This window comes from Phycisphaerae bacterium, from assembly GCA_035384605.1.
Taxonomy (GTDB): Bacteria; Planctomycetota; Phycisphaerae; order UBA1845; family PWPN01; genus JAUCQB01.
This window is the reverse complement of record DAOOIV010000036.1, coordinates 1-43,579: the sequence shown is the minus strand read 5'-3', so window position 1 is coordinate 43,579 and position 43,579 is coordinate 1. Positions and strand designations below refer to the sequence as shown.

General features: G+C 61.2%; 33 protein-coding genes. 9 read left to right on the top strand and 24 right to left on the bottom strand.

Annotated elements, in window-relative coordinates; genetic code table 11:
* The first annotated feature begins 106 nt into the window (after positions 1–106).
* The 3 genes from PLL20_10155 to PLL20_10145 all read left to right on the top strand — a co-directional run bounded on the left by PLL20_10155 (position 107) and on the right by PLL20_10145 (position 3,226).
* Entirely contained in the window at positions 107–2,485 is a 2,379-nt protein-coding gene (locus tag PLL20_10155) for a glycoside hydrolase N-terminal domain-containing protein (GenBank protein HPD30348.1), read from the top strand.
* A 269-nt stretch (positions 2,486–2,754) separates the two neighbouring features.
* Positions 2,755–2,970 carry a hypothetical protein gene (locus PLL20_10150; GenBank protein HPD30347.1) on the top strand — a complete coding sequence of 72 codons (216 nt, stop codon included), beginning with the start codon at positions 2,755–2,757 and terminating at the stop codon, positions 2,968–2,970.
* Positions 2,960–3,226: a hypothetical protein gene (locus PLL20_10145; protein ID HPD30346.1), complete on the top strand. Its 267-nt coding sequence runs from the start codon at positions 2,960–2,962 to the stop codon at positions 3,224–3,226. The genes PLL20_10150 and PLL20_10145 overlap by 11 nt, the downstream gene beginning before the upstream one ends.
* Before the next feature lie 222 nt (positions 3,227–3,448).
* Here PLL20_10145 and PLL20_10140 read toward each other — a convergent pair whose 3' ends face one another.
* From PLL20_10140 to efp, 12 genes are all read right to left on the bottom strand, one after another.
* Complete coding sequence (locus tag PLL20_10140) at positions 3,449–4,612, bottom strand: Gfo/Idh/MocA family oxidoreductase (protein HPD30345.1); 1,164 nt, start codon at positions 4,610–4,612, stop codon at positions 3,449–3,451.
* 27 nt (positions 4,613–4,639) lie between these two features.
* Positions 4,640–7,033: a beta-galactosidase trimerization domain-containing protein gene (locus PLL20_10135; GenBank protein HPD30344.1), complete on the bottom strand. Its 2,394-nt coding sequence runs from the start codon at positions 7,031–7,033 to the stop codon at positions 4,640–4,642.
* 18 nt (positions 7,034–7,051) lie between these two features.
* Positions 7,052–9,553: a glycoside hydrolase family 20 zincin-like fold domain-containing protein gene (locus PLL20_10130; protein ID HPD30343.1), complete on the bottom strand. Its 2,502-nt coding sequence runs from the start codon at positions 9,551–9,553 to the stop codon at positions 7,052–7,054.
* 126 nt (positions 9,554–9,679) lie between these two features.
* On the bottom strand, positions 9,680–10,450 hold the full coding sequence (locus tag PLL20_10125; protein ID HPD30342.1) for a carbohydrate-binding family 9-like protein: 771 nt from the start codon (positions 10,448–10,450) through the stop codon (positions 9,680–9,682).
* Between the two features lie 345 nt (positions 10,451–10,795).
* Positions 10,796–13,351, bottom strand: a complete 2,556-nt coding sequence (gene glgP / locus PLL20_10120; protein ID HPD30341.1) for an alpha-glucan family phosphorylase — start codon at positions 13,349–13,351, stop codon at positions 10,796–10,798.
* Positions 13,352–13,898: 547 nt separating this feature from the next.
* Positions 13,899–14,474 carry a hypothetical protein gene (locus PLL20_10115; GenBank protein HPD30340.1) on the bottom strand — a complete coding sequence of 192 codons (576 nt, stop codon included), beginning with the start codon at positions 14,472–14,474 and terminating at the stop codon, positions 13,899–13,901.
* Entirely contained in the window at positions 14,459–15,481 is a 1,023-nt protein-coding gene (locus tag PLL20_10110; GenBank protein HPD30339.1) for a radical SAM protein, read from the bottom strand. Before PLL20_10110 ends, PLL20_10115 begins: the two co-directional genes overlap by 16 nt.
* Positions 15,457–15,768 (bottom strand): PqqD family protein, encoded by a 312-nt coding sequence (locus PLL20_10105; GenBank protein HPD30338.1) that lies wholly within the window; start codon positions 15,766–15,768, stop codon positions 15,457–15,459. The genes PLL20_10110 and PLL20_10105 overlap by 25 nt, the downstream gene beginning before the upstream one ends.
* Positions 15,761–15,943, bottom strand: coding sequence for a hypothetical protein (locus PLL20_10100; protein ID HPD30337.1), 183 nt, complete (start codon positions 15,941–15,943; stop codon positions 15,761–15,763). Before PLL20_10100 ends, PLL20_10105 begins: the two co-directional genes overlap by 8 nt.
* Positions 15,909–16,790, bottom strand: a complete 882-nt coding sequence (locus PLL20_10095; GenBank protein HPD30336.1) for a hypothetical protein — start codon at positions 16,788–16,790, stop codon at positions 15,909–15,911. Before PLL20_10095 ends, PLL20_10100 begins: the two co-directional genes overlap by 35 nt.
* A gap of 5 nt (positions 16,791–16,795) precedes the next feature.
* Entirely contained in the window at positions 16,796–17,440 is a 645-nt protein-coding gene (locus tag PLL20_10090; GenBank protein ID HPD30335.1) for a hypothetical protein, read from the bottom strand.
* A 353-nt stretch (positions 17,441–17,793) separates the two neighbouring features.
* Positions 17,794–18,354 (bottom strand): elongation factor P, encoded by a 561-nt coding sequence (efp, locus tag PLL20_10085; protein HPD30334.1) that lies wholly within the window; start codon positions 18,352–18,354, stop codon positions 17,794–17,796.
* 437 nt (positions 18,355–18,791) lie between these two features.
* On the opposite strand from efp, the gene PLL20_10080 reads away from it, so the two are divergent.
* From PLL20_10080 to dtd, 3 genes are all read left to right on the top strand, one after another.
* Positions 18,792–19,562: an SIMPL domain-containing protein gene (locus PLL20_10080; GenBank protein HPD30333.1), complete on the top strand. Its 771-nt coding sequence runs from the start codon at positions 18,792–18,794 to the stop codon at positions 19,560–19,562.
* Positions 19,563–19,690: 128 nt separating this feature from the next.
* Positions 19,691–21,580, top strand: a complete 1,890-nt coding sequence (locus PLL20_10075; GenBank protein ID HPD30332.1) for a hypothetical protein — start codon at positions 19,691–19,693, stop codon at positions 21,578–21,580.
* Between the two features lie 92 nt (positions 21,581–21,672).
* On the top strand, positions 21,673–22,122 hold the full coding sequence (dtd, locus tag PLL20_10070; GenBank protein ID HPD30331.1) for a D-aminoacyl-tRNA deacylase: 450 nt from the start codon (positions 21,673–21,675) through the stop codon (positions 22,120–22,122).
* Positions 22,123–22,389: 267 nt separating this feature from the next.
* Here the strand turns inward: dtd and PLL20_10065 are convergent, their stop codons facing one another.
* The gene (locus PLL20_10065) at positions 22,390–23,730 is read right to left on the bottom strand and encodes a Gfo/Idh/MocA family oxidoreductase (protein ID HPD30330.1); all 1,341 of its coding nucleotides are present in this window, start codon (positions 23,728–23,730) and stop codon (positions 22,390–22,392) included.
* A gap of 772 nt (positions 23,731–24,502) precedes the next feature.
* On the bottom strand, positions 24,503–25,735 hold the full coding sequence (locus PLL20_10060) for a DUF3466 family protein (protein ID HPD30329.1): 1,233 nt from the start codon (positions 25,733–25,735) through the stop codon (positions 24,503–24,505).
* 253 nt (positions 25,736–25,988) lie between these two features.
* On the opposite strand from PLL20_10060, the gene PLL20_10055 reads away from it, so the two are divergent.
* Together PLL20_10055 and PLL20_10050 are read left to right on the top strand one after the other, a co-directional pair.
* Positions 25,989–26,480 (top strand): nitroreductase family protein, encoded by a 492-nt coding sequence (locus tag PLL20_10055; GenBank protein HPD30328.1) that lies wholly within the window; start codon positions 25,989–25,991, stop codon positions 26,478–26,480.
* Positions 26,481–26,571: 91 nt separating this feature from the next.
* The gene (locus PLL20_10050; protein HPD30327.1) at positions 26,572–30,528 is read left to right on the top strand and encodes an SUMF1/EgtB/PvdO family nonheme iron enzyme; all 3,957 of its coding nucleotides are present in this window, start codon (positions 26,572–26,574) and stop codon (positions 30,526–30,528) included.
* 140 nt (positions 30,529–30,668) lie between these two features.
* Here PLL20_10050 and tyrS read toward each other — a convergent pair whose 3' ends face one another.
* A complete protein-coding gene (gene tyrS / locus PLL20_10045) occupies positions 30,669–31,910 on the bottom strand; it encodes a tyrosine--tRNA ligase (GenBank protein HPD30326.1) in 1,242 nt (413 codons plus the stop codon).
* A 294-nt stretch (positions 31,911–32,204) separates the two neighbouring features.
* Here tyrS and PLL20_10040 point away from each other — a divergent pair, with 294 nt between their 5' ends.
* A complete protein-coding gene (locus tag PLL20_10040) occupies positions 32,205–32,645 on the top strand; it encodes an NUDIX hydrolase (protein ID HPD30325.1) in 441 nt (146 codons plus the stop codon).
* Between the two features lie 10 nt (positions 32,646–32,655).
* Here PLL20_10040 and PLL20_10035 read toward each other — a convergent pair whose 3' ends face one another.
* The 9 genes from PLL20_10035 to PLL20_09995 form a co-directional block, all read right to left on the bottom strand.
* Positions 32,656–33,825 carry a hypothetical protein gene (locus tag PLL20_10035; protein HPD30324.1) on the bottom strand — a complete coding sequence of 390 codons (1,170 nt, stop codon included), beginning with the start codon at positions 33,823–33,825 and terminating at the stop codon, positions 32,656–32,658.
* A 64-nt stretch (positions 33,826–33,889) separates the two neighbouring features.
* Positions 33,890–36,112 carry a hypothetical protein gene (locus PLL20_10030; protein ID HPD30323.1) on the bottom strand — a complete coding sequence of 741 codons (2,223 nt, stop codon included), beginning with the start codon at positions 36,110–36,112 and terminating at the stop codon, positions 33,890–33,892.
* A 67-nt stretch (positions 36,113–36,179) separates the two neighbouring features.
* Positions 36,180–36,989 (bottom strand): ThuA domain-containing protein, encoded by an 810-nt coding sequence (locus tag PLL20_10025; GenBank protein ID HPD30322.1) that lies wholly within the window; start codon positions 36,987–36,989, stop codon positions 36,180–36,182.
* Between the two features lie 213 nt (positions 36,990–37,202).
* Positions 37,203–38,339 (bottom strand): Gfo/Idh/MocA family oxidoreductase, encoded by a 1,137-nt coding sequence (locus PLL20_10020; GenBank protein ID HPD30321.1) that lies wholly within the window; start codon positions 38,337–38,339, stop codon positions 37,203–37,205.
* A 560-nt stretch (positions 38,340–38,899) separates the two neighbouring features.
* Positions 38,900–39,412 carry a four helix bundle protein gene (locus PLL20_10015; protein ID HPD30320.1) on the bottom strand — a complete coding sequence of 171 codons (513 nt, stop codon included), beginning with the start codon at positions 39,410–39,412 and terminating at the stop codon, positions 38,900–38,902.
* 115 nt (positions 39,413–39,527) lie between these two features.
* The gene (locus PLL20_10010) at positions 39,528–40,586 is read right to left on the bottom strand and encodes a TIM barrel protein (protein ID HPD30319.1); all 1,059 of its coding nucleotides are present in this window, start codon (positions 40,584–40,586) and stop codon (positions 39,528–39,530) included.
* 106 nt (positions 40,587–40,692) lie between these two features.
* Positions 40,693–41,109 (bottom strand): four helix bundle protein, encoded by a 417-nt coding sequence (locus PLL20_10005; GenBank protein HPD30318.1) that lies wholly within the window; start codon positions 41,107–41,109, stop codon positions 40,693–40,695.
* A gap of 112 nt (positions 41,110–41,221) precedes the next feature.
* Positions 41,222–42,472, bottom strand: coding sequence for a hypothetical protein (locus PLL20_10000; GenBank protein ID HPD30317.1), 1,251 nt, complete (start codon positions 42,470–42,472; stop codon positions 41,222–41,224).
* Between the two features lie 273 nt (positions 42,473–42,745).
* Positions 42,746–43,540 carry a polysaccharide deacetylase family protein gene (locus PLL20_09995; protein HPD30316.1) on the bottom strand — a complete coding sequence of 265 codons (795 nt, stop codon included), beginning with the start codon at positions 43,538–43,540 and terminating at the stop codon, positions 42,746–42,748.
* Positions 43,541–43,579: the final 39 nt, after the last annotated feature.

Below are 43,579 nucleotides of genomic sequence, written 5' to 3'. Positions count from 1 at the left end.
CAGATACGGCAGGTCTCGGTCGCTGCGGCGACCTCGACGCTGCCCTACCATGTGGTCTTGATGGTTTTGCACGCGTTCTGGGTCGTACATCAGCAGGAGGTACACCATGCTGTTGCACAAATGCCTGAATCATGCCGCCTTGTTCTCGCTTACGCTTCTCGCCGCTTGCGGGCGTCCGGCCGCGGAGTTGAGGTTCGATCCTCAACAACGTGCCGGGTTGCATGCCATCGAGATGAACAAGCCGGCCCAGGATTTCTTCGAGGGGGCGGTTCTGGGCAACGGCGGGATGGGGGTGATCGTCTGTACGCGTCCTGATTCGGTCATGATCCATCTCGGGCACAACGGGGTTTGGGACATCCGCGTAGCCGAGAACAATCGCGAGAAGCTGGCGACGTTCGACGAATTGTGGGCCCGGCTGAAGCGCGGCATGCCGGAGGATAAGGCTTGGTTCGATGACTACTGCAAGATGGCCCGAGAGAATTACGCCCAGCCTTATCCGCGGCCCTGGCCGTGCGGATCGGTGTTGCTGGGGTTCGACCGGCGCAAGGCGGAACTGCTCGGGCATCGCGTCCGAATCGATACCGGCAGGTGCGAAGTGGAATTCCTGATCGACGGCCGGACGGTCACACTGGTTCTCTTCAACGAAATGAATGCGGATCGGCTTTGGATGCGGATGGTGGATGCCGAGGGCCGGCCGATCCAGGCGCCGTTTGACCGCGTGCGTCTGATTCCTGAAAAGGGGATGGCCACGCAAACGGCATCCACGGCGGACACGCTCTCGTTCAGGCAGGTGCTTCCGGTGCTGGGTGATGATCGTGACAAGGATAAGGCCCTGCGCGTGGCCGTGCGGGTAAACGGCCGGATCGGCGCGCCGCTGGTGCAGGACGGCCCCTTCGTGGCATGTGTGCAGTTGGAACACGGCATGGCCCGCGTTCTTTCCAAGCCCGAGGCCGAAGTCCCCGAACCCAGCGATGATGCTTTTGCCGCCGCGTCGGCCGAGGCTGCCGGGGCGTGGAAGGATTACTGGAGCCGGTCGGGCGTTCAACTGGACGACGAGTTTCTCGAGCGGACCTGGTACCGCAACATGTACTTTCTCAATTGTGCGGTGCGGCCGGGCGAGGTCTGTCCCGGCCTGTTTGCCAACTGGAGCTACGGGAACATCGGCACCGCCTGGCACGGCGATTATCACACCAACTACAATCTCCAGCAGCCATTCTGGGTGACGTTTTCGTCCAACCGAGTTGAGAAACACCTGCCATACGTGGACCTCGTGGATTTTCTTTTGCCGGTCAGCCGCGAATGGGCGAAGAACCACTACAAGCTGCCGGGGGCGTTTTTTCCGCACTCGGCGTACCCGGTTGAGATGACCATGATGCCGTATCCGGTGCCGACCTGGGGGGCGGAGGTGTGTGAGACGTCGTGGGTTGTGCAGAGCCTGTGGTGGCACTACCTGTACACCATGGACAAGGAGTTTCTGCGAGACCGGGCCTTCGGACCGATTTGCGAGGCAGTTCAGTTTCTCAATGCGTACATGCGACGGCCTGACGCCCACGGACCGCAGTGGAATGATGACAAGTACCATATCTACCCGACGGTGGTGCCAGAACTGCACGGGCTGAAAGTCGATCCGGCGTTCTCCGCCGACTGCATCGTGGACCTGACGCTGACCAAGTTCGTGTTCAAGGCTTACCTGGAGGCGTGCAAGGTGCTTGGGCGCGACCGCGAGGAGACCGAATTGGCCCGGCAGGTCCGCGAAATCCTGGATCACTTTCCGGAATACATCACCGCCCAGAGCCAGCGAGGCAAGGTGTTCGTGTCAGTCTCCGGCGAGAGCCCCGAGCAGGTCTACAACACTCCCAATCCGCTGATGCCGGTGTTCCCCGGTGAGGATATCGGGCTGCATTCGCCGAAGGAAGTGCTCGAGATTGCACTGAATACGTGGCGCAACCAGCGCAACGAAGGCGGCAACGAGCTGGTCTTCCTGAACCTCCAGGGGGCGAGGCTGGGGGTGCTGGATCTCGAGAGGTTCAAACGGCAGATCAGCTATTGCCTGATGCCCAACGGGACGTGCGCGGACATGGTTCTACAGGTCGGCGGTCGGTACTCGGATGAGACGGATTACGCCTTCATGGCGCGGATGGGCATCTGGTTTGAGAATTTCTCGCTGCCGGTAGTGGTCAACGAATGCCTTCTGCAAAGCTATACGGGACAACTGCGGTTCTTCCCGAATTGGCCGAGGGACAAAGACGCGGCGTTCCAGGATCTTCGGGCGGTGGGGGCGTTTCTGGTCAGCGCGGAAATGAAGAACGGCCGGGTGTCATGGATCCGTGTCCGCGCCGAGGTCGGCGGTCCGCTGCGGATCATCAACCCATGGCCGGGCAAGGTCGAAGTGATTCGCGGAGATGCGACGGAGACGATGAGCGGCGAGCTTCTGGAGCTCGAAACGCAAGCCGGAGAGACACTTATCTTTCGGGCGCGCAACTGATAGCTGGCCCCGGAATCCGTTCTGGGGCCTCCCGGTTGACGATTCCGATCGTCATTCAAACGCGAATGCGGAAGGGATTCCGCGAGCAGGGTGGCCCGGAAGGAATTCCGGGCCGAGCAGAAGAGTGGTCCCAGATGGGAATCTGGGACCAGCGTAATCCAAGGCGGCCTTCGGCCGCAACCAAAGAGGGCTTGGTAAGCCCCTATAGCAAAGACGGCGTTCTTACCTGACCGTGGTAAGGTTTATGAAACCATGGAAAGGAGAACGCCGTGGAACGATTCATCGACAAGCATCAGGCCCAGATCACTGGCACGATTTCCTGCTCCGACCGGATCCTGTTCAAGGGCCATCTGCTCCTGGGCCGGCCCGAGGCCATGGAACAATTCATAGCCCGGCAGGGCATTTTGATCAAGGACTTCGGAACGTTCGTCACCCGCGGCCTGCCGCCACGACGTCCGTCTGTTCGCCGCGGTGATGCGCGGTGAGCACCTGCTCAAGGGCTTCTCCAACCGAGACATCCGCCACCATCTCGGCCTCACCACCCCAAACAAGGTCGAATCCCGCCGTCAGGCCGCTTACGTCTCCCGGTTGCTCAAGCGTCTCCACCTGCATGGACTCATCGCCAAGATCCAGCGTTCTCGCCGCTGGCGCCTCACTCACAAAGGGCAGGTCCTCATGACTGCAGTCCTCATGCTCCATGACCGACACTATCCGCAGGCCTTGCACAACCACGCCGCTTGAGGCCCCAAAACATGCGCGCAAAATGCGCACCAGTTGCGACGGAAGGGACTAATGTTGATGACGATAGGAATCGTCAACCTGAAGGCCCCGGAAGGGATTCCGGGGCCAGCGGTAGGAATCGTCAACCTGAAGGCCCCGGAAGGGATTCCGGGGCCAGCGGTTGTACCGGAAGGGATTCCGGGGCCAGCAGTTGTACTTTGAATCGGGGCATCGAGTGTCATGCTACGCCTCGATCTGCCAGTCGCTATCACGGATCTCCACCGGCTGCTCCCTCCGCACTGATTCGAGCAGCTTGAGGGCGACTCGCGTGACCCGCACGGCGTCGACGACGTCACAGGGGTTCTCACCTTTGCCTTCGATGCAATCGAGGAATCGGTCGATGTGGGCGGCGTGGCCTTTGTCGGGGGAGATGAACACCGGCGGGTTCCCGGTGCGGCGGGCGTTATCGAAGGTCTCGGTCACCGCGCGGTGAAACGCCTCGATGCCGCCGTCTTCGATACCGCCGTCGATTGACTTGAACGGATATGTGCGACGAAACGGTTCATCTTCAAGGCCGCGCTGACGCAACTCGACGTGGTGCTCCATGGCCATCGTCACGTGGTTGGCGGTGACTTCGATCAGTTCCTTGGGGTAGTCGAAGTGGCCGCAGATGGTCTGCTGTATGGTGGCCAGCGAGCCATCTGCGAATCGCATGATCAGTGCGAAATTGCCCTGGGCCGAGCCCTCGGCGAAGACGCGGGTGATTGGCAGGGGGTTCATGAGCCACATGGCGACGTCGATGAAGTGGACCATTTCCGCAAAAAGGATTCCCTCGGCGTCGGTTAATGCCCAGTCGACCCAACTGCGGCAGTCGTCATTGACGCGGATCAGGATCTGTGTCTGCTTTTCCTGTGGCATGGCCGCTCGTTTGCCGCCGTCGCTGCGGTCAACCGAGGGGAGATGGCCCCCGGGGCCGTTGCGGGCCTTCTGAAGCAATTGGCACAGATCGTGCATGGCCGGGCTTGAGCGGCGATTGTGGTCGACGCAGACGGGCAGCCGGGCGGCGCGGCCGGCCCGCACGATTTCAACCATCTCGGCGTCGGTGTTGGCGACGGGTTTCTCGACGAAGACGGGTTTGCCCGCTTGCAGGGCGGGGATAATCAATTCGGCGCGCAGATTGGTATGCGTGGCGAGAATGATCGCGTCCACGTCGGGATCGTCGATCACCTCGTGCCAGTCGGCAGTCGCTTTGCGGGCGTGAAAGCGTTCGGCACACTCCTTCGCGACATCGGGATTGAGGTCGCAAACAACCGCCAGTTGTGCTCGGGGGTTGGCGTGAATAATCGGGAGGTGATAGAGCCTGGCGAACGCGCCACATCCGACCATAGCCAAGCGATGAACCCGCATTTCGATATCCTCGCGTCAGCGTGAATTCTATTCGATGAGCAGCACTGAACTGATCTGGAAATCGGGCACCCTGATTGTCACCACACCGTTCGCACGGCTGTCGGGCCTGATTTCCGTGCCTGCCGGGAGCAGCTTGATGCTGCGATTACCGACAAGGCTTTCTGCAAGGCGCAGCCTCGTTCCCGCGACCGTGGGCATTTCGTCGATTACCGGGTCCTGGTTGACCAGGTCATCCTTGTTGAACGTTCCGAGGCTGGCGCGGCTTTGCGGGCTGTGGACCAGATGCACGATGACGCGGTTGCCTTGGCGGTTGAGCGAGACTTCCAGGTGGACCGGCGCTTCGACGTCTGCCAGGCGCTTATCGGGAGGAATCATGTACCTCAGCAGATCGGCGACGATCTCCCGTACGGCCGAGTAACCCCATCGGGCGTAGACCTCCGGCAGCAGGGCGGCGCAATAGACGGCTTGGCCCTTGGCGAGCTTGCGACTGGTGATGGCTGCCAGCCCGGAAGGCTCATCCGAGGGTGGGCTCTGGCGTCGCGAAGTATGGATGGTTCCGTGATTCATCGCCCACACGAGCGGGGCGAGGGTCGTTGTATCCTCCAGCGGTCGGGCCGGAGCGACTTCCAAGTAGGTATACAGAACCGTAGCGGGCGGGGTTGGGAGGATCCGCGGATCGATCCGGATGTAGGCGGCCTCGTTCGCGGGCTGTGCCTCAATGCCCAACAGCTCGGCCATTCTCGCCGGCGGCTTGCCGAAAGCGAGCAGTCTGCCGCCGTTCTCGACGTATTCCTTCAACCGCGCGGTCAGCGCGTCGTCGGCCATTTTCGCCTCGGGGATGAGGACGGCCGTAAACGGCTTGAGGTCTTGCGACGGGTCGATGACGGTGAAGTGGATGCCTGAATCGAGCAGAGCGTGGCAGGGATTGTCCGCACCCATCAGTGCAATCTCTTTCGGCCGCATCAGGGCGACGTAAGGGAGGCTCTCGGAACCGGTGACGTAAGGCTCGATTCTCATAACGTCGCGCAGAACACGGCCGATGCGCTCGTAGACCGCCGGGTCGAGTTGCCCGGAGGGGTGCAGATGATCGCCGATGGTGAGCAGGCAGCCATTGGCCATGGCGGTGGCGGCGTGGACGCGAAGCATTGCCTCGCTGGTGATTCCGCCGAAGTCGCCCCAGCTCTTGTGGAAACGAATGGTCATGGCCGTCAGGGGCACTGCGCCACGGGCGTAGCGGGCATAATACTGCCAGTGATAGAGCGGCTGCTTGTGGCGCCAGCTCTCCAGTTCGAGAACGTCCAACTCGCCGAGTTCATCGCGGCTCTTGGCCCACTGGTGGTTATAGGCGACGACCATGCCGGGCTTGATGCGTTTGACCAGGCGCACGGTCTCTCGCACGAATTCCTCGTTTCCGGGAAAGTCGAAGAAGAGCCCGTCGAGGTCATAGTTGCGGACGCATTCGGCGATCATCGGCCAGAGATAATCGGCGACGTAGGGCGATTCGACGTCCACCTCCATGTCGGTGGGCCGGTCGTTCGGGTCGGTGATCGTCTGGTCGCAGGTGCTGGTGTAGAGTTCATCCGGAGCGATGGAGAAATAGGTCCACACGGCGATGCCGTACCTGCGGCAAGCCTCGATCTGGGCTTTCATCAGATCGAAATCCAGCCCCGGATGTCGCGTCCCGACTTTCGTGTCGTAGTAAGCGTACCCGTGATGTCCCTTGGCGAAGATGCAGATGGCGTTGACGCCGTTGTCTCTAAGCGTCTTGCCGAAGGTTGTGCCGTCGAATCTGGAGCCGATTCCGCGGATGAAGCCGGCAGTGTGAAAGTCGCTGTGGATCTTGCGGCTGATCGTTTTCGACCAGTCGTCGGGCAAAGACGGCCTGGGACCCACAATGGGGGGCTCGGGCTCCGGCTCGGGGCCTGGTCCGCCGTGGAACACCAGACGCAGCCCGGTCAGCGTCGGAAAGGGTGTTTCCACATATTGCGAGGTAAACCGGATCCAGTGTTTGCCGGGCGTCAACGGTGTCTTCGCGAGCGAAACCCATTTTGATCGATGATCGCCGGCTTCCTCGAAGCGCATCCCCTGTAGCTTGCCGTCGATGGTCAGGTACGTGGGAGCGTCGGTCTCGGCCACGTATCGACCCTGAAGCTCATATTCGCCGCCGACCGGCAATTCAAAGCGATACTCGATGAGGTGGGGTACATGTGGGAAGGTTTTCTTGTTGTCGTGCAGCCCGTCCTGATCAACCTTAACGTTGCCGCGCCAGTAGCGATCCAGCACGATGTCAACGGCCTGACCGGCCTGGATGGCTGCCGGCATGGGAGTTGTTTGCGCCCGGATCGGCGGGGCGATTCTCGCGGCAAGGGCTGCGCTCCAGGAAACGAGCGGGATGACCAGGCAGGCAAAACGCATATTCATCGGACGTGCTCTCCGTTCTCAGTCCACGTTGGTCCGCATCGGCAACTCGATCAGACGAATCGGGCCGACCAGGGCAAGCGTCTGATTTCCGATCGCACCCCGCAGGTTCTCGACCCGCAAGCGCAGCGTTACTTGCTTCACAGTCTCAGGTACCGGCGGCAGCTTGACCATGAACCATTCGCCCTGTTCCCGCTGCACGCCGATATCCGCTTCCCACAGCACGTGGTCGCGATGCAAGAGTTGAATCCTGCGGTAACCGGCCCATCGCCACCTCACGTAGTGCAGGCCGATCAGTTCCTTGTTCACATCCGCGAGGTAGATGAGCAGGGCCAGTCGGCTGCGATCACCCGAAATCGGCAGAGCCAGCTCCAGTTCCGCGAACTCGCCGTCCGCGGCCGGTGTGCGGCGGCTGGTGGCGAACGCGGCAACTTTGCCGCCTTCGTGATCGCACAAGCCCGCGATCCAGTTGCCCCAGTAGTACTCTCGTTGGGTGAACGTCGCTGTGGCTCGTACCAGATTTGCGTATTCCCAGCGGCCTGTGCCCCAGTCGACGGGCGGGTCGGCCAACCCTTTCAGCATGTCGGCCCGGACCTTCACAAAGTAATTGTAGTCCGCCAAGCGATTGGCCAGTTCCTTGCGGCGTTTCTCGACCAGGTTTTTCCAGCCGGCGGCGTCCAGGTTGGCCTGCTCCGTCCACCATTTGACGTAATCGTCGATCTTGTCCAGTTGCCGACCCTTTTGGTTGATTTCGTCGATGTCTCGCAGCAAAGGCTCGCGCACGGCGGCGGTCAACCGCTCGACTCGCGCCATGTCGTCGTCGTACACGGCATCGAGCACCGCCCGCTGATGAGCGATCCACCAATACTCCGGGAAAGGCAGTGTTGCGGCTGCTCTCAACGTGGCGACCTCCTTCTCCATCTTGCTCAGGTAACCGGCCTGCAACTGGTCGGGATCGAGCATGCTCTGGACCGGTGCGGCGTGTTTGATCTTCGTCAGCAATGCCTCCATCTGATCGACAAGGGCCAGCCCTCGCCGCCGATCCGCCGGATTCTTCAACCTTGGCGGGCCGGCCGGTTGCCATTCGCCGTCTCCGACGGCGTAGTGAAGCAAGGGCCGTATCCGGGCCAGCGTCTCGTCAAACTCGGCCGCGGCGGCCGTCTGGCTTTCGCCAAACACGAAACCATGGATCCGCGTGCGTGTTGCCTGCCAGTCATGCGCCTTGGGGTTCCAGCCCCACCAGCCGATGACCGGCACCACGTAATACCGGCCCCACGCGTTTCCGCCCCAGGGCATCACGGCCGTGAACTGGCGGCCGGCGTCGGCCAGCAGCTCGTAGCCGGGTCCGTGCCATCCCATGGCCAGCGGCGGAATGCCGGTGTAATCGTGGCTGTTCAGCGTCCGCGGGTAGTTGTGCCACCAGCTCGGCAGGACTTTCAATCCGATGGAACGGGCGGCTTCGACATCCGAATCACAGGGATATCGCGTCCAGAACCACAGGGCCGACTCCATCCCGGGGACGGCCATGATCTTCCGGTTGAAGGGGGCGGCAATGTCCTGGTAGGCCCCTTTGGGCGGGGTGATTGCGATTCGCTCGCCGGTTATCCCGTGTTTGCGACCGAGTTCGAGCACGCGACGGACGATTTCCTCGGGGTTGTCACCCGGTCCCTTGTCATCGAACGACACCCACAGGCCGTCGGCGCCCAAGGCGATGAAGCGTTCGAACATCGCGATGGCTTTGTCATACTCTGTTTCGGGCACACCGGTGTTGACCGTGCCATAGACGAGCATGCCCCGCCGGTGAATCTCATTGATGGCCTGCGACAGCAGGGTTTCTTCCAGTGTGTCGCTCGGCTCGAAGGCATAGATGCCGTTGCGCAGGTCGACGAAGTTGATTCGGGAGCGGAGGTAGCAATCCAACTCGCCCGGTCTCAGATAAAGCTCGACGTTGGTCTGAGGCCGGCCTCGCCATGGAATGCTTGCCCAGTCGCACACCGATGCTCGGACCAGCTCTAACCGTCCGGCGCGTTCCCGAAGCATCTGGAAAAGCGTGTCCTGGCCGTAGATGACGCCGCGCGGGTTGCCGCCGCCGACCACGACGACCTTTCGGTTGTCGTCATCGAGGATTTCGATGATATAGTTGTCGTGGCCGGGGGCTGCCGTTCTCAGGTTGATTTGCTTCTGCCTGCAAAGCCGTTCCAACCATTCGCTCGATGACCGCCGGCCGAGCAATATGGCCGTCTCACAGCCGGCGGGGAGCCGGCTTTCCTCGCCGATCGGCCACTCTTGTCTGAACCGTCGCGACACGCTGTCCTGGAGCAACTGGGCGGCGTGTTTTTCGGGGGCGGTGGCCCGGGTTCCCAACACGATCGTCACGCTGTCCCGGCTGATTTCCAGCGGCGGTTGGGCCGCCCACTGAATCCTTTGCGGTGGCGGGACCAGCTCAGGATGTTGCGGCAACTGTGAGCAGCCGAGGGAGACCGCGCCCCCAAGAGTCATCACAAGCCTGGCAAACGTGTGCATGTCGGACTCCTGTTGATTTGAGGAATGCGCCTGACAAGGTTGATCGTACGTCAGCCGGAAGTCGGCTCTTCGATCTCGATTCCGATTCCAGTTCTTTCGCGGCGTTGCGGTCGTCTCCGGCCGGGGCTACTCGAACTGCAAGGTGCCGAAGTACTCCGGCACATGGAAATCGGGCCGCGGTCTTTCAACCTTGGACCACGTCAGCCAGTGGGGATGTGAGCTGTTGTCGGCGCACTTGAAGAAGTTCGCCCGCCAGGTCACACCCGGTGCCGGTCTGGCGACGTCTTTTCGATACTTGGGCAGGATATCCAGAGGCAGCCGGTACTCGACCACCCACGTGGTCGGCTGCGTGATCTCGGTCTCCACGCGCCTGGGCATGGTGTGCGCGACCTGGATCTTGGCGAGGTCTTCGGCTGCCAGGGCGACGGAGTCCCTGCGCGGGATGATCTGGAAGTGAAACAGCATTGTTCCGCCGCAGTTCATCTCCAGGTTGAAGTAGCCCTTGGTGATGTCCGTGCCCGGCACGAAGAAGAACTCCACGCAACTGTCGCGGCAGACAATATCGTCGTGCTGCCTGGCCACTGCCAGCACGTAGCGGTCCTCGACGCGGAAGATCACGTACAGCGCCTGGTCGTCGTACATCACTCTGACCTGCGTTCTGGGAGAGTGATCGGGCCGGTCTCCCATGTAATGGGTCAGCTCGGCGATCGGCGCGTTCTGCCATTCCGGCTTGTCCCAGTCGGCGTCAACGGTCATCGGGCCGGGGGTTTTCTTCACGTGGTAAGTCATGGTCCTTCCCTTGTCGCTGTTGAATCCCATGGTGGCGCATCCGCACAAGGCGGCGAGGAATCCGCACGCGGGGATCACCACCCAATGTAGTGAAGTCTTTCTGCTCATGGGTTCTCCTTTTCAGATCAGGGCGCGTGGCCATCTCATAACGGATCGGATGGCTTCCCGCAAGCCGACCTGAGGGGAGGTGGGGGCGGCGGGTCGGGCAACAGATCGGAAATGACCAATGACGGGATCCCAATCACCCATCAATGACGAATGACCAAGTCCGAATGACGAATGGGGCATTCGGGTCTGGTCTCGCCACAGTCAATCCGCGTCACTGAGATTCCGGTATTCAGGCTATGGCGGTCATTGGGATTTGGACATTGGTCATTGGCGAACCGCGCGTTTTCCCGAATCGAGCGACTCAAGTCTGATCGACAATCTCGACCTCACGACCGACAGGTTGCCTCAGCCCCAGTGGACCAGGCCGATGTGATAACGTGCCGGCATCTCGGGATGGCTTGGGACGATGCGGAGCGAGTATCCGTATTGTCCGCTGTATTCGCAGGGCACGACGCCGCTGTAACGGTAGACGTTGTCGCCGTTGGAACCCTCGCATCGCAACGGGGTGGAGCTACCGGTGCTGATCTGTCCGCTGGCATCCAGCGGCCCGTAATACAATTCGACGGAGACTTCCTCGGGTTTGATTGAGCCGAGCCGCACCTGGGCGAGGACGGGCAACTCGGTACCGACGGTGACCTCGGCGGGCACCTTCGCGTCCACCGATTCGATTCGCACCTCGCTCCACTTGTCGGTGACCCGTCGCCGCCAGCCGGCGATGTCGCGGGCAATCTTGTAGTTATCCTGCGTAAAGCGGTGCCATCGACGGGCTGCGGGGAGGTAGAAGCGTTCGGTATACTCGCGGACCATCCGGTTGGTGTTGAAGACGGGACAGCAGGTTCGCATGGAGGCCTTCATCATTGCCGTCCAGCGTCGTGGCAGACCGTCGACCCCCCTGTCGTAGAACATCGGGATGAGTTCCTTTTCGAGCAGTTCGTAGAGCGATTCGGCCTCCATGAAATCCTGGTAATCCTGGTTGTTGTAGATCCGGCGATCGCCGATCGCCCAACCATTGGTGCCGTCATAAGCCTCGGGCCACCAGCCGTCGAGCACCGACATGTTGATTCCGCCGTTGGGGGTGACCTTCATGCCGCTGGTTCCGCTGGCTTCGTGGAGTTTGGTGGGCGTGTTGAGCCAGACGTCGACGCCTTCGATGAGCAGGCGGGCGACGCTCATGTCGTAGTCTTCAAGAAAGATGATGCGGTTGCGGACGCGCGGATCCTTGGTGAACGCCACGATCCGCTTGATCAGTTCCTTGCCGGCTTCGTCCTTTGGATGGGCCTTTCCGGCGATGATGACCTGGACCGGCCGCTGCGGATCGGTCAGCAGCTTGCGCAAACGGTCCTGGTTGTAGATCAACAGCGTGGCGCGCTTATATGTTGCAAACCGTCGTGCGAAGCCCAGCGTCAAGGCCTCCGGATCAAGCATTTCCTCGACGGCGTCCACCTCGGCCGGCGGGGCCCCGCGGGCGATCAACTGGGCCTTCAATCGCCGTCGTGCGAAGCCCACCAGCCGCTCGCGCAGCCGCTCGTGCGTTCTCCACAGCTCCGCATCCGGAACCAGATCCACTCGTTGCCAGATCGCCTGGTTCAACGGGTCTTCGGCCCATTGTGGTCCGAGATACTGGTCGAGCAAGTGGGCCATGTCACGTGACAACCAGCTTCGGATGTGAACGCCGTTGGTGATTGCGGTGATCGGCACCTCGTTGGTGGGCACGCCCGGATAAACCGGCCCGAACATCTTGCGGGAGACTTCCCCGTGAAGCTGGCTCACGCCGTTGCTCAGATAGGATAGTCGCAAAGCCAGAACGGCCATGGAGAACGGCTCGTGGGTGTCTTCGGGCTGCATTCGGCCGAGTTGGAGCAGCGTCTGCTCCGTGATTCCCAGTATCTGGCAGTAGGGCGTGAGGTACTTGGTAACCAGGGCCGGCGGGAAGTGGTCGATCCCGGCGGGAACCGGCGTATGGGTTGTGAAGACGGTGCCTGTCGAGACGACCTCGCGGGCCTGCTCGAAAGTGAGCTTATCTTCTCGCATCCGCTGATGGATACGTTCGACGGCGAGGAACGCGGAATGCCCCTCGTTCATGTGGCAGACCGACGGTGTGATCCCCAGCGCCGCCAGGGCCCGCATCCCGCCAATGCCCAGGACGATTTCCTGTCGGATGCGGACTTCCTGGTCGCCGCCATAAAGCCGGGCGGTGATGTCACGATCCTCGCGCCGGTTATTGGGATGGTTGGAATCGAGGAGGTAAAGAATCACGCGTCCGACGGTCACTTTCCAGACCTTGATCCATACGTTTCGTCCGCCCACGTCCAGTTGAACACATAATTGGTTGCCGGACGCATCCAGGACGGGGGTGACCGGCATGGTCGCAAAATCCAGCTCGGGGTAGTCCTCAAACTGATAGCCGTCGTTGGTCAGATACTGGTGGAAGTATCCCTGTCGATACAGGAGCCCGACCCCGTACAGCGGGAGTCCGAGGTCGCTGGCACTCTTGAGATGGTCGCCGGAGAGAATCCCCAGGCCACCCGCGTAGATCGGCAGGCACTCGTGCAACCCGAACTCCGCGGAGAAGTAAGCAATTTTCCCGATGTCCTCATGGCCGTAAGTCTCAGAGAACCACGTAGGGCGCTCCAGGTATGCAGCGAGTTGATCCTGAACACGGCGGAGGGCGGCGATGTAGGCCGGATCGCGGGCCAACCGGTCGAGGCGCTCCTGCCGGAGTTGGGCCAGCATGGCAACCGGGTTGTGTTTCAATTCCCTCCAGAGGTCGACGTCCAGGCGGCGGAAGAGCTCGATGGCATCGGGGTTCCATGTCCACCAGACGTTGTACGCCAAGTCCCTCAGGGGCTTGAGGGCCTCGGGAAGAGCCGGCAGTACCATGAAGCTGCGAACATGAGGCATAGTGTAGCACCATACATCAAGGCAAGAAGCTAGTCGGGCACGCGCACACGTGCACCGTCCGGGTCAGTTCCGGCTCGCTCGCCGTGGGCGCATCTCGTCCCGCAGCAACGATTTCCGGCACATTGTAGCATCGGCAGAAACCCGTTACCGGTCACGATAAAACTACTCTGCATCAGGGGTGTTCGGGCTGTCAAGACTGTGTCTTCACTGGCGGGGAAGCGCTTGCGACGGAATGCCGTCTTACGGGAATCGGGTTGCTGAGCATACGGTTTATCGCCTATTGTTCAGGCTGGCTGGAACAGAGAGCCGGCATGTTGGTTCGAGTGCTGTTATTCGTTTGTTACTCTTTTCAAGATAGGCAGCCAACAGGTCGGAGCCTTTGTGTTGGGTTACCCGACCTGCTGAGACGGTTGGGTCGGGATGGGGCGGTCCACCGGGCATCCACGTTCACTTTCGACCGGTGCGGACTCGCGAGAGGTTGGTTTGACCTTGTTGCGGCTTTGGACGGACCTGGTTTTGCGTGGGGTTGTTTGCCCCATTACGTCGCTCATGCGGCTTGGCGAGCCTGCGTTGGGACTGCGGGGGGCCGGGCGCGCAACCGCTGCCCGCAAACAGCAAGAGCCATAGCCAAGTTTGTCCACGCGCCGAGGCTCAGATCCGCAAAGAGGCCCAAGAGAATCAATGATAGCAGCCGGTCGGATCGGTCGAAAACGGCCTGTTCGCGTCGGGCTGTTTTTTTCGGGCCGTGCAGACCGAGCCACGTTGCTCCGAAGGCGGCGGCGATCACGGCAAGGCTCAGCCAAAAGGGTATCAATCCGCCGAATGCGGGCCCGGTGAAGATGATCGCTTCGGAGAGTTTGTCCGTGAGTGCGTGCCTCGTGATGCTGCTGCCGGCGGCGCCGGCCCGCGCGAGTGCTCCGTCGAGGTAATCAAAACCGCCGTGGAGGATCAAGGCCACGAGACCGGCAAGTCGCATGCCGGAGGCGAACAGGCTTGCTGCCAGGATGCCCATAGCGACTTCCAGCACATTTGCGGTGAAAGGCCTGAGGCCCAGTCGATGCAAGCGGGAGGTCGCGCTGGTGAAAAGACGGTCACCCGTTCTGACGATCAGTGGGCCGAGCATGTGCCTGTTTCTCCCGCAGGCTCACGGGATGCTCTCGGGCATCGGGGGTCCGGTCCGTAGGCACTCCCGCCGAGCGCCCGGGCATACGCATGACATCCTCCGAGGCAGGCGGCAGCCATTTCGCAATCGCGGCATGTTTTCTGCAATCTTGCCGGTGTGATACCGCGAAACAGGCTGAACCGCTCCGAGCTGGACCAGACCCGACTCAAGGGCATCTCCCTGACGTTGCCTGCCACGACATCGGGCATCAGGCGACAACCAACGATTCGTCCATCCGACAACACCCCGCACTCCTCGATCCCGCCGGAACAGAAAAACCCCGAGCACCGCCCGTCGACAAACGCGATCTTGGAGATAATCTCGCAGTGCCCGCCTCTCGATCTGGCAAACCGAATTGCCTCGGCAGCCCGGATTCTCTCGTCGGTGCTCAACGCCATCTCGACACCGGCCCGGCCAACGGGAATAACCTCAACGAGGGCGTGCCGCGAGCTTCCTGTTTCGGCAACGTATTCGAGCAGCCAGGACAGGGAATCGAGGTTGGATGGCATCAGGGTTGTGGTCACCTGCACGTCAAAGCCTCGTTGTGTCAAAAGGCGGATCGAGGCCGATGCCTTTGCGAAGGCGCCTTTCCGGCCGCGCCAGGCATCGTGGAAATCAGGTGCTCCGTCAAGTGAGATCTTGAAAGTCAGGCGACGGCGAAACGCGGTGAGTCTATCCGGCACGCGCTTCGGCATGCAGGTGCCGTTAGTTGAGACGAACACTCGCCCCACCTCCGTTCGCAGCGCTCGTAGCAGGATTTCCAGGATATCCCGACGAAGGAAGGGTTCGCCGCCGGAGATCACCAGCCTGAACACTCCCATTTGCCCGACGTCATCAATCACGGATGAGATCTCGGCAAGCGTCAGCTCGTCGCAGGCTTGCGATCCGTGTCGGCAGTGGCGACACGAGAGGTTGCATGCCCCTGTGACATCGATACTCACCCTCAAGGGTGGATGCATGAATTCCATGGCGGTTCTTCCAGAAGCCCGACGGTCATGAGCTCTCTTGCGAACGTCGACAAGTCGGCCGCGATTTCGGCCGTTGCCCACCCGTGCCGATCGGCGAGAGCGTGGGCGATTTGCGCCCAGGAACGGGTTCCGTCGAGCAGTTCAAGCACCATGCTTGCCGTCCTGTTGGCGTGAAACAGCGAGTCCGACTCGATGTCATAGACAAGCAGGCCGGTGGTCGTTTCTTGCAGCCGTACGCGTTCGCGGCGAAAGCGTGGCTTCTCGTTACCCGGAGGCGCCTCAGTCACACCAGAAATCTCCTTCCCGCGACTCGTCGCGGCGGATCAGGACCGGCCGTTCGTAGGTCGTTGCCTCGCAGGCGTCCGGTCCGGGCCGCTCTGAACCACCGTAGCCCTCAACCCCGGCGCCGTCGGGGCTGACGGTCGTCTCAGTTCCCTGCAGATGTTCGTGTTTTGTGTTCATTGCCAGGCTTCCTTTCTTGAATGTTGACCTGCACGTCAAAGACTGAAACCTCAACCCTGTTTGCCTGCGATGTGGCAAAGCACCGGATCTGCAAAGGTCCCGGTCGGACCGGAGCCGTGAAGCGGAACGTGCCTTCGGACTTCGCGGATACCCGGCCGGCCGAGGCCCAGACTCCGGCCTCCATGCGCTCTGGGGCGGTGACCGTTCCGGCATTGAACCGAACAACTGCGCTCTCACCGGGACGCATGTGAGCAGGAATGCCGGACCAAGCCGCCGAAGACACATCGCCGTCGTCTCGTCGCAACAATGGCAACCGATCGGAAAGTTGCAGGACCATCCGTTCCGCGATCTGGCGGGCCTCGGGCACAGACACGTCCCCGCCGACGCGGCAGAGCAGCCGGCCCAGGCGGAATCGCACCGCCGCCTTGTCGTCTTCATCCCAGATCCATGCCTCGTCAGCGATACCATCGAGGCCGCGCGGCTTCACGGGCATGAGGTCATGCGAGAGGAGGGCTGCGTTGCGGGCCTTTGCGGAATTCCCGAAGAGGCCGACGGTAACCGCGAGGCGTTTGTCCGTGTTGGCGGCCTTATACAGGTAGTGATAACCCAGCCCGACGTGGCTCAATCGTTTGTTTTGAAGCTCATATCCTGAGGGGAAGGCTGCGGCTAGTTCCTCGATCGGGACGCCGTCACTTGGCTGCTCTCCATCACGCAGGGCAGGTACCGTGCTCGGATTAGCAGGTGGTGAGTCTTGGCCGCGCGGCGACGTAGCTCCTTTCTCGCAGCCTGCGGCAATAAGCAGAGCCGGGAGCAATCCGAGCAACAAGGCGAATGCGGTCTTTATCATCTGCGTTACCCTTTATGCAAGACGCCGCGAGCTGCGGACCAGACGGTCGACCAGCACGTTGAGCATCTCCAAATCGGTCGTGGCCACGAATCCCTTGCCCACCGTCGCCGACCGCTGATCACCGCGCGGCGGGGGGCGTGCTGAGGGATATCGATTGAAATCTCCGCACCGTCTGTAGCGCGGAATGGTTTGGCCGGGGTTGCCACAACGACGACGAGATCAGGCTTGATGGGCCGGTCGAGGATCGTCCAGCCGGGCTCAACGGCGGCCCGATCCAACGCCGCCTTGACCGACTCGACGGTCGGCCCCGCAAGCCATGGACAGCGGTCTTTTGTTGTCCAGGCCAGACCGTAGATGATCCGATGGAACACGTTTTCGTCGGTGCGGAACAGCTCATGGAGCTTCCGTTTGACCCGGCCGAGGGCCGAAGGCGGATGCACCACCCTGATGGAGCGAGCTTTTTCGGCGTCGCGGACGATGTCACCTTTGCGCTGAAGGGCGGCGAGATGTCCGCGCACGGCGTTGATGCCGGCCAGCCCCAGCGCGGCCGTGATCTGGCGAAGGGTGGGCGGAAACCTGCGGTCGCGGAGAAAGTCTACCGCGAATCGCAATACGTTGAGTTGCCGGCCTGTGAGTGGTCTGGCGGTCACGGCGGTCCCCGTATAGTGTACTTATGTACAGTGTACGACATAACAGTCAGCCTGTCAAGCGGCTCGGCGGGCGATCAAACGGATTTCGTGACACATCCCGCGAGGGCGCGCCGTGGGTGCCGCAGCCGGCTTGCTTGCGGGCACACGAGGCGCCGGCAAACAGGTTTTGGGGTACTGCCTTGGCTTGGTGCCGTTTTCGGTTGGTCAGTCTTGCACGGACCCGTGTTGCGCCGGCGGGCGGTTACAGAGGCCCCAGGGGATTCTGGGGCCAGCGACATGCAGCTTGGAGCCCGCTTTCAAGACGGTTTTCTGTTGGTGCAGAGAGGACTACATTCCAGGGCCGGCGGGGGCGGTTACTTGGCCCGTTCGAGGTACTCGCCGGTGCGGGTATCCACCCGGACGACCTCGCCGACTTGGATGAAGGACGGGACCCTGATCTTCGCGCCGGTCTCCAGAATAGCCTCCTTGGGCTGATTGGTGGCCGTGGCTCCTTTGACCACGGGCGGGGTGTCTTTCACCGCCAGTTCGACGGTGTTGGGCAGATCGATGTTGACGATCTGGCCGTCGATGATCGAGCAGGTTACTCGGATGTTCTCCTTGAGGAAACGGATCGAATCGCCAAACAGATCGGCGCTGACCGGTATCTGGTCATAGGTTTCGGGATCGGCCAGCACGTATTCGTCGCCGTTCCTGTAGAGATACTCGAAATCCTTGGTCTCGACGAAGACCAGTTCGACGCGGTCGTCGACGGCCATGCGCTGGTCGATGATCTGGCCGGTGACGAAGTTTTTCAGTTTCACCTGATAGTAGCTTCGCCAGTTGCCCTTGGCCACGTGCTGGATGTCCTTGATCGTATAGCGCGTGCCTTCGTAATCGATGACCTGGCCACGTTTCAGTTCGCTTGCCTTAACCATTCGATAGTCTCTGTGTTCGCCGCTTCGCAGGCGGCACCATTTCCTGGTCCTGTCGCCCCAATGATCCTCTCACCATCGCGGGAATCGGGGGAATGAACGAGCCGGCGTGTTTGCCGGGCTTTTGATTGATAGTGTCCCAGATCAGGCCGGGGCAGTCAATATCCCCCGGTCGAGTTTCCAAGGCCGAGTGGCGATGAGCCTGGTCGAAGTGCCGGGACCGAAATGCCCGATAATGCCATGTAGGACAAGGCGGTCATCTGTTTGGGGATAGCCGGCCGTGGGTTGTTGGAACGTCTGCGTCGCGATGGGGAATAGAGACCAGCGAGGGGAATGTCACGCCTCGATTCCTCAGTGTTGAAGAGTGGACAGACAATCAGACTCGTGAGAGGATGTTTCTCAGGAAACCTTTTCGTGTCCCGTATGCTCAAGGAGGAGCCATGAACGAGTACCGAATCCATCTGAATCTGACTACCACCGTGGCTGTCCTCGTGCTGGGCATCGCCGTCAGTGCGATCGTCAGCACGATCGTTGCCGCACGCGCCTACAAGCTTCGTGGCGAACAGTTGACGCGCAACGAGAAAACCATCGTAGTCAAAGGGTCCGCGAGAAAACGGATTCGCTCGGATCGGGCGGTCTGGCAGATTCGGGTCGAGGGCGAAAGCAAGCAAATGCAAGAGGCGTTCAATATCCTGGAGAGGGGGGTTCAGCGAGTGCGGACGTTCCTTGAGCAACACAAGTTTGTTTCCCATGAGATCGGGGTGGGGGCCATTGACACGACCGTGCACTACGTAACCGACGAGCACGGGCAGACGACCCGGGAAGTGGCCTCATACACTCTGAGCCGGACGTTTTTTGTGACAACCGACGACGTGGACCGAGTCATGCAGACGGCAGGACTGGTGACCCAGTTGATACAAGAGGGTGTGCTGGTCATTTCTCAGAGTCCGGCGTACTACTACAGCGATCCGTCGCCTCTTAAGGTGGAGCTGATGGGTTTGGCTTCCAAGGACGCCCGCGGCCGGGCCGAGGAGATCGCGCGCAGTGCCGGCTGCAAGCTGGGGCAGGTTCGAGCTGCGCATATGGGAGTGCTTCAGATCACGCGTCCCTACTCCACGGACGTCAGTGCGGAAGGCATCTATGATATTTCGACCATCGAAAAGGACGCCCAGGCGGTTGTCACGGTCACCTTCCAGATTGTCGATGAGTAGCCGGGCTTGCGGCTCCGATTGACGGGCTATGGTAATCCGCTACGCTGTCAGAGGTGAGCCGTGGGCAAGGCGGCGCCGGATGACGCAAGCCTGGGTGCATCGGGCTCGTGCCTGAACGGAGTACGTCGGTGGCGAGGGATCGCATCATTTTCCGGGTGGCCCTGCTGACCCTGCTGCCTACCACGTTGGTCGGTGCGATTGTTCTGAATTGGAAACCCGGCATGCCTATCGCGGCCCTGGTTGCGCATCTTTGCGCCGGTTTGTCTTTTCTGTTGATGCTGCCGGTTTACGCGGGGGGCGGGCGGTGTGCCGGGTATGCCCCCAGTGCTTCGTGCCTCAGGCTGATGCATGTGCTGAAGCTGGGCGCTGTTACGGCGGGTTTGTCCGCCGTGCTCATGATGCTTTATGCGGTTGTTGTCGAGATTCTTTTTCGGGTGCTCATGTGGGAGCATGGGGCGACGCCTCGAGTGCCCATCTGGACAACGGGGTTTGCCGACTTGGCGTTGGTTGGCGGTGCGATCGCATTGGCCTGGCATTGCAGTGTCAACCGTGAAATGCTGACCGCGTTGCTGTGGCTGGCGGTTTTTGCGGCCGTGTGGGCTGCTCTTCAAATACCGGCCTTCAGTACCGACGCTGAAGGTCGTGTCATCATGAGCCGTTGGCTCAACATACTGGCCTTGCTGATGGCCTTGGTTGCCGGGGCGTTTGTCGCCGCAACAGGGTGGGCACACCGTCGCCGAAGACGGCGTGCGTGGCCGGCCCATCTCGACCTGCTCGCGGAACCCTGCACTGACAGGCCGGCGTTTCGTTACAGCATGGGTATCCTGGCATCTATCATTCTGCTCCTGGGATGCACTCAACTCGTGCTGCCGCTGACCGGTCCGGCCGGCCTCATGAGCGGATTGGCCGTCCTGGTGCTTGCGCACCGCCAGTGGAACGAGAACCTGGCGGATGTCGGGCTCGCGCTCATCACGCTCGGCGTGGTCTCTCTCGTGGTGACGTGCTTTCCGGCGTTGCCTTTCTGGTGGACCGCCTCGGCATGGGCGGAGGTCTTCAACAGGGTTCTCTTTGCGCTGGCGATCATGGCCGGCGTGTGGTTCTGGTTCGCCGCCTTCTGGCGACAGCAGCTTGAGGATGGTCATGCTTGGACGACCACCGGTTATCTGATTCAGACCGCCCGGCAGGTGGGCTTTTTCGTGGCAGCCGTGGGCGTCCTGATCTCATTCTATCTGGCATTCTGGCCGGTTCTCCCCTATGGCAGCGCTGATAGCGGCACTTGGCGATGGGGCTGGGCCCTGGGAGCCAACGGTCTGCTGATACTGGTCCTGGTGCTTGCGGTTCGGCGGACGATGAAGTCCACGATCGGCTGGCTGTTGGCGCTTTCTTTGGCCTCGACGGTCATGTTTGTCATCGTCCGCACACCGCACGGTCTGCCGGGTCATGTCTGGGCGCTCTACTGGCCCGTAGTGACGGCGGTGGTCGGAGCGGTCTTGGTGGTCGTTGCCAACCTGGTGGCTCGAACCGAGGATTGGCAGGCTCTATACGAACCCGCTTATCTGTCAGGCGTGGTTGTGATGCCCTTGTCGTCGATCGCGGGAGTTCTTCTTGGAAACCCGCAACTGATTCCGTCTTGGGTGCCGCCCCTGACGTTTGGCTGCCTGGTGATCCTGTACTTGCTGGCGTCGCTGCTTGTCGGTCCCAGAACATTTGCTGCCGTTGCGGTGTTGTGCGGAGGAATGTGTTTCTGGAAACTGCAGGACGCGACGGGATGGACGAATATTGCCGCACCCTATTACTATGCCATGCTAATCTTCCTGTCGGCAGGACTGTGGGCATGGGTGGCCCATGAAAGACAACCGGCGCGGGTGTTGCGTGTGCTCCGGTGGGCCGGGATCGCGTTGGCGGTGGCCTCTATTGTGGCGGGGCTGGGCGCCTCGAAATGGGGCGGCGGCAAGTCGAGGATTCGGGGTGGTACGGCCGAACCTGTGATATTCGGCGGATCGCAAGGCGGTGCGTGAACGGCCCGGCTTGGCGGAATGCAGGGAGCCCTTATGCGAATTGATATGCGGCCCTATTGACCCCCGGGGGCGGGTGGGCGGAGTGAAAGCAGATGCGAGCGGCGGTTCAACGGGTCCACGAGGCGAGCGTGACGGTTGACGGCCAAGTCGTGGGATCCATCAGGCAGGGGCTGCTCGTTTATGCGGCGGTTGCCATTGATGACACCGAGGCCGACGCTCGATACATCGCCGAGAAGGTGGCCGGGCTTCGCATTTTCAATGATCCTGACGGCAAGATGAATCTGAAGGTTTCCGACGTGGGCGGGGGACTGCTGGTGATCAGTGCTTTTACTCTCCAGGCGGACGCCCGGAAAGGGCGCCGTCCCTCATTCGACGCGGCCGCGGGGCCTGATCTGGCGCTAGTCCTCTATGAGCGTCTCTGCGAGATGCTTGGCGACATGGGCTTGTCGGTCGCCAAGGGCGTCTTTCGGGCGCACATGGAAGTGGCCTCCATCAACGACGGCCCCATATGCGTTCTGCTCGACTCCAAGCGAACATTCTGACGGGAAGAACCGCAGGGATTCCGCGGGTGGTTCGGTGGATGACTTGTGGGGTGCTCGAGCATGCGGCGAGCGCAACTTGCGGATATCGACGTGGGCCCGATTCTCTGTCTACCGGTCGCGATGAGGCAAGCGGGGCCTGCACTTCTCGCGGCGTCCGGTGATTCATTCAATAGGTCAGGTGATGTCACGGCGGCGTCAAACGATTACAGCCGTTGCATCAACAACCCGGTCGATTCCTGCGGAAAGGCGTACCACTGGTGGTGGCGCTTACGCCGGCAGGTTCCACGGGGGCCGATATGCGTAACCAAGATGCCGATTGGCATCCGGGTCGTTGGTGATGCGATCATTCTCCCCGTCCCAAGTCAGGTATTTCTTGAGGTCCATGGCGATGTTGGCCAGGAGTGTGGAGGCCGTCGATCTGTGGCCGATATGCACCGGGCTGTTGGGTGTCTGGCGGCTTTTCACGCAGTCGAGGAAATTGCGAGCGTGTTCCCGGGTGCTGTCGCTGTCCTTGATCGAAAGCCCCTCCGTGCCCTTCTCGACGGCGTTTTCCAAGCGTTTGTTGACCTCCCGGTCCAAAGGATTCAATGCCGGTAGGGGCTTGGTTAACCAGTCTTCCGGCACCACCTGCGCGTTGCCGCCGCTCATGTAAACCGTTGCCCTGGTGCCGCGGATCTCAACCGCTGACCCTTTGGCCGTCCCGGGGGCGCTGTTGGCGTTGTATTGCGAGAAAGTGACGATGGCGCCGTCGGGGTAATCCCAGACTGCCTCCATGGTTACGGGTACGCCGCGGTTGTCTTCCACCCCGACACGGCTTCCGACCGCGAACACGCCGGCCGGGCAAATGTCACCCAGTGCCCACTGGATGACGTCCATGTAGTGCGTTCCGAAGTTGGTCATTTGACCGCCGGAGTAGGGTCGGAACCAGCGAAACTTGTAGAAGCAGTAATTCTCGTTGTACGGGACTTTGGGGGCCGGGCCCAACCACATGTCCCAGTCGAGGCCCTTGGGCGGCTCGCTGTTTGCAGGATTTCCGATCCCCAGGGGAGCCTCGTTGCGGATGTGGAAGCAACGGGCGGCGGTGACTTTGCCGATCTTGCCGGCTTGAATCATGTCGATGATCTGTCGGTGGGCCGGCGAGGAACGTCGCTGGTTACCCATCTGCGCCACGCGTTGGTATTTCGCGGCGGCTTCCACCATCTTGCGGCCCTCCCGAACGGTGAGCGAAAGGGGCTTTTCGACATACACATCCTTGCCGGCTTGGCAGGCGTGAATGAATTGCAGGGCATGCCAATGATCGGGCGTGGCGATCACGACGGCGTCAATGTCTTTGCGTTCGAGGATCTCGCGATAGTCCTTCGTTGTGAAGGGATTACCACCGACTTTGTTCTTCGCGAATTCGATGTAGGGGTCGTACACGTCGCAGATGGCCGCGAACTCGGCGTCCGCATGAGGCTTAAAGGCGTCAATGAGTTGGTCGCCACGATTGCCGACGCCGATAATCCCCAAGCGAATACGATCGTTGGCTCCCAGTGCCCCCAAAGCCGGGCCTGCAGCGGCCATGAGACCAGCGCCCGCGACACTCTTGGTGAAATCTCGTCGAGTCATTCTGCTTTCCATGTTGGTCACCTCAACCGCTTTTTCCTCATGATTGCGAAGCGAAGCGTCCATGGTAATGGCGCGGCTGCAGGACGGCAAACCATCGAGTCGGGTTCACGGCAGCAGGTGCTACGAGCAATAGAAGCTTGTGAGTTATCCTTGCGGCATGGTGCGCACAAGCAAGCAAAAGCTCTTTTTTGACAAGAGGTTGTTGGCCTCTTGTGCTCTCAGAATTGTCCGGACAGAAAGAGAAAGTCACAGCTCGCAGGATTTTGGAATTGGCATCCGTAAAAAAGGCGTGCGGCACCCTGCAAACATTGGCGCGGTCAAGGGTGCCGCAGCGAGTGGAAGCTTGGCTACGGATCTAATCGACAAGCTGCATGTTGCTTGGCGACTGACCTGTTGATTATATGTCTTTTCGGTTGGCCGCGTCCACATTCGCAGTCCCGTTGAAGTGTTAAACGCCCCAAAGCGCAACCCGTGGTGCGCCTATGACTTCTTCGGGGGTTCGCGCGAAGGTGTCCGCCCGTGGCCGCCCTAGCCGGGTTTCGGGCTGTTTGATCCGTGCAGCTCGAAACCCGACCTCCTACGATACCATAGCAATTCCGGGACCATAAGGCAAGCGGGAAACACGTAATTCCGTAAGGCTTTTCACAACAAGAGCTAATACCTATAGACTAGCTTGCGTCACAGTCTAAGGCGTGATGTCCGGAAGCAACGTCGGGCCGTAGGCCGGGCGCTGGATGGCGGTTTGGTCCAGGCGGTCGGTATGGTCTTAAGGTCAATCCCGGCGTTTCATGAAACAGAGGCTGATGAAGACGGTTGCCAAAGTGATCGGCAGGCCGGCACCGCAAGAATCGGAAGTATCTGGCGCGGATCGGGCTTCACATGCGTCTATCAACCCGTTGTCGTCGGCGTCGGTTTGGCTGGGGGTCAGGAGGAAGATGCGTCGGGCCCCGTTGAGGCGTCCGACGCCGGCGATTTGGCCGGCGTCGTTGATTACGGTGGCTGCTTCAAGGACCCAGCCGGAGGTAGGGGAAATCAGGCTATTGAGGTCCCGCATGCCATTACTGATGTCGTAAATAAAGGCATGCTGGCCGGTGGAGACCTGCGACCAGCCCACGACAGCGCCGCTGTTGTTGATGCCGTTGGCCCCGCTGCTTGATCCGCCGAGCGTTCCGAGGTCTGTCGTAGCCCCGTTCCGGTAGAGGAACGCATGGTATATCCGGGCTCCCAAAAGTGTGGTCTGCCCGGTCCAGATGGCTCCAACGATCTGACCATTATCGTTGATTCGGTAGGGATAACCTTCTGCGCCACCGAAGGTTCCGAGGGTCTGGAAGCCTCCGGAGGATGTCCAATTGAAGGCGAGGAGCTGAGATGTGATCAACTGGTTGAGGCCGATGACTGTTCCGCTGCTGTTGATGTCCCAGACCTCGCAATTGGTCAGCCCGACAAGACCAGCGTCGGTCATGACGCCATTCTGCCATGTGAAAAGCCGGTAGGTACCGTTGCCGGCGGTGGAGAAACCGGTGACCAAGCCACTGTTATTGATGGCCGCGGCTGAGCTTCTCGTGCCTCCTAGCGTTCCGAGGTCAATCATCTGACCTCCAGTGTAGATGAAGGCGTGCTCCTGGCCAGTGGCCGTTGCGGCCGCACCAACGACCTGACGCGCATCGTTGATCCCGTGAGCTTGGCAACCCTGGCCACCGAGCGACCCAAGGCTGATCATCAGGCCGTTGGCGTAGAGAAAGCCCTGGTACACGTTGTTGGCGACTGCCCACCCGACGATCTCACCGGCATTGTTCATGTCACGGACTTGAAGTTCCGTGGCACCGGCGACCGTTCCCACGTTGGTCACCGCGTAGCACTCTGCCTGAGCTGTCCGGGTCGCCCCTGGCATGCAGGTGGTTGCAAATACGATGCTTATGAACAGGCGCAGCCTGAATCTCCCGCCACCCGTGGCGGGGGGAAGCGTCACTTGGCGTTGCGCGGAATGCTTGGGTTGGTTGGTCATAGATGTCCTCAGGGTGCGATGCCCGCCAAGGCCGGCGTGCGACGTTGCCGCCCCTCGGCAAGGAGAGTTCCTCCTCCGCCAAACCGTTCAGGTTCATTATAGAGCCCAGGAAGAGACCTCAACAGGGTCCATCTCGGGCGGCTTTGGCAGGGGTGCCAATAGGTTACTGGCAATTCGACCGTAGGGGCATATGATGGGGCGTCAGGAGGCGGCAAGGCGTTTGCTGCCGACGGCCTCCCAGAAAGGGCTAGCCATGGAAGCACTCCGAGCGTTGGCGGCGAGGCGGAGCATTCGACGATTCAAGAACCAGCCGGTTTCGCGGGAGGCCATCCTTCGGCTGATTGACGCCGCCAGGTTGGCACCCACGGCCCGCAACGTTCAACCCTGGGAGTTCATTGTGGTTACCAACCCCAATCGGCTGCGGCAGCTTGCGGCCCTGACGGACCATGGGAAGTTCATCGCCGATGCCCCCGTATGCATCGTAGTATGCAGTCGGGACACCAAGTATTACCTGGAGGACTGCAGTGCCGCCACGACCAATCTTCTCCTTGCGGCCACGGCTCTGGATCTGGGGGCCTGCTGGGTGGCCGGTGATAAGAAAGCCTATGCCTCTCAGATCGTGTCGTTGTGCGGGGCGCCCCCGGAACTGAAGTTGGTTTCGCTTGTGGCGGTCGGCTACCCTGAGGAGATTCCCTCTCCACCCAAGCGCACGATTGAAGATGTTCTGCACTGGGAAACCTTCTGACCGGCAACTCGGCCGGCCCTTTCGGTGAGGCCAGCGAGAAGCCGGCGACATAACCGTGAGACGTTCTGGAATCCAAGAAGGAGGTGTGGGTTTGATTCTGGGATCGATCCCGCGTTGTGCGCGCAGCCTGAAGGGGGCGACGGTTCTTGCAGTTTCCGTATTTGCTCGATTGGCCATTGCCGAGCCGGTCGAATGGAAGCCGGTGTTTGAGGACGATTTCGAAAGGGCCGTTGCGGGTTCGAAATACGAGGTTGGCGAGGATATCGCAACGATCGTGGAAGGCGCATTGCGGCTTGCCGGTCAAGAGAAGCCCGTTCTGGTGGCACAGCTCGTGTCTCGTGACGTGCGTGTGGAGTTTGATGCCCGCCCTCTGCCCGATGCTCCGCCCGGAATCGTGGGCTGTCAGCTTCACTCGAGCACCGGAGATCATTATCGGCTGGAGGTCGACCTGGCCGAAAACGGCACCGCTCGCATTACAGGACCGGGACTGGATCTGACTAAGGAACGAGCCGCCACTCGCATTCAACCGGGCCGCCCGTTTCGATTTCTTGCTCAGCGAGAGGGCAAACAATTCACGCTGAAGGTTGACGGCGTCATCGTACTGGAGGGTGCGGTTGAAAAGGTTGTGGGTTCGTCCGGTATTCAGCGCGTGGGGTTGATTGCCGAACATGGGATGCTGGTGGACCATCTCCGCATCTATTCAAGGGTGCCCCCTCATCCGGATTGCTGCCCGCCGCCGCTGCCCTGGCTGCCGTTGACGCGTCGAAACGCGGAGGTTGTCCTTTCGCCCGGGCAAGCCTCAACACCGGCGCTGGCGGAGGCCCTGGCTTTGTTGAACGACCGGCGGTTCGCAGAGGCCCGTGCCCGTTTTGAGGCGATGGATGACGTGACCTTGAGACTGACCGGCCTGGCTTTCATCTTAGGGCACTTGGACTACTTCGAAAAACCAGTTTACGGAGACCTGATCGACCGAAAGGATGGCGGGGAATACACTCAGCGTCAGGTGGTCGAATACTTCGGCGAATTCGGATCATTTGCCGCGCGGTGGCGGGAAGAACTCGGGCGCCACCCGGACAACGAAATACTCAGATTGTATGCGCCTTTTGTCGAGCACTTCGGTCGGCTGTGCTTGAACCGGTGGGACGGACCTCGTCATGCCAAGGCGCTTGCGGACCTGGACGAGCGGGTCAACCCGTTCAGCCACAAGGCCAGCTTGTATGCGGCTCGATTCGATTACTGGCAAGCGATGGAAGGCGGTGACGAGCGGGCCAAGGCGCAGTGTCGAGCACGGATGAAGCGGTTGCTGAGTCTGTATCCGGACAATCGGATTCTTCGGGAGTACGTCGGCGATCCGGTTCCATGGGGTGAGCCGTTGAACGCCGACACGGACAGACATCCGGCATGGGCGGCTTATTTGCGTGAGGCGTACGCCCGCGAGAGCGTCATCGTCGAGCGGATTTTTGAATGTCGTCAACGATCGGACGGGCAGTGTGGGGGCGGCTACGGCGACGATGTCGAGATGCTTCGCAAGATTGTCCCGATAGCGGCCATTTCCACCGCCAACCGAAGAATCATCGAGGGTGTTGAACGTCTGGCCGAGGGAGTATGGAAGTACGATACGGTCGAGGGATACAACCCGGACGTGAGCGACGTCGAGCACTCGGCGGAGCAAAGCGCGGACAGTTTCCCGACGATGATGCTGCTTCGATACGGCGATGCGCGGTTCTATGAGTTCAACCTCCGCTCGGCCAAGACGATTCGCGAGAGATTCATGGGGCTCGACGCCCAAGGCCACCCGCGTTTTCTCTCGGGAACCTTCGGTTCTCGGGGCGTGGCGACACATGAACGGGCCGGAGGCGACACGGGTTATCATGCACGAGCGATGAAGCATTTCCTGTGGCTCGCGTGGTACGGCAATGAGGAAGCCCTGGATTGGTATGTGCGGTGGCTGGACGGCTGGAGGGAAGCGGCCATGGCCGATGCCCCGGACAAACCGTCGGGAGTGCTTCCGGGCACTCTCTGGTTTCCCAGCGGCCACTGGCAACATCCATGGAGCGGCAAGCCGTGGTACGCCGAAGATCCGACCCACCTGTACGGTCCCTGGGGTCAAGGCGGAATGCTTCAGGAGTCGTTTCTGAACGTCTACGCGCTGACGGGCGACGCGGAGTTCCTCAAGCCGATGCAATTGCTGATGGACTGGGCCAGCTTGGGTCCGCTTCAGCGTGATCGGGAGCGAGACCAGCTACAGCCGGGCTCGCGCGAGTGGTTTCGTCTGCCGATGGCTCATTCGGCAGGGGCAAATCTAACCGCGCTTTATCGACACCTGACGGGGGAGCGTGTGTACGACGAGTACACAATGCGTTTTGGCACCGCGCCGCAGCTTTATCCGATCGACCACGATCTCAATCGTCTCATGTCCGGCATCGAGAAAGCCGCGAAAAGCCTGCGGACCAACCTGTGGTACTGGACCACTGAAACCCTGTCGACCGACCGTCTGCACTTGCCGGCGGTGGCAGAAGTGTGGAGCGCCTACACCGGCGCGATCAACACCACGGGCGACTGTGAGCTTCCTACCTGGGCGGTGACTTACGAGACTCCGGACACGGATTTCGCGGCCTTGGTGATTGACACGACGCCCCGGCGATTACGCGTATGGTTGTATTCCTTTCGGGAAGAGGCGACGCCGATCGGATTGCGAGTCTGGCAACTGATTCCGGGACGCTACGTACTCAATGCGGGCGAACAGTTGAAAGGGGAATTCCCATTCCAGCACCGGTACGCATGGGCACCCTCATGCCGCGTTGACATTCGAACGCGCGGCCAAGTCGTTCCCATTACTCTGCCTCCCCAAAAAGTATACGTGCTGGATCTGCGACTTGAGGAAGCGATGCCGGTACCGCAACGCGCAAGCGACCTTGCCCTTCACGCGCGTGATATAACAGTTCAGGGCAAGCAGGTCATTGTCGATGTCCACAACATCGGAAACGCCGCGGCCAAGAACTGCGCCGTAGCCGTGCAGCGCCAGGAGAGGGAGGCATGGACCACTCTGGGGGTTCAGCGCGTGCCGCGAATATCACAGCCGGTGAATCTGTCACCGTATCTTGAACGTCTCATCTTCGACGTGCCCGGCCTGGACCTGACGGCGGCTTATCGGATCGTGATCGATCCGGAAAACGAAATCGACGAGATCTGCGAGACCAACAATGCAGCGCAACTGTTGCCCGATCGGGTCGGTCCCGTCGCTTTTCGTCTGCCCGAAGAGGGCGAGGCTGTCGTTCCCTTGCCTCCCCTGCTGCAGCTTGATCTGGGCGACGGGCTGACCATCGAGCTGGTCCTGATTCCGGCCGGCGAGTTCATGATGGGATTGCCGAATAATGAGCCGCGGGCCGGAGCCTACGAGCGGCCGCCGCACCGCGTTCGCATCGACCACCCGTTTTACATGGGTAAATACGAGGTGACACAGGCCCAGTGGAAACGAGTGATGAGCGGTCAGAACCCGTCGCACTTCCAAGGCGATGACAACCTGCCGGTGGAAATGGTCAGTTGGCATATGGCTCATGACTTTTGCGAGCGTCTCAGCCGCCGGGTTCGTCGTTCCGTGCGGTTGCCCAGCGAGGCCGAATGGGAATATGCCTGCAGAGCGGGATCAACGTCATATTGGTCTTTCGGAGACGAGGTGCAGGATCTTGGCGATCATGCATGGTATGGGGGGCGTGACGTAGAGGGTAGAACCCACCCTGTGGGCATGAAAAAGCCGAACGCCTGGGGCCTGTATGACATGCACGGTAACGTGCGCGAATGGTGCGCCGACTGGTTTGAGCCCTATCCTGGGACGAAAGCGCCGCCGACGGAATTCGCCGGTCCGCGTCAGCGAATCCTGCGTGGCGGGTCATGGGACTGGGTCGAACCGGAGAATCAGGGGTCCGCCCGACGGGATCGGGCATTGCCGGACGCCCGGCGCGATCACTATGGCTTGCGCATTGTGGTTTCCGCGGAGGGGGCACCCTCTACGGCAGGGCCCGTTGTCGTAACCACTCGCGGACAGTGACTTGCGTGAGAGATCCCTGGTCAACAGGTGGGAAACGGGCCACGAGCCGACAATGCAACGTCGCGCCCCCCGGGCAGCCGACGGCCGACTCGGAGGCTGCGCCGGCAAAGGTGGAATGCTCCAAAACCTGCAAGCCCTGGTTAGACCGTCAGTCGTACGAACTTTCGCTTGCCACGTTGGAGAATATCGCCGGTCTTGACAGCAAGCGTTCCGGTGGCCTCTTCAACCAGCTCGCCGTTGAGACGAATGCCTTTTTCTTCGATCAGCCGGCGGGCTTCGCTGTTGGTGGCGGCGAAGCCGCAGGCCACGATGAGCTTGAGGGTCATGGCCCGGCCGTCCTGCATGACCGCGTCGGGGACCCGGATGGTCGGCGTGTCGGCCGGTACAACCAGATCGCCCGTCGAGGCCTTCTTCTGGTGAATCTGCTCCCATTCAGCCCGGGCCTGCTGGACAAGCTTGCGGTCGTGAAACGCCGAGGCCACCTCCACAGCCAGCCGTTTCTTGGCCTCCATGGGATGGGTCTTGCTCGCGTCGGTCAGGTCGCGGATCTCGCCGTCGGGTATGGAGGTCAGCAACGTCAGATAGTTCGCCATGCAGCCGTCGGGAAGACTCATCAGCTTGCCGAACATGTCGTGGGGCGATTCGGACACGCCCACGTAGTTGCCCAATGACTTGCTCATCTTCTCGACGCCATCCAAGCCGACCAGAATCGGCATCACCATGACCACCTGGGCTTCCTGGCCGGCGCCGCGCTGCAGGTCGCGACCGACGAGGTTGTTGAATGTTTGATCTGTGCCGCCCAGTTCTACATCTGACTGGATGCAAACGCTGTCCCAACCCTGCATGAGGGGGTAGAGCAATTCGTGCACACCGATGGGGATTTCCGCCTCGAAGCGCTTTCGGAAATCCTCCCGCTTGAGCATCTGGCCGACGGTCATCTGCCCGGCCAGCTTGAGGACATCCGCAAAGGTCATCCCCGCGAGCCATTCGCTGTTTGGGCGGACCTCCAATCTGTCGGGCGAGGTATCGAGCACCTTGCCAGCCTGCTCGAAGTAGGTCTTGGCGTTGGCCTCGATAGCCTTGTCATCCAGGACCGGTCGTGTCTTGCTGCGGCCGGAGGGGTCGCCGATCTTGGCGGTATAATCACCGATAATCAGCACCGCCTTGTGCCCCAAGTCCTGGAATTGCCGCATCTTGCGGAGGACCACGGTATGGCCGAGGTGGATGTCTGGGGCCGTCGGATCCAATCCGAGCTTGATCCGCAGGGGCGTATTAGTCTGCCGGGACCGCTGCAGCTTTTGCCGCAACTCGTCCAAGGTGTCAATCCGCTCGACCCCACGGGTCAGCACTCTCAACTGTTCCTCAACTGTCGCGAAGCTCATATTGTCATTATCCCCGTAAACTGCGGCCGATCAACCTCGGACCTTCTCCCGATGTCCGGGCGCACGATAGTCCAGGGGGTTCTCAGAATTCCGATCGCTTGCCGGGGTCAAGGACAGAGGGGCCGGCGCGTGAGGCGATCGCTCCCTGGGGGCTTTCCCGAGAGGCTATCCGGCCACGTATGATCGTCCGCGCGAGCCCCGGCGGAGGTTCCGCAAGGCCGAAACCGGCCCCGGCTTACAAAGCAGCCCTTGTGGGATATCATGGAGTCGTGCAACGAGGAGCGGAGGTCAGACGTGAGCAGTGAAATCTATGCCCAAGCCGGAGCAATTCCCTATCGTCACGACTCGAACGGCCGGCTCGAGATCCTCCTGATCCGTCGGATCGACAAGGAAAGATGGGGAATCCCCAAGGGGCTGATCGATCCGGGTGTCTCTCCGAGGGAAACCGCCCGTGCCGAAGCCATCGAGGAGGCCGGCGTGGCAGGCGTGCTCTCCGAGCAACCCGTCGGCTTCTTCTCGTTCAACAAGAAGGAATGGGACGCCATGGTTCACGTCACGGTGTTCCTGTTGCGGGTGACGGAGATCCAGCCCGAGTACCCGGAGCAGTATCGCCGGGAGCGCGAATGGTTCGCCTTCAACACCGCCGTCGAAGTCGCCGGGCGAAAGGGCTTGCGTGAACTGCTGCTGGACGTGCCCAAGCTGATTAAGGAACACCTGCCGGAGACACATGAATGACCGCCGGGTTCTACTTTGCGGGCGAGGTCGCAGGCCACCTTTGTCGAGCGGCGGCAAACCAGTCGCGCAAAGCCCTCTCTGCGGGTTTGCCGCGCGGGGTGTAGTTGTAGTCGTCCTTTCCGCCGGGCGTATCGTTCCACTCCCACCACAGGACGCCGCCCAATTGGTCGGGCGTCAGGCTTTTGCCCGGCTCATCGGAGTACTTCCAGGTCTCCATGAACGCGAGGTAACAATTGAGTTGCTCTTCCAGTCCGGCAGGCGTGGCTTCCTGCTTGTAGTAGTAGTTCCACGGTTCGATGGACGCGCCTTCCTGGCTGCACCATCCGGCTTCGGTGAACAGCAACGGCTTGTTGACCGTGGCCTGCCACTTAAGCAGGCCCTTCTTGAGGGGTTCCCACGCCTTGATGAGGTTGTGGAGGGACGGACGAGGCTCGGACGAAAGCTTGTAGTAGCTGGTCATCCCGACGAGGTCCAGTTCGTCCCAGAACTCGATCACTTTGTAATGATCCCAGTTAGCCGAATAGGAAAGCTTGCCGGAGAACTCCCTGCGGACTTCGCGAATCACCTCGTACCAGCGGTTGGTGAACTTTTCGGTGCTGACCAGCTCCGAGCCCACCATGAAGACCTCGACCTTGCCCTCCTCGGCGATGCGGGCGAAGTGCAGGACGAATTTGCGATACTGCTCGAACCAGTCGTCCCAGTTGGGCGGGCTGATCACGCCTCGCCATTCATTTCCGCGCGGGTCGGACAGCAAGATGATCGGCATGAGGATGACCCGCAGGCCGTTGTCGTGGGCGATCTTGAAGATTTCGAGCCACTGTTCCCTGCTCGGCGTCACGACCGGGTCGATCTTGAACGAATCGGAGCCGGCGTGCTCCTGGTAGCCGGGATTGCTGATCATGACGGTATCGGCGCCGAGATCGGCAATCTCTCGAAGGAGCACCTTGGCCTGCTGGATTGCTGTGGCCGAGTAATGTACCTGCCACGACATGCCATGGTAGGGGACGCCCGCCAAGGCCGAGACGGGCCTTCTCGGAAGCGGGGGGGTAACGGCCTTGCCGCCCCGATCAGCCGACCGGCCGGCGGAGTCTCGCCCGCCGTCTCCCCGGCCTGCACACGTCCACCAAAGTGCCGCCGCGAGGACGCAGAGACCGCCTGCAACCTGCCACACCACCTTCATCCCGTTCAGTCTCCCTCAACACATGCGCAAGAAGCCGCTGTCCACTCTGGGCAACCCAACGTACTCACATCCGCGCCGATTGGGCAGCCCGCAGATCGAACTCGACCTGCCCGAGTTTTCCGGCCCGATGAGCCACCTGTTTCGCATCCACCCAGACCGTCAGGCCTGCTGCCGACGCGGCGTCCGCGGAATTGTACACGATATCCAGCTCGTGGCCGCGATATCGCAACCTCCGCAATCTGAACCACTTCAGCGGTCCGGGGATCGGGTCTATTACCGCCCGGTCGCTGTTTGACGGCTGCAACCCGACCAGGTGTCGGATGACCAGATCGCAGTAGGTGCTGTGGAAGTAGTCCGGACAGCCCGTGGGATCCGGCGAACCGCTCTGGCCATCGTAGTATTCGGTGACCAGCGGCCGGGCGAGGTCCCCATTTTCATACTGCAAGTGCGTATAGCGGTCCAGAGCGTGCCAGAAGTGCTCCGGTTTGACGTGCGGCTGGGTATAGTCGCGGAGGGCGATGGCCATGACGTCCAAGATCATACTTGTGGCGTGGGGCCAAGCCGGGCCGTTCCACATGCAGCCGTGGGTCTTGCCCCCAGCCGCCGGCCAAGTGGCCACATGGGGGGTATAGGCCGGGCACTTGCGGGAAACCGTCGCGGGGGGATAGGCCGTCCAGAACTCGGTCGGATCGACCAGGTAAGCCAGGCTGGCCACGTATTCGGCCTGATTGGGGAACAACCGGCTCATGAACGGGTAAAACCCGACAATTTCGCGGACCCGAGCGACGGCCCCGTCATGCTCACGGGCGGCATAGCAGAACCGGTCTGTCGGGTTCCACAGCTTCTCCAGGCACGCCGCCCGGATCTTGCCCGCCAGTTGCTGGAACTCAGCGGCGCGGGCTTCGTCCTCCAGGAACCGCCATGCTTCCGCGAGCGCGGTCGCGTTGCCGTACAAATAGGCGGCGTAGTCCCCTCGCTCGAGCCTGGCATCGGGCTTGCTGTTGTCGTAATTCTCGTTGAAGTAGAAGAACGACGGCTGGAACTCCATACCGGTTGTACCGTGATTGCGCGGGGTGGGTAGAAAGTCGCCGTCGCGGTCAAACTGTCGAAGCGTGCCCCGCACGTCCTCCGACATCGGCTCGATCACCGACTGGAGCCAGCGGCGGTCGGGATGGACTTTGAACGCTTCCCAGGCGGCCTTGACGATCCAGTTATTGTAGTCGCCGCCCTTTTCGTTGATCCGTGCAGAGATGAAGAACTTGTTGGTGTCGTCAGGATTGAGGCAGTGGTTTTGCACCTGCCCGAACGCGTATTGCGGGTCACGAAGCCAGCGGGTCTCGGCGATGATGTGCGGTGAGCTGAAGGAGATCAGGCGCGGGAAGTGAGGCTGGTGCGTCCCCTCGAAGAAGTACGGATAAGGCAGGTTGCCCGTGCGGGCCCGGCTCAGGCAGTGCCGGGCGACGAACCAGCGATACCAGTACAGCTTGGTGATATATGGATCGTCGCACTCGAAGTGTGGGCAGTTGTCATCGAACCATTTCTGGTAGACCGCCTTGTGGTGTGGAAGGGCATTGGGCCGACTCGCCCATTCGCGAGCGGTTTGCGCGGCCTTGGCGGCGTCTTCCTGGAACGACATGACGATGCGGAGACTCACCGACCGGCCGGGCCTGATGTTGACACGTCGCCAGAGCGACGACTGCTTGCTCGCAAGTGTGAAACGGGGCGCAAGCAGGACTGCATGCCCGCGAACCCCGTGGAAGTCGGCCGAGCCTGTCAGCGTGTTGTCCGGGCCGCGCTCGCGGGCCAACCCGCTGGAGACATGAAGAAGGCATTCGGCGGAGACCTTCGAGTCGTTCGTGACCGTCACCAGGTCCACCAGCGTATCGTCGTCGGTGATGAACTTGCGCTCGATGACCACGAAGCGGCCGAACCGCGAGTGAGTCGCGAGGTGGCTCGGGAACCAGTCGACTCGGTCCGTTGCCGAAACGAAGGGCTTGTCTTGTTTGAAGATGTTGTGATTGGAGCTCGATATGGCCCGGTCAAGCGGCTGAAACACGATCGGGTCGGCGATCTTGGCGTAATGGATGTAGGAGAACTGCCCGCGGAAGCCGAGTCCCGGATCCAGTCGTTCCGTGAACAACCGTTTGCCGGTGGGTCCGAGGGTTCCCTGGCGGGCATCCGGGCGGTGCAGAAGATCATCGATGGCAACGCGATCCGACTTCCAGACGGCACAGCCGGCAGGCAACAGGCAAAGCAGCAAGCACATAGGCGCCCGACGAATCATCATGCCGTGGTCTCCGCGCAAGACAGCGGGCCGGCAGCCCGAGGACTACCGGCCCGTTGGTGATACCGGCTTACTTTTCGAGCCCCATGGCCCAGGCGATTCCGCCGAGCAGGTGCTTCTGGTAGGCGGGGTTGGTCCAGACGTCTTCGCGATGGCCGAGCGAGGTGTAGAAGACCCTGCCCTTGCCTTCGGTCCTGGTCCAGGCGATGGGGACAAGGCTGCCGGGCTTCATGCCCATGGCCTCGAGGTCCGCCTCGGGGGTCTTCTGTGTGTCTACGCTGATCAGCAGGCGGGAGTTCTCCGCAGAGAAGGTGTCGCCGAACAGGTAGTACTCATCCTGCAGTTTCCAGCCCTGTTCGAGCATCTTGGTGGCCGGGTGGTCGGGCACGTCGATCTTCAGCGTGGCCACCCTCTGTTGGTGGTGGGTCTTGAACGCCGCTCCGATCATCTTCACGTACTCCGGCCAGCCGGGGATGCCCTTGTCCTCGCCCCGGAACGAGTCGGTGGCTGAATGAATGCCGATAAACGCCCCGCCGTCCCGGATCCACTTCATCAGCGGCTCACGACTGATCAGCGGGTTTCCGGAAGTGTAGAAGACGATGGCGTCGTACTGCTTGCAGGCGTCTCCTTCGAGATCGTGGAAGTCCTGCGAGAGGAACACCTCGTATCCCGCCTTGGTTGCGATCTCCTTGAACACCTTCTCGGCATGGGCCATCTCGCCGGTCAACGGCCGGTTGACCACCGAATGGCGAAACCCGAACGATTGCGAATAGAACAGGATCTTCTTTTTTTTGGCGCTCTCGCCTTGGGCCAGACAAACCAACGCCCCGCTCACACACAGCGCCAAGCCGCCGAACAACATCCAATGCAGCTTCTTCATACTCGTGTACCTCGCAAACTGTCACCCCAGATGTCCTGAAAGTGCAAAGGGGACCCGCCCCCTCGACCGGGCAAGCAGCGTACCACCGGAACGGAGAGCTTTCAAACCCGCATCAGAGCGGCGCTATGACTGTTTCTTGAGGAGCCGAGGGTTCATCCTCTTGGTCTTCAACCGGCAGGATGAACCTGCCAGCTGGTCAAGCCGGTGCGGCTCTCACGCGATCTCCACCCACGTCCCCGTGCGGGCGCTGTCCAAAACGGCCTCGCAAACCTTCTGGGTTTCGAGGGCGTCGCGGAAAGTCGGGGCGGCGGACTGGCCCTTGGCGGCGGCCTCAAGGAAGTCAGCCGCCTGGTGGACAAAGCTGTGCTCGTAGCCGATCTGGAGGCCGGGCACCCACCACTTGTTCATATAGGGCATGTCGCCGTCGGTAACGTGGATGCTCCGCCAGCCGCGAATGATCGACTCGTCGCGATGGTCAAAGTAGCTCAGGCGGTGCAGGTCGTGCAGGTCCCAGGCGATCGAGGCCTTCTCGCCGTTGATTTCGAAAGTGTAGAGGGCCTTGTGGCCGCGGGCGTATCGGGTGGACTCGAAAACCGCGAGGGAGCCGTTGGCGAACCGAGCCAGGAATGCGCACGCGTCGTCGATGCCCACGGGTTCGACCTTACCGGTCTGGGTGTGTTTGCGTTCTTTGATGAACGTTTCTGTCATTGCGGTGACGCTCTTGATCGGTCCGTTCAGCCAGATGGCGGTGTCGATGCAGTGGGCGAGCAGGTCGCCGGTCACGCCGCTGCCGGCCGCCTTGACGTCGAGCCGCCACAGCGCGTCGCCGCCCTGCGGCAGGTCGGCCGAGATGGTCCAGTCCTGCAGGAAGACCGCGCGATAATGGAAGATGCGGCCAAGCCGGCCCTGGTCGATCAGGTTCTTGGCCAGCGTCACGGCCGGAACCCGCCGGTAGTTGAACGAGACCAGGTTGGGCACGCCGGCTTTCTCGACCGCCGCGACCATTTCCTGCCCCTCGGCCACGTTCAGCGCCAGGGGCTTTTCGCAGATGATCATCTTGCCGGCCTTGGCGGCGGCGATGGCGATCTCCTTGTGCATGTTGTTCGGCACGCAGATATCGACCAGTTCGATGTCCTTGCGGTCCAGGAGCTTCTGCCAGTCGGTTTCGACTGACTCGTAACCCCAGGTGTCGGCGAACGTCTTGGCCTTGTCGGCGTTGACGTCGCAGATCGCCTTGAGCACCGGCCGGAGCGGCGTCCGGAAGAAGTTGTAGACCTTGCGGTACGCGTTCGAGTGCGTCCGGCCCATGAAACCGCAACCGATGAGTCCGACGTTGAGAGGTTTAGACATGGTGTGTCCCTCAAGAGCGTCAAATCCCCAAAAACCAGGCACCGGCAGCAGGTCAGTTTACTTACGTTCGGCAGGCCGTGTAAAGGCCACGATCGCAACGTGCGCGTTCTTGATCCAGATCTCTCCCATTTCGGCGTCTGGCTCAGTCACCGCCAGGACAGTCCACTCGGGACTCCTCCGTGCAAGTCTGCCCCGCAGTTCTTCTGCAAATCCGCCGCGTTGCCCGGACAATTGTTCTTTCAGGATTACCGTGCAATCCTGCCCGATTCTCGGAGCCCAGTCGTCGGCGCCCTGCCCAGAATCCGCGCGAGGGTCATTGCACCCACTTATGCCTGCACTGCTGCAGAACAGAAGCAAACCCAATGTGATCACGGCGAAACGACACATCATAGAGCACCTCCTGAACGGATATGAGAGCTGCATAGCCTCCCGCAAAGCGCTACGTTATCTTCGGATGCGGGACGACCACGGCAACTTGTTCAGTACGGTTGCGTTTGCCGTTATCCCACATGTACTCAGGTGAAGAATAACGCCTGCCTGGCGACCAAGCAAGCGAGACATCAGCCTTCACTGGCTTCACCGGCAGCCCGTTCCTCCATCCGCCGGCGGTGATCGGCCTCCAGCTTCTGCCAGAACTCGGACGACCGGCGCTGATGCTGGTACTGCTGCCGCACTGGCTCGTTGAGGTAGCGCTGACCGGTTATGGGCGAGTTCTGCAGGCTGTCGGCCCAGCCGCGGATCTGACGCGATATCGACTCAACCAGGGATTTCAAATCTGAGATTTCAGATTTCAAATGCGTGAAATGCGGAAGCCGCTCGGTCAGCAGCAGCATCGACCTCACTTCGCCGGCCGAGCCCCGCGCGATGTACAGGAAGGTCAGCAATTCCTGCGTCGTCCCCCGCTCGAAGCCCTCCGCGATGTTGTTCCCCACCGAAATCGCCGCCCGCTGTAGCTGGTTCCGCAGGTCGCCTTTGTTGGCAAAAGCCCGGTCTTCAGTCAGGGTGAAGACCCGCACAGCCAGTTCCATCGCCGCCTGCCAAACGGGGAGGTCTTCGAAACGTTGGTAGGTCATGGAGACATTCTTCTGTGGCAGGCGAGTCAGACAAACCTGGGTTTCCGGCAATCTGAAATCTCAAATCTCAGATCTCAGATAGCCCACGGCAGATCTCACTCCCTTGGGGCTGCCTCTACCCATTCCACCCATGCGTATCCCGCACGGCCGCCATCGCCGCCAGGATGGAGTTCCAGGTGTCGGGCTTCATCATGGTGGCGTTGGGGAACATGCAGCCGTCCCAGCAGATATGCTTGAACTTGCGGGTGGGTTGACCTTTGTCGTCCTTCAGCCAGAGGCCGGCCTCGCGGACGATGTCGAGCTTGCCGTTGGGGTCGTTGGGCAGACAGTGGCGGCCGGTCTTATCATGTGAACCCGATCCCTTCACCGTCGCGTCGCTTTGGGCGACGTGGAAATCGATGGTCCACGGGCGCAGAGCCGAGGTGAGCGTCTTGTAGGCTTGCGTGAACGTGGTCGTGTCGCTCCAGGAGAAGTTCTCTGGCAGAATGCGGTCTTCGGGAGCGTTCGTACCTAGGAGGTAATGCAGGGTATGGGCCATATCCGCCTGGAAGCCGAGAGTCCGTGGCTGATTCACGCCTTCCAGCACCGCCAGCATGGCCTTCCAACTGTGCATGCCGGCCCAGCAAACCTCGCCTTCGGCGGCCAGCCGCTCGCCGTGGTCCTCGGCCACCTTGCAGGCTTCCTTGAAGGTGTCAATGATCTTCCTGGTGCTGCCGGCGGGGTCGTCGTACCAGGCATCCGGTCCGCACGCCGAGTCGATCCGCACCACACCATAGGGCCGTACGCCCATTTCGCGCCAGAACTCAGCAATCCGGCATCCTTTTCGCACCTGCTCGCAGAACTTCTTGCGGTCGTTGGCGTCGCCCATGGCGGAGCCGCCACCGGTCGGCGGCCAGACCGGTGCGACCACCGAGCCGATGACCAGCCCGCGCGACGTCACCTTCTCGGCGATGCGTTTGAGATCGTCGTCGGATGCATCGATGTCCACGTGCGGAGCAAACAGGAAGATGTCCACGCCGTCGAACTTGGCGTTGTCCGCCTTCGCGGCGGCCGTGAGGTCCAACATGGTGTCCAGGTCGATGGCCGGCTCCTCGGCCCCGGGGCCCTTGCCGACGACGCCCGGCCAGGCGGCGTTGTGAAGCTTAGGATACTGATTGATGTGTGCAGCGCTCACGAGCGTTCCTCCCTACGGTTAATGACCAATGCCGAAGCCCCAATGACCAATCAATGACCAAGCCCGAATGACGAACCGCCTCGTTGCGACGACCTCTCAGCCTAGACTACGCTTCGCCGGCTGCCGGTTGTCGGGCCTTCCTGCTTCGATGGATGGCACCGAAGATCAGGGTGAGTTCCTGGGCCTCAAGCCAGAGTGCCCGAGCCTTGTCTTTGAGCGCGGGCAGAGCAACAGCGATCACTCGCAGCCAGTATTTGCTCTCTTTCGACTCTCTTTTACAGACGCTGATCCGGTATCGAAACTCCTTCGCCGAACCAGCCTCATCGGCCTCACAGTAGTTGGAGCCCACGCTTGTACCGGCCCTGACCAACTGTCCGACTAGCGGCTGCGTCACGGGGTCAACCGGAATCATCCTGGCAAACGCAATGATCGCCTCGCCGAATCGCGCCGTGCGCTCCTCCAGGTCGTAGGTTTTCTCCGGTCTGCCGCTTTTTCCGTGCATGCTTCGGGTCTGTTTGGTCATTGGCGCGGTGCTTTCGAGGTCTCCGTCTCCTTAACTGCCGGCGGTACCTGGTTCGGCTTCTATTCGGGATTCGGGCTTCGTCATTCATTGGTCATTGGGTTTTGGTCATTGGTCATTGCTTTTTATGGTCGCCGATCTTTGGCAGATTGGCGTGTACATCGGGTCCGAAGTATCGCAGCCCGACCAGCGGCTCGTTGCCGGTGTTTTCGATCTCGATTCCCCGGGTGGCGGCTTCGTGGGTGATGAATACCTCGTCTTCAGTTTCTTCGCCGAACCGGATCATGGCCGGCGTTTGAAGTCTCATCTTGCCGATCCGCCCGCAACCCTGGACGGTGATCCAGCCGCTGGCGCCCGGGTCCTTGAGCGTGCACTTGGCACCCGGCTCGATGGTCAGTTCCTTGGCGCTGACCACCTGCTGGCCGTCGATGGTGCCGTATACGATCCACTTGTCGGTGTAACCGGGGCCGCTGCAAGCCTTATCCACGATCGGGATGAGCTGGTTATGTTCCATGAAGTGCGTATCGACGTTCTTTTCCCAGTCGAGCTGGTCGACGATATAGTCCAAGTCGTGGTGCTTGTCCTTGGGCACGTCCTTGACCAGCAGATCCCAGGGCACGAATCGCCCTTCGACGATGTTCTGGAACATTCCGAACACATCCGAACCCCACTGGGGCTCGTAGGTGCACAGGGAACCTGGAGCGTGCAGCACGCCGGCCGGAATCAGCCAGCCCGAGCCGCGCATGAGCCGGTAGGCCCTGGAGAGGTACAAGATGCCGTTGTCGCCCTTGTTCCAGTTTTCCAGGCACCGGCGGACCTGGGCCTTGGTCGTGCCCGGTTCGAGGCCCATGAACGTGTACGGGAAGTGGTTGTCGCAGTTGTTCATCTGGGGCGAGAAGTAGTAGGCCTCGGGCTTACCCTCCTGGCCGGTGAGCTTGGCGTGCTCGTGCTTCTGGTGCATGTGGTGTGGGATGGGGCCGAGGTTATCGAAGAACTTCGAGTAGACTGGCCACCTTTTGTACTTGTCCCACATGGCCTTGCCGATCATCCTGACACCGGCTTCGGCCACGGCTTCCTTCATCAGGAAGCGCTTGCCCTCAAAGGAGATATAGCTGAGCCCCTCGTCGGGCAGCCGGTTCTCATTCATCGCCTCGGTCGTGCTGGCGAACCACCGTTCGTCGATTCCCCCGCGATCGGCCCCCAGGGCATAGTAGTCATCCGGATGCAGTTTGATCCGCCGTCCGGGGTGCAGGAAGCTTCGTGGGACCCACGTGGGGGTCAGCCGCAAGACGCCCTGACCGGCATCCAATGCGCTGTTTAAGATTTGACCGATGTTCTTGCTGACAATCGTGCTTGGGTTCGCCATGATCGTGATCTCTCCGACTGGTACCTACGGCCAGGGCCCCTCGCCTCGACCGGGCCAGCCAAGTTACCCGACCCCGCCGGGGCAGGCAAGGTGAAAACGGGGGCTGGGGATCGGGGACTGGGGGCTGGGGGCTGGAGCGGAACGAAGCGAAGAAGGACGGTCCGGTCGTTTTCCTGGCGAGCCGAGGGGCTTGCCCCCTGGGTCTTCGGGGAATGCAGAAGGGCTGGCAGGAGAACCCTGCCGGCTCGTCAAACTGGTTGGGGTCAGAAAGCCTTATTGATGATCGCGCCCGGCGTCGTACGTGTGCCTCGCCACCTCGGCCACCGGTGCCGTCCAGATGCGTTCGCGGTTCGTCGCCAGGTATGCCGCGAGTCCATCCAGCACCGGGGCGCTTACCGGCAGATGCCCCTCCTGGATGCCGTGGAAGGTGAGGATGGCCCATCGCCCCATCGAGACGGCCTGCTCGACGCGGCGGATGAGATCGGCGATCGGCAGGTTGTCGGCCCGCAGGCTGAGGAGCACGTGAAGATCGCAGTATCGCGGATCGTTGAACGGCTTGGAGATCTCGCCGCCGGCCGCCGCCGCGAGGAAGTGCTCGGCGATGAAGGGGACAACGCTGCGGCACTGCCGCCCCCGGCCGACCCAGGTCTGATAGCACGGGTAGGCGAAGGTCCAGTCCCGCGGCCCGAAGGCGTTCTCCAGCCGGTTATGAGCTGCCAGCACATCGGCGGCATACTTTTCCAAGGTGAGGTTCTCGTAGCAGTTCGGTCCCGGCCGGTCGGCCAGCGCCGCCGGAATCGGATGGTTCATCGTGTGATTGCCGATCTCGTGGCCTGCCTCCAGGACCGGTTTCCACTCGGCGGCCCGGGCCCGCCACTGATCGTCCGGCCCGGCCGGGCAGATGTAGAACGTGCCCCGCAGCCCGTGCTGCTCCAGCAACGGAGCGGCACGCTGGATGTGCGAATCCATGCTGTCATCGAATCGCAGGCTCACCGCCCCCTGCTGCCCATTCGGCCATTTGAACGAATCGCTGTTCACGCTCACCTCGCTCAGGCAATTCTCAAGCATTCATGCCTGATTCGCCATTATGGCTGGCCCCAGAATCCG

Bases quoted from the DNA above. Each gene is read 5' to 3' on its own strand.
- PLL20_10155 (HPD30348.1), top strand. From the start codon at position 107: ATGCTGTTGCACAAATGCCTGAATCATGCCGCCTTGTTCTCGCTTACG.
- PLL20_10145 (HPD30346.1), top strand. From the start codon at position 2,960: ATGCGCGGTGAGCACCTGCTCAAGGGCTTCTCCAACCGAGACATCCGC.
- PLL20_10140 (HPD30345.1), bottom strand. From the start codon at position 4,612: ATGCGGGTTCATCGCTTGGCTATGGTCGGATGTGGCGCGTTCGCCAGG.
- PLL20_10135 (HPD30344.1), bottom strand. From the start codon at position 7,033: ATGAATATGCGTTTTGCCTGCCTGGTCATCCCGCTCGTTTCCTGGAGC.
- PLL20_10130 (HPD30343.1), bottom strand. From the start codon at position 9,553: ATGCACACGTTTGCCAGGCTTGTGATGACTCTTGGGGGCGCGGTCTCC.
- PLL20_10125 (HPD30342.1), bottom strand. From the start codon at position 10,450: ATGAGCAGAAAGACTTCACTACATTGGGTGGTGATCCCCGCGTGCGGA.
- glgP (HPD30341.1), bottom strand. From the start codon at position 13,351: ATGCCTCATGTTCGCAGCTTCATGGTACTGCCGGCTCTTCCCGAGGCC.
- PLL20_10115 (HPD30340.1), bottom strand. From the start codon at position 14,474: ATGCTCGGCCCACTGATCGTCAGAACGGGTGACCGTCTTTTCACCAGC.
- PLL20_10110 (HPD30339.1), bottom strand. From the start codon at position 15,481: ATGGAATTCATGCATCCACCCTTGAGGGTGAGTATCGATGTCACAGGG.
- PLL20_10100 (HPD30337.1), bottom strand. From the start codon at position 15,943: ATGAACACAAAACACGAACATCTGCAGGGAACTGAGACGACCGTCAGC.
- PLL20_10095 (HPD30336.1), bottom strand. From the start codon at position 16,790: ATGATAAAGACCGCATTCGCCTTGTTGCTCGGATTGCTCCCGGCTCTG.
- efp (HPD30334.1), bottom strand. From the start codon at position 18,354: ATGGTTAAGGCAAGCGAACTGAAACGTGGCCAGGTCATCGATTACGAA.
- PLL20_10080 (HPD30333.1), top strand. From the start codon at position 18,792: ATGAACGAGTACCGAATCCATCTGAATCTGACTACCACCGTGGCTGTC.
- dtd (HPD30331.1), top strand. From the start codon at position 21,673: ATGCGAGCGGCGGTTCAACGGGTCCACGAGGCGAGCGTGACGGTTGAC.
- PLL20_10065 (HPD30330.1), bottom strand. From the start codon at position 23,730: ATGACTCGACGAGATTTCACCAAGAGTGTCGCGGGCGCTGGTCTCATG.
- PLL20_10060 (HPD30329.1), bottom strand. From the start codon at position 25,735: ATGACCAACCAACCCAAGCATTCCGCGCAACGCCAAGTGACGCTTCCC.
- PLL20_10055 (HPD30328.1), top strand. From the start codon at position 25,989: ATGGAAGCACTCCGAGCGTTGGCGGCGAGGCGGAGCATTCGACGATTC.
- tyrS (HPD30326.1), bottom strand. From the start codon at position 31,910: ATGAGCTTCGCGACAGTTGAGGAACAGTTGAGAGTGCTGACCCGTGGG.
- PLL20_10035 (HPD30324.1), bottom strand. From the start codon at position 33,825: ATGAAGGTGGTGTGGCAGGTTGCAGGCGGTCTCTGCGTCCTCGCGGCG.
- PLL20_10030 (HPD30323.1), bottom strand. From the start codon at position 36,112: ATGATGATTCGTCGGGCGCCTATGTGCTTGCTGCTTTGCCTGTTGCCT.
- PLL20_10025 (HPD30322.1), bottom strand. From the start codon at position 36,989: ATGAAGAAGCTGCATTGGATGTTGTTCGGCGGCTTGGCGCTGTGTGTG.
- PLL20_10020 (HPD30321.1), bottom strand. From the start codon at position 38,339: ATGTCTAAACCTCTCAACGTCGGACTCATCGGTTGCGGTTTCATGGGC.
- PLL20_10015 (HPD30320.1), bottom strand. From the start codon at position 39,412: ATGACCTACCAACGTTTCGAAGACCTCCCCGTTTGGCAGGCGGCGATG.
- PLL20_10005 (HPD30318.1), bottom strand. From the start codon at position 41,109: ATGACCAAACAGACCCGAAGCATGCACGGAAAAAGCGGCAGACCGGAG.
- PLL20_10000 (HPD30317.1), bottom strand. From the start codon at position 42,472: ATGGCGAACCCAAGCACGATTGTCAGCAAGAACATCGGTCAAATCTTA.
- PLL20_09995 (HPD30316.1), bottom strand. From the start codon at position 43,540: ATGCTTGAGAATTGCCTGAGCGAGGTGAGCGTGAACAGCGATTCGTTC.